Origin of the sequence: Pseudoalteromonas sp. MMG013 (genome assembly GCF_018100885.1) — a bacterium.
GTDB lineage: Bacteria > Pseudomonadota > Gammaproteobacteria > Enterobacterales > Alteromonadaceae > Pseudoalteromonas > Pseudoalteromonas aurantia.
This window is the reverse complement of sequence record NZ_JAGJEE010000006.1, coordinates 57,672-115,342: the sequence shown is the minus strand read 5'-3', so window position 1 is coordinate 115,342 and position 57,671 is coordinate 57,672. Positions and strand designations below refer to the sequence as shown.

The window sequence follows — 57,671 nt, the reverse complement described above, 5'->3', positions numbered from 1 at the left end:
TGACCACCCATCGCGTGAATAGACTTTACCAGCTCTTTTGCCGAGTTATGGTTTTCTTTGTAGTTAATTGCAACAACATAGTCACGTTCTGCGAGTAACTTCGCTGCAGCTGCGCCTATACCACGACTTCCACCCGTAATTAATACAACTTTTTTATACATCACCATAGTGCTTTCTATGCTTTATCAATCATATGTAAGTTAAAGTGCATATTGTGTGCTCCACATTTATATAAACATCAAGCGTCTTAGCACCCATAAAATCATTTAAAAATAACGGCTAAGAAAAAGCCTAGCCGTTATTTAGCGTTAAACCAAAATCAACACATATTACTTCTGACCAAAGTTACTCGGTGCAGCAGGCACTGTTAAAGGCTTTTTCGGGTTAGCTTCTAACTCGTCCAGTAACTCTTTCACTGCGCGCTCGACAGAAGGGTCTTTACCCGCTTGAATTAATTCAGGTCGATCTATTACTTCAATGTCCGGGCTTACGCCTTCATCTTCAATGATCCAATTACCTTCATTATCTAAAATACGGAAAGTCGCTGCAATCACTGAACCACCATCAACCAGTCCCGGGTTGCCTGAAATACCAATTAAACCTCCCCATGTGCGAGTACCTATGAGTTTGCCAAGTCCTGCTTGTCGGAAATAATACGGTAAGGCATCACCGCCCGAGCTAGAGTAACCATTGATCAACATCGCCTTAGGCCCATCATGAGCAAATTGAGGTGTTTTAGTTGGCTCAACACCACGGCGCTTCCAATAATTTAAAGGCTTTCTCGCTAGCCACGTGATCATATGCTCGGGAATAAACCCTCCTCCATTATATCGATCATCAATGATCATGGCTTCTTTGTCTGTTTGAGGTAAGAAACTTTTAAACAATGCACGATTGCCAGCATAATGGGTGTTTGGCAAATGCACGTAGCCAACCCGTCCATCAGAGAGCTTATCAACATATTCAGCTCGTGAACGTGTCCATTCGAGGTATCTTAGTCCCAATTCACTCGCGACCGGTTTAACGGTAACTTTCCAACTTCCTTCAAAGCTTGCCGATTGATTTAAAACCAATTCAACTTGCTTCCCTTGGGTGTTCTCTAATAATTCGTAGAAATTCAAAACAGTATTAACTGCACGGCCATTTACACTCAGGATATAATCACCAATATTGGCTTTTACCCCTGTCTCATCGAGTGGTGAGCGGAAGTCTTCATGCCAATTTTCACCTTTAAAAATCTGTTCAATTCTTACGAACCCAGATTTGTGTGCACTGATCTGCGCACCTAATAAACCATGTTTTAAACGCGTCGCCTCTGGCATATCCCCTGAGTTCACGTAGATGTGACCGGCGTTGATCTCACCCGCAATTTCACTCAATACATAATCTAGGTCAGTACGGTGAGCGATTGCCTCTGCCATAGGCTGATAACGCTTTAAAATAGCATTCCAATCTTGTCCATGATGATTTTCATCATAGAACCAGTCTCGTAATGTGCGCCACCCTTCTCTATACATTTGCGCCCATTCAGTTTTAGGATCTATCTTTAATATCATGCCATCTAAGTTAAGTTGACTAGACTTAAGTTCTTGCTTCGCTGCTGGCTTTATTACACTATAATTTTTGCCCGCTTTAACGATTACGTGCTCCATATTAGCCGAGACTTTATAACTGCTAACGCCTTTGGCAACTGTCGCCACTTCCTCTCCCAGTTTGCTAGGAATAAGTTTAAGTTGACCATCCGTCAGCGTCAGAACTCCGCCTTTTACGCCTGTCAGGCTACGATAATTCCCAGCTGGTGCACTTAAGGCAACGGCGCGTGCCATAAAACCGTTTTTATCTAATTTTATATCCGTTGCTTCTTTTTCTTTTGTGTCACTTTCCTCTGATGTCGCATTTAATATGCTCGCTTCATCACTGTGTGGCGCATTCAATGCTACAACAGTGTCATTCACGGCAACCGAGTACACACGTGTTGCTTTATTAAACATGTAGTCAAATTCATAACTACTGAACGTTAAGTTAAAATCACGCTCAGAAGTAAAATAAAGGTATTGCCCATCAGGTGAGAATGTTGCGTTGGTCTCACTCATCATCTCATCAGTTAATCTGTTAACCGATTTACCATTAACATTGTAATGCCAAAGCGAAGCGTAGCGATTTTCGTTATTTTTGACAAAGACTATATCTTCACTATTTGGTGACCAAATGTAGTGCGTTAACCCATCTTCGTTATACTTTGCTGTATCAATTTTATGTTGCGTACCCGTTGCTATGTCCAACCACCACAGGGTATGATTTTTATCTGCAAACAATAACTTCGTATTATCTGGTGACCATAACGGGTCAAAGCGCCAAATAGTCCCGTTATCAGTAAGTTGCTTCACTTCACTGTTATTGGCTCTATCACGTAAGTAAATTTCGTATTCACCGCTTTCATCACTCATATAAGCAATATAACGACCATTTGGTGACCAAGTTGCTGAGATTTCGCGACCTGTTGGGGTGTGACTTAAATTGCGTGTTGGTCCTTGTTTCACAGGTACGCTAAACAACTCACCACGGGCACTAAATAGCACTCTTTTACCATCATGTGAGACATCCATTGAATCAATAAAGTCACTGACGTTTTTACTATAAGGTAATGTATATTCTCGGCTCCCCTCAACATTCAGTGATAACTTCTCTGAGCGCTTTGTCGCTTCATCAAAACGGTATAAATACCCCCCATTTTCATAAACAATGGCATCTGGTCCCGCTGATGGCCAAAGCACATCAAAGTCTTGATGCTCGGTCATTTTAATCGGCTTTTTACCCGTACGGTATTTATACAAGTTGAGCGTGTAATCCCGATCAGACACAAAATAGATGCTGTCATTTACCCAAGTTGGTTGCTGATCGGTTGCACGGTTGGTCGTCAACTGCTCTGACTTATTGTTTTCTAAATCATAAACCCATACATCTTGTGCTCGTCCGCCACGAGAACGCTTCCAAGTCCGAAACTCTCTATCTATGGGTGTGTAAACATACTTTTTCCCGTCAGGCGATAACATACCGCCTCCCGTTTCGGGGATATTCAACGGTTGCTCTAGTCCGCCAGCGACAGGTACCATAAAAGGTTTGCCAACACGCTTACCATATGGTGTTCGATTAGCTCGAAAAACGATATGCTGGCCGTCAGGTGTCCAATCTAATACTCGGTAATCAAACCCACCGCGAGGAGGCATTTTTCCTACATCGTTATAATAGGTAAGCTGTTTTAGATCAGACCCATCGCTATTAATAACGTAAATCTGACGACTGCCATTATATTGAGCGGAAAAAGCTATTTTAGACCCATCAGGTGAAAATTTTGGGAAAGTCTCAAAGCCAATATGATCGGTTAATCGTGTACTTTTACCACTTTTAATATGGGAAATATAAATATCACCGCCATACACAAATGTTACATGATCTTTGTGAATATCAGGAAAACGTAAAAGTCGAGAGTCTTCAGTTTGGTAGGCCGACACTAACGGAGAAATTGCAGGGGCAATAGCAACCGTAATAGCTGTAAATAGAGTACGTAATTTCAAAGAATACAATCCTTCCATTATTATTTTGTAATATAATAACAATATAAGGTTGAATTGCAGCCATCTCTGATATTTTACTGTAACAATATGTAAAATATAAAGATGTACTAATTCACGCGGCACTATTTATGAAAAAAGACGCCAACATGATCGCCTCATCTGCTTAGACGAATGTTTATTCACATGAATTAACAGCTATATTCAGATAAAATATACACTTCTGAGACCGAATCATTAAAATATTGGCTTTTTACATTTTGGTAGTGTTCATCTTTAAAAAAGCACGTTTTATCACTTTCATTTGAAAAACGGAGTGTAAAAACACGATTAATTTTATTACTCGGCCCCATCAGCGTTTCCTCAACAATGAAGTCTGTACTAAAAGAGCCTCCATATTCTCGCAATATTGGTGTCATAGCTGCACGATAATCTTTATACATAGATGCGTGAGTAACATGTAACCCGACCAAAATTTCAAACATTTATCATCCTTTAAATTATCTCATAATTACATGAATATCTTACATCGCCACCGCTATAAAGCCTACAATAATAGCCACCGAGTCTAGTGTGTAACTTGGCGCTTTAAAGTTCAACCCCATGCTGTATTTCATTCACGACTAATTTCAATTCATATATAAAAAAGCCCAATTAAATTGGGCTTTTTTATATCTTAGTCTGGTCACACTGAGACCAAAGATTAAGACTCTATTTTCAGTAGTTCGACTTCAAATATAAGTAAAGATCCGGGCTCTATTTTACCCGCAGCTTGATCTCCATACCCTAAGTTTGGAGGAATAAAAAAACGAAACTTATCTCCCTCTTTCATTAATTGAACGCCTTCTGTCCACCCAGAAATCACTTGATTTAAACCAAAACTAATTGGACTATTGCGCTCAACTGAGCTATCAAATACGCTGCCATTAAGCAAAGTGCCGTGATAATGCACTTTCACCTTACTTGTCGCTAACGGATGATGCGCTCCATTGCCTTGAGTAAGTACTTCATATTGTAATCCCGAAGATGTTTCGAACACACCTTCTTTATTTACATTCTCAGATAAGAATTCTTGTGCTGTTATTCTATTTATACCTGCACTTTCTTTTTGATGTTGTTTATTCTTATAAACAAACCCACCGATAACAATAATTATAACCAATAAAACGATTTGCGTTGTCGACATTATTGCGACTCCTTATCACTGTCTTCTTCTTTGTCTTCACCATTTACCACATCGGCGATATGCTGCAGCCTTGCTAATGCTAAGCCATTAATACTTAATGGGGGGTATTCTCCATTTTCTGATTGACCCGCTTCCACTCCGGTCAGTAAATTCAAGGCTTCGTCCACCGATTCAACAGCATAAATATGAAAACGCCCGGCTGAACTTGCCGCAATAATTTCATCATCGAGTACTAAGTTAACCAAGTTAGAACGCGGAATGATCACTCCTTGCTCACCTGTTAAGCCCCGCATTTTACAAAGTTTAAAGAAACCTTCAATTTTTTCGTTTACACCACCAATGGCCTGTACTTCACCATGCTGGTTAATTGATCCTGTCAAAGCCAAAGATTGATTGATCGGCAGTTTTGTTATTGCTGATATTAAGCCGCATAGTTCGGCTAAAGAGGCACTGTCACCATCGATGTAACCATAACTTTGTTCTATGGCAATATTCGCACTGAGTGTTAAGCTAAATTCTTGGGCGTACTTGTTCCCCAAATACCCCGTTAGTAACATCACACCTTTAGAATGAATCGCTTTACCGAGTTCGGCCTCTCGCTCAACATCTATTACACCATCAGCACCGGCATAAACCGTCGCCGTGATCCGCGCAGGCGTTCCGAAAGCAGTATCACCGATATGTAATACGGTTAAACCATTCACTTTTCCAACCGCATTACCTTGAGTTGCAATTAAAGTATGACCTTCTTTAATGTCGCTTAACATATTTTCGCTCAATTGACCGGTGCGATACTGTTTTCCAGCAATCGCTTCATCTATATGCTCTGCGGTAATTTCAGTCTCTCCATCTTGCTTGGTATAAAAACTCGCTTCTGCAACCAACTCCAATACATCAGCAAATCGGGCTGACAGCTTCGTTTGATGCTCAGCTTGGCGATAACTAAACTTAAGTAATCTAGATAAGGCTTGTGCCGTTAAACTACACGACAAAGTAGCATCACAGTATTCCTGCACTTTGCTGATAAATTGATACTGCATTTTATCTGAACTCGGCAAGTAATAATCAAAGTCTGCCAATACTCTAAATAGCTCAGCAAACTCTTCGTCATATTCACCTATGGTGTAATACAAATCTCGAGAGCCCAGCAAAATAATCTTGACGTCAAGCGGGATAAGCTGCGGCCGTAAGGTAAAACTACTGCCAACTGAATTGTCTTGGTAAGGTAAATCATTTTTAATTTGGTGCGTTTTTAACGACAACTTTAAGCCATCCCACACTTGAGGATTTGCCAAAACTTTTTCTGCATCCATAATCAGGTAACCACCGTTAGCACGATGCAAAGCTCCAGCCTGAATTGAACGATAACTGGTAATTAAATTCCCTTGTGAGGCAGCATATTCTACTTTACCAAAAATGTTACCAAACGTTGGGTTAGGCTCATATACAACAGGCGCGGCATCACCGTCTTTATACTCAATTAAAATATTTGGTGCAAAAAAATCACTCAGCATACCTTTTGAATCAAAGTCATCCTTGCCTTCTTCGCTCGATACATCATCGTCTAACCACTCTAAAACTGCATCGACTATCTCTATTCGTAAATCTTTCAAATAACGCACCACGCCAATGTGGTTCGCGTATTTATGCTCTAAGGTTTTTATCAAAGGTTTTGTAGCAATTTCAACCGTCGATTTTTTTAAATTTCGCAACTTCTCAGAAGATTCTCGCTTCCAACGAGGTAACTCAATCAGCGCCTCAATCAAGGCATCCTCTAGCCCCTCTATGGCTTCAAAAAAATGGCCCTGCATTTTTTCATCTAACGCAGCAAATTCAGCATCGTCTAACTGCTTGCCATTTACAACCGGCGCAAAACCAACTTGATTATTTTCTTCTAGCAGCGCCACACTCTTATCTGCTGCTAACTGTTCAACTGCATTGAGTGCGGCATCGTATTTATTATCAAAGTGGCGATCGATTGATTTCTTTTTTCGCTGATACCCTGGATTGTCAAATGCTGCTGGGAAAGTGTCCGAAACCTCATCTAAAAACTCATCTATATCATCAGCTAGTTCTTTGCTTTGGCCAGCCTGCATAAACATCGCTATAGGCTCTCGGTGATCATCGTAATTATTAACGTACAACCACTCTTTTGGCGTAGGCCGCGTTTTACTATGCGCTTCTAATTTATCTTTAACCATGGTAAAGCGTCCTAAAGCGGCTTCGCCCATGACAAAAACATTGTAGCCAGGAAGATCCATGCCCAGTGCAAAATCAAGTGCCGTTTGCGCTCTTTTTTGCCCTATAAAAGCAAGTGATTCAGGATACGGGTTTTGAATACACGTTTGCACATGACTTATTGAAACTGCCGGTGCAAGCGCGTCGTGAGAAAGTGGGATTAGTTTTTTGGTCATTCTTAACTTCTTATCATCAGCGTCAGTATAAAAACTACTGAGGTAGTGCAGCTAAACCGTACGACCTAGTCTGCTCATTATGGGGACAATGCTTTTCTTGTAAACTCAGTGTGTTCGCACTCAGAACAAGGTGAAATCTCACTGGGGTAAAGCACATCCAATTTATGATCGCAATTCTTACATACTAATTGCCCCATTGCTATCCATTCACCCTGCTTATAAACACCATCATGTTCAAAGTCTTGCAAAAGTGCTTGCCATTCTAATTGCGTGCGATCCTCTAATTGAGACAACTCGTACCAAATAGACGCTTTTAACTCTTGCCATGCTAGATCATGATAGTGACGATGGTGTGCACTAAAATGTTCAAGGTCACGACGTAAATAATAATGATATTGCTGAATTTTCTCTTTGCTCGACTGTTGCAACGCTTGCTGTTGTTCAACAAACTTTTCTATTAACTCATCCAGCTCGTGATGCTTAACATCTTTTAACCACTCACTAAATTGCGTTAGCCACTGTTTATAACCAGACATTTTAAACTCCAGCACAACTTTCTTAATATAACTATAGCTTATTCACGCACTAACGCGGCGTTGAACCACACTATTGAAGCAACAAAATGCCCCCTAGATACTGTGAATCGCCCTTTATTTGGGGTATGCTAGCGAACAATTTTTTATTAATTTGCAAGAAGTCTGGAAACGTAGATGCAAGAGCAATATAACCCACAAGACATTGAGTCAAAAGTTCAGCAACACTGGGAAGAAAACAAGACATTTAAAGTTGTCGAAGACCAAAGCAAAGAGAAATATTACTGTCTCTCGATGTTCCCATACCCAAGTGGTCGACTGCACATGGGTCATGTTCGTAACTACACCATTGGGGATGTTGTATCTCGCTTCCAACGTTTGCAAGGCAAAAATGTCATGCAGCCGATGGGTTGGGATGCGTTTGGCTTACCAGCAGAGAATGCAGCCATTAAGAACAACACTGCCCCAGCAAAGTGGACCTATGAAAATATCGATTACATGCGTGATCAACTAAAGCAACTTGGCTTTGGCTACGATTGGGATCGTGAAATTGCGACGTGTCACCCTGAATACTATAAGTGGGAACAATGGTTCTTCACCAAGCTGTATGAAAAAGGCCTAGTATACAAAAAGATGTCAACCGTAAACTGGGACCCTGTTGACCAAACTGTACTTGCAAATGAGCAAGTGATCGATGGTAAAGGCTGGCGTTCTGGTGCTGCAGTTGAGCAAAAAGAGATCCCACAGTGGTTCATTAAAATAACTGACTATGCCCAAGAATTATTAGATGACTTAGACAAGCTAGATGACTGGCCTGAGCAAGTTAAGACCATGCAGCGCAATTGGATTGGCCGTTCTGAAGGCTTAGAAATCGATTTCAAACGCGCAGATAACAGCGAAACGTTTACGGTCTACACAACTCGCCCTGACACATTTATGGGTGTGACATACGTAGGCGTAGCAGCAGGCCACCCTATTGCGCAAGAAGCGGCTAAAAGGAATGAAGCAATTGCTGCATTTGTAGAAGAATGCAAAAACACCAAAGTTGCAGAAGCTGATATGGCAACAATGGACAAAAAAGGCATTGATACTGGTTTTACTGCGGTTCACCCGTTAACAGGTAAAGAAGTACCAATTTGGGTGGCAAACTTCGTATTAATGGATTACGGTTCAGGCGCGGTCATGGCCGTACCAGGGCACGACCAACGTGATTTTGAGTTTGCTACTGCATACGGGCTTGAGATCAAACAAGTTATTACCCCTGAACACAACTCTGAGCTAACAGCTGACATCAGTAAAGAAGCATTTACGGAAAAAGGAGTGTTGATCAACTCAGGTGAATTTGACGGGTTAGCGTTTAAAGCTGCATTTGATGCTATTGCTGATAAACTAGAGGCACAAGGTGCCGGTAAGCGTAAGGTTAATTTTCGTTTACGTGATTGGGGCGTAAGTCGTCAACGCTATTGGGGCTCTCCAATTCCCATGTTAAGCGACGAGCAAGGCCAAGAGCTGGCAGCAAGCGAAGATATGCTACCAGTACGCTTACCAGAAGATGTCGTTATGAATGGCGTGACCTCTCCACTTAAAGCTGACCCTGAGTGGGCTAAAACGACCGTCAACGGTGCACCTGTATTCCATGAAACTGATACATTTGATACCTTTATGGAATCATCATGGTACTACGCACGTTACTGTAGCCCTCGTTATGACGAAGGTATGCTAGAGCCTGGTGCGGCAAATTATTGGTTGCCAGTCAATCAATACATTGGTGGTATAGAGCATGCCATTTTACACCTTTTATATTCTCGCTTTTTCCATAAATTACTACGTGACTTTGGGCTAGTTAACTCAGATGAGCCGTTTGAACGTTTATTGTGTCAAGGTATGGTATTAGCAGAGACTTTTTATCGTAAAGATGAAAAAGGCGGTGATATTTGGATTTCACCAACTGATGTTGAAACAGAAACTGACGACAAAGGGCGTGTTACAAAAGCATGGCACAAAGATGATGGCCAGCCAGTATTTTCTTCAGGCATGAGTAAAATGTCAAAGTCGAAGAACAATGGTATTGACCCACAGACCGTTATCAAACAATACGGCGCTGATACCGTTCGCTTATTTATGATGTTTACCGCACCACCAGAGCAAACATTAGAATGGTCAGACTCAGGTGTTGAAGGTGCACATCGTTTCCTAAAACGTGTGTGGAAATATGCCGTTGACGTTAATGCTGCGGGTAAAGCTGAATTAGACACAAGTGCATTAAGCAGCAATCAAAAAGTATTGCGTCGTGAAGTACACAAAGCCATCGCTAAGGTGACGGATGATTTATCACGTCGTCAAACCTTCAATACGGCCATAGCAGCAATCATGGAGCTGTCTAACAAACTGGCTAAAGCACCACTTAAAGATGCACAAGATATTGCTATTGCAAACGAAGCGCTACACGCGATCGTTATTATGCTTGCTCCAATCGCGCCACATATGTGTCATGAACTATGGGCTGAGCTTGGGTTTGAATCTGATATTTTAGATGCTGCTTGGCCCGATGTTGATGAGTCTGCGTTAGTTGAAGATGAAAAGCTGATTATCGTGCAAGTCAATGGTAAGCTGCGCGCTAAACTAACGGTTGCAGCCGATGCAACACAAGAACAAGTTGAAGCCATCGCATTTGCAGAAGAGAACGTAACCAAGTTCACTGATGACAAAACCATTCGCAAAGTCATTTATGTACCTGGTAAGTTACTCAACGTGGTAGCAAACTAAGATGCGCCTTGCTCATTTTGTAAAACACGGATTAGCGCTTGCGCTGATCTGTGTTTTGTTATCAAGCTGTGGCTTTCATTTAAAGAAAGCGTCATATTTGCCCCAAGATCTGCGAACAATTATACTCACTGCTGATGATAAGCGCTCTGAGGTATTTGAATTATTAAAAGCGGACTTGAAACGCGCTGACGTGTCAATTATTGATTCAAAACATGCCGTTAACAATGTCTCATTGCATTTATACAAAGATACCTTAGAAAGACAAACATTGAGCTTGTTTAAAAACGGCCAAGTTGCGCAATACGAGCTTGCATATGGGGTTGCCTACCGTATAACTCGTCCTGGGCAAGAGCCTGTTGAGCAGGGTTTTGAATTATATCGAAATTATCAAGACGATCCTGACAATGCGTTAGCAAAAGCCAAAGAGTTAGATATCATTTTGCGTGAACTTCGCCAACTTGCAAGCAAGCGCATTATCAGGGAGTTATCACAACTATAATGCGCAGTTACGCAAATCAGCTTCCGAGTCAACTAAATAAATCACTTCACCCGTTTTATATGGTGTTTGGTGAAGAACCTTTCCAAGAAGCGCAATGTGTCTACGCAATTAAACAAGCAGCTAAACGGCAAGGTTTTGACGAAATCATTAAGTTCAATTACCTCCCTGGCTTTGATTGGCAAGAGCTTCTCGCGCAATACAATAGTATGTCGCTGTTTAGTGCTCGCACACTAATAGAGTTCGATTTAAACCAGTTAAAGCCTGGCACACCTGGTAGCCAAGCATTCAAAAAACTGACCGAACATCTTAACCCAGACGTAATTGTTATTATTAAAGGCAGTAAAGCAGGTCAAGATATACAACGTAGCGCTTGGTTCAAAGCACTAGATAAACAGGGTTTGTTTGTTCCGTGTTACACGCTTGCTGGCAATCATTTACACCGTTGGCTAGATGAACAATGTAGCGCTCTACAACTCAACCTTAACCCTGATGCAAAACGCAGTCTGTTAGAAGCAACTGAAGGTAATTTGCTGGCAACCCATCAAGAACTCGAAAAGTTATCATTATTATATAAACACCAACCTATTGACCATACTCAAGTTTTAAACGGTTTATTAAATCAGTCTAAATACGATATTTTTGATTTAAACTCTGCACTACTACAAGGTGACGCTCATACCGCTATCAAAGTATTACTAAAACTCGCTGATGATAATGTTGAAGCAACCAGTGTTTTATGGACTTTTAATAAAGAGGCGCAAACGTTATTAGAGATAAAATCAGCAATGCAACAAGGCGAAAACCTCAATCAGTTGTTTAAACGACATAACATATGGAAAAACCAGCAAGCACTTACACAACATGCACTCGATAGGTTGACCATTAATCAACTTAAGAACATTATCAATTGTTTGGCTGAGTTTGATGCTGCCTATAAACGCTCTGCTATGGTTGCGCCATACCAAGCACTTGCTCATATCGCATTATCGTTTTGCATGTCGATTGATATGCCTTTGCCCTATCAACTTGACGCTCATTAGTCATGATTGCATTATTTGGTGGTACATTTGATCCTGTTCATCTCGGCCACATCAATATGGCCGAGAATTGTATTACACAATTGGGATTAGAACAGTTGCGCTTTCTACCCTGTGCAATACCTGTCCATAAAGCAGCACCAGGTGTAACCGAACAACATCGTCTCGCAATGCTAGATATTGCGACTCGTGAAAATTCATATTTCTACATTGATAATAGAGAGTTGCGCCGACAAGGCCCTTCTTATTCTCTTCTAAGTTTGCAAGAATGCCGAGCTGAATATCCAGACCAACCATTAATTTTTTTAATGGGCATGGATTCATTTAATAGTTTACCAGCTTGGTTTGAGTGGCAAGCGATCACGTCTATTTGCCATATCGTGGTATACCAGCGACCGGGGGAAGTTCGCAGTACTTGCCCTCCCCTCATCGAGTATTTAAGTAGAAGTGAAGTCACTGATATCTCTCAACTGCATGCCCAAATAAGCGGTCTTTGCTACTTCTTAACTGGAAATGTAAAAGATGTTTCTTCAAGTCAAATTCGTAACTTTATAAAATATCAACAACATACGGAACATTTACTGCAAGCTGAAGTCATAGAGTATATTCGCAAACATCACTTGTATGCTGATTAAGGTCTTTGGCTGTGCTAAAATCGCCGACTATTTTATAACTTAAGAGTAACCCAGTTGAATTCAGAACAACTTTTAGACTTTGCACTAGACAAAGTTGATGATATGAAAGCCCGTGATGTCGTTAAATTAGACGTAAGAGAAGTGTCTACTGTCACTGACTATTTAATCGTTTGTTCAGGCAACTCAAAACGCCATGTACAGTCAATTGCCGACAATGTTGCTAAGGCAGCACGCCATGCAGGTGAAGAACCGTTAGGTCAAGAAGGACAGGATGTCGGTGAGTGGGTATTAGTTGACTTAGGTGAGGTGGTTGTTCACGTGATGCAAGATCAAACTCGAAGCCTATATGATTTAGAGAAACTCTGGGGCTAACTTTGAAAATACAATTGGTTGCCGTTGGCACAAAAATGCCATCATGGGTCGAAACAGGGTTTAAAGAATATCAACGTCGCTTTCCAAAAGACATGGCGCTAGAACTACTAGAGATCCCTGCTGGAAAACGCGGAAAAAACGCAGATATCAAAAGGATTTTACAGATTGAAGGAGAAAAAACCCTCGCTGCAATTCCCAAAGGCAACCGAATTGTTACCCTTGAGGTGACAGGTAAAGCATGGGATACCCATGATTTGGCAAAAAACATGCAAAAGTGGCAATTAGACGGCCGAGACATTAGCTTGTTAATTGGCGGGCCTGAGGGACTTGCGCCAGAGTGTATAGCAGCCTCAGAGCAAAAGTGGTCATTATCAAACCTGACCTTACCACACCCACTGGTTCGCATTATTGTTGCTGAAAGCTTATACCGTGGCTGGAGTTTAAATACCAATCACCCATATCATAGGGAATGACCGCTTCTTATGTTAAAAAAACGGTCAACTATTCGCGATCATTCAGCTGAAGCAAACCTGTTTGCTCGCCGTGCTTTTGTTGGCTTTATTTTTGTTGTATTACTCATTGGTATGTTAATCATGAATATTTACCATTTACAGGTAAAAGACTATGAGACATATCAAACTCGCTCTAATGATAACCGAATTAAGCTTATACCTGTAGCGCCAAATAGAGGGTTAATCTACGATAGAAATGGTGTTCTTCTCGCTGAAAATCGCCCGGTGTACAATTTGGAGGTTGTGCCTGAAGATGTTCATGACCTTGAAAAAAGCTTAACCGAATTAGCACAGCTTCTGGAAATAACTGACACACAACAATCCGACTTTTTAAAAGATATCCGCAAACAACGCCGTTTCAAAAGCCAGATACTCAAAGCTCGACTGAATGAGCAAGAAGTCGCTGTTTTCTCTGTTAATCAACATAAATTTCCAGGATTTAGTATTGAAGCAAGACTCGCTCGACACTACCCTTTTGGAGATACATTAACGCATGCCTTAGGCTACGTCGCCAAACTTAATAAAGACGAGCTAAGTGAGCTAAAATCCGCTAATCAAGCAACGAACTACCGTGCAACACATGATATAGGCAAACGTGGGATTGAAAAATTTTATGAACAACAGCTGCATGGGACTGTTGGTTCTCAGCGTGTAGAAGTCAATAATCGAGGTCGTGTTATTCGCACCTTAAATATGGAAGCACCAACCCCTGGTAAAGACTTAGTTTTAACACTTGATATCGGATTACAACAAATTGCCCAACATGCATTGAAAGATGCGCGAGGAGCCGTCGTTGTTATGGATCCGAAAGATGGTGGGATCCTCGCGCTTTATTCTAACCCAAGTTATGACCCAAACTTATTTGTACATGGAATAAGTGGTGCTAATTATAAAAAGCTGCTCAATCAAGATCGACCTTTGATAAATCGAACGACCCAAGGAAGTTACGCGCCAGCATCTACCGTAAAGCCACACCTTGCGATATTAGGTTTAGAAGAAGGGATTGTCACGGAGCAAACACAAGTCTGGGACCCTGGCTTTTTTCAAATACCAAATGTCGACCACAAGTGGCGTGATTGGAAACGTTGGGGTCACGGCCATGTAGATGTTTATCGTGCTATTGAAGAGTCATGTGATACATATTATTACCGCATTGCATACCGAGCTGGGATCACCAAAATCAGTAACTTCATGTCGCAATTTGGATTTGGAGATTTATCTGGAATAGATATTCACGAAGAAACGACGGCGATAATGCCTACTGTAGAGTGGAAAAAAGAGCGATTCAAAGAAAACTGGTGGCCAGGTGACACGATTTCGGTTGGGATTGGCCAGGGCTATTGGACCGCAACACCAATACAGATAGCTAATGCTCTCACTATTTTAGTTAATCGTGGTGCACATCACCAACCTCACTTGGTTCAAGTAACAAAGCAGGATAATGTTATAAATCAGCTATTTACAGAAGAGAAGGCGCCAGTACAATTACAAAATCCAGACAATTGGCGCATCGCATTGAAAGCCATGCATAACACCGTAGCTAAAACCACAGGCACAGCGCACAAAGCTTTCAAAGGGGTAAGCTACGATCCTGCAGGAAAAACGGGTACTGCGCAAGTTGTCAGTATTGCACAAGGCGAAAAGTATGATGCCTCTAAACTCAATGAACGTCATCGTGACAACGCTATTTATACGGGCTTTGCTCCTTATAATGACCCACGTATCGTCGTCGCTGTTGTCGTCGAAAACCAAGGAGCTGGTAGTTCTGTTGCAGCCCCCGTCGCACGCCAATTAATGGATTATTACTTTTCAGCCTACCCCTTGGAAAATACTGTTAATGATACCTCTAAACTATAAACGCACATTTTGGCAAAAAGTCCACATCGACCTCCCTCTTTTATTTGCGTTGATAATAATGATGTTAGGCAGTTTAACAGTTGTATATAGCGCTAGCGGTCAAGACATTAATATGATGACACGTCATGCAACGCGTATGGCGAGCGCAGTCATCGCATTGCTGTTTATGGCTCAACTCTCTCCTAATACGCTAAAGCGTATTGTGATCCCAATGTATATTGTTGGTTTAGGTATGCTCGTTGCAGTTTTATTTGTTGGTGTCAGTAGCAAAGGTGCACAGCGTTGGTTAGATGTGGGGATCACTCGCTTTCAACCCGCTGAAATTATGAAAATTGCAGTGCCGATGATGGTGGCTTGGTACATTGGGCAACACCGCCTACCACCTTCGATATTGAATCTATTTATTGGTTTTACCATTGTGATGGTACCGACCATTTTGATTAAAGAGCAACCAGATTTAGGGACTTCTATATTGATTGCTAGCTCAGGTATATTTGTACTCTTTTTATCTGGGTTAAGCTGGCGACTGATTGGCTTTGCCGCGCTTCTAATGGGCCCTGCGGGTTTTGCATTTTGGAGCTACGGAATGCATGCATATCAAAAGCAGCGAGTACTCACATTATTTAACCCTGAAAGCGATCCACTCGGCGCAGGATATCACATCATCCAGTCAAAAATCGCCATTGGGTCGGGCGGAATTGAAGGTAAAGGCTGGTTACATGGAACACAGTCGCAGTTAGAGTTTTTGCCCGAGCGCCATACTGACTTTATTTTTTCAGTGCTCAGCGAGGAATTTGGCCTATTGGGAGTCATATTATTACTTAGTGTGTACTTATTTATCATTGGTCGTGGTTTATACATCGCGGTAAACGCCCAAGATGCATTCAGTAAGTTACTCGCTGGCGCACTAACTATGACATTTTTTGTGTATATTTTTGTAAATATAGGCATGGTATCTGGCTTATTGCCTGTGGTTGGTGTTCCTCTGCCATTAATTAGTTATGGTGGGACATCCATGGTCACCTTAATGGCAGGGTTTGGTATAATCATGGCAATCGCCACAGATAAAAGAATGTTACTCAAATCATGAATCGTGTTTTTACTAATATTTTACGCCTAAGTCTATTAGTACTGCTCAGTGCGTGTAGTACTCGCTACCATATTACACAAGATAAGGCGCCTCTCAGGGTGCCAACAGAATTAGAGATGCACGATGCCCAGGTGACTAATGAACCTAAGAGTGTCAGTACGGGTCGACCTTATACCATACAAGGCAAACGTTACACACCGATGTCTGACGAAAAAGGTTATACCGAAATAGGGGTTGCATCTTGGTATGGTCGAAAGTTTCATGGCTATCACACCTCAAACGGCGAAATTTTTAATATGTTTGATATGAGTGCAGCACATAAGACTTTACCTTTACCAAGCTTCGTAAAAGTCACAAACACCGATAATGGCCGAACAGCGATTGTGAGAGTCAATGATAGAGGGCCTTTTCATGATGATAGGCTAATTGACTTATCTTACGCAGCTGCTTATAAATTAGGGTATCACCTAAATGGTACAGCCAAAGTTAAGGTAGAAGCCATTACCATTGACAGAAGTGCGCCTAGATTAACTTACATTCAAGTCGCCGCTGGCAGCAACTTAGATCACTTAAAAAGTCTGTCAGCGACATTACAAAGTAGATTTCAATTACAAACCCCGATTCATTCTGAAAAAGGGCTGTACAAACTGCGGTTAGGACCTATTCTTGATGACAAAACAGCACAAGCCGTGCTTGATAAGCTACGAAAAGGTAAATATAAACATGCCTTCTTGCTTTATAGTGAGCATCAACTTTAGAATATACCGTTAACGCTGATTAAATTTAAATAAAACTGCGAGCATAATGACTTTATTAAAACCAAAACTTATTACTAAATTGTGTGGCCTTGTGTGCTCTGTATCCTTATTTGCAGCAAACGCACAAATTATTCCATCAGTTCCTCAAATTAATGCCAAAGGGTATTTCTTGGTCGATTTTACTACCGGTAAAATTATTGCCTCAGGTGAAGCTGATACTAAACTAGCACCCGCAAGCTTAACGAAAATGATGACTAGCTATGTTATCGGAACCGAAATTGTATCTGGTAATATTGCACCGACAGATATGGTAACCATCAGCGAAAAAGCGTGGGCTAAAAACTTTCCAGAATCGTCTAAAATGTTTATTGAAGTCGGAAAGCAAGTCAGCGTTGACGACCTTAATAAAGGGATCATTATTCAATCCGGTAATGATGCGTGCGTAGCGATGGCTGAGCACATCGCTGGCAGTGAAGATGCGTTTGCAGATCTCATGAATGCACATTCTGAAAAACTGGGTATGACCAATACCCATTTTATCAATAGCCATGGTTTAGATACTGATCAGCATTATACAACGCCGCGAGATATGGCAACATTAGGGGTAGCGCTGATCCGTGATGTGCCTGAAGAGTATGCTCTATATAAAGAAAAGTCTTTCACTTTTAATGGAATTAAACAGTATAACCGTAATTCTCTATTATGGGATGCGAGCTTAAATGTTGATGGTATAAAAACGGGCCATACTTCAGAAGCTGGGTATAGCCTTGTGACCTCTGCAACCAAAGATGACATGCGCTTGGTGTCTGTGGTAATGGGCACCACAAGCGAACGTGCACGTATGGTGGAAAGCAGAAAGTTACTCAACTACGGATTCAGATTTTTTGAAACAATCACACCGTATAAAGCAGGTGATAGCTTTGCAGAACAGCGTATCTGGATGGGAAATAAAGAAACTGTATCTTTAGGCATTCTTGAAGATACACCAATTACTATCCCTAGAGGACAGCGTAAAAACTTAAAAGCCAATTTTGAACTTGATAACACGCTAGAAGCGCCATTAACAAAAGGCTCTAAAGTGGGCACTTTATATTTACAGCTTGAAGGCGAAGAAATTGCTAAATATCCACTAGTTACGCTAGAAGAAATTGAAGAAGGTAGCTTTTTCAGTAAGGTCTACGACTACTTACGTTTACAGATCATGCAATAGTTTAAAATGTATTCATACAACGCTCCTCTTTGGGGCGTTTTTTTTTACCTCAAAAATGATAGAATGCCGCCATTACTGAGCATGATGCGCCAAGAGCAATGCAATTCGCTCACCTAAACATAAAGTAGTGAGGATACCGTCGTGGTAAAACCTGTAAAAGATACTAAGTTTGATGAATTTTTAGAATTCCCATGTCCGTTTACTTTCAAAATCATGGGTCTTGCAAACGTAAACCTAACTGACCAAGTGATAGCCAAATTACAAGCGATTGTACCAGGGGACTACTCACCCAAGGTCAAGCCGAGCAGTAAAGGGACCTATGAGTCGATCACCGTCGTCGCTACCGTAGGTTCCAAGGAGCATATTGAGCAGATTTATACTGATGTAGGCGGTTTAGATGATGTCCGTTACGTGCTGTAAATAGTAGAGAGCAACATGAAGCATAATTCAGTGATTGTTCGTCAACTTGGCCGTCGCAATTACGAGCCAATCTGGCATAAAATGCAGTCTTTTACTGATACCAGAGACGACAATACCGCAGATGAAATATGGCTGGTAGAACACGAGCCCGTATTCACTCAAGGTCAAGCTGGTAAGAAAGAACACTTACTTTGCACCGGTGATATTCCTGTAATAAAAGTCGACAGGGGTGGCCAAGTCACTTATCACGGACCTGGTCAACAAATGATGTATGTGCTATTAAACTTACGCCGCTTAAATATTGGTGTTCGTGAGCTGGTAACTTGGTTAGAAGAAAGCATCGTCGACTATTTAGCAGAGATAAACATTAAAGCCTATGCAAAAGCAGATGCACCCGGTGTTTACGTTAATAATAGTAAAATAGCTTCCTTGGGGTTAAGAGTCCGTCGTGGCTGTTCGTTTCATGGATTAGCACTGAACGTTAATATGGACATGGGTCCATTCTTACGTATTAATCCATGTGGCTATGCCGGTATGGATATGATTCAAACGAGTGATTTAAATGGCCCATCAAATATGAGTGATGTATCAGATGGACTAGTAAAGCACATGTTACAACGCTTAAAAGCTGAACATGTTGAGCAAATTGAAGGGTTTGAAAACGAATGAGTAAACCAGTAAAAATGGAGCCAGGGGTAAAGCTTCGTGACGCCGAAAAAATGGCACTTATCCCAGTAAAAGTACTGCCTACTGAACGAGAGGAAATGCTCCGTAAACCTGAATGGTTAAAAATCCGCTTACCAAAATCAAGTGAGCGTATTGATGGCATCAAACAAGCAATGCGTAAACACGGTTTACACTCTGTGTGTGAAGAAGCATCATGTCCTAATCTATCCGAATGTTTCAATCACGGTACCGCCACATTCATGATCCTTGGTGCGATTTGTACTCGCCGCTGCCCATTTTGTGATGTTGCTCATGGCCGCCCGCTTAAACCAGATGCAGCCGAACCAGAGAAGCTCGCTCTTACGATAAAAGACATGAAGTTGAGTTATGTCGTGATCACCTCAGTCGACCGTGATGATTTGCGCGACGGAGGGGCTCAGCACTTTGCCGACTGTATTAAAGAAATTAGAAAGCACAGCCCCAATATCACTATTGAAATTCTAGTGCCTGATTTCAGAGGTCGTATGGAAAAAGCGTTAGAGATCCTTTCCCAAACACCGCCAGACGTTTTCAACCATAACCTAGAAACTGCCCCTAGGTTGTATAAGTTAGCCCGCCCAGGCGCTGATTATAAATGGTCGCTCGAATTGCTACGCCGCTTTAAAGAAGCACACCCTGAGGTTAAGACTAAATCAGGCCTGATGGTTGGGTTAGGTGAAGAAATTTCAGAAATTGAAGAAGTATTACGCGATCTAAGAGAGCATAACGTAGACATGCTTACCGTTGGTCAGTACTTACAACCTTCAAAACACCATTTACCTGTTAAACGCTACGTGCCACCTGCTGAGTTTGACGCACTAAAAGAGTATGCCGATGAAATTGGATTCGTCCATGCAGCATCAGGACCCTTTGTTAGATCTAGCTACCACGCAGATCAACAAGCCGCGGGTAAAGAAGTGAAGTAACCCGTATATAAACAGTACAAAAGCGTGGCACCGACCGCGTTTTTGTACTTGCTGCCTTCTGTAGAGGTGTATTAACGTCGATACAGTAACAATGAAACTGGCAACGCATTGATTTAAATTGAATAAAACCACCTCCCCCATACTAATGTACAACATAAGTTACAATCTTTAACATTGATTTGTCATAAAGCTATTTCATTTTGTTTGTTTGCGTTATATCTTCCTGTGTCTCTCACAAACAAAAGGGCAATGTGTGCTTAAAAATAAAACTATCGGGAGTATGCTGATCGTCGCAGGTACAACCATTGGCGCAGGAATGCTCGCACTTCCCATAGCTTCAGCTGGACTCGGGTTTAGTACTGCACTGATTCTATTAGTACTTTCATGGCTGCTTATGACGTATACCGCATTATTGATGCTAGAACTCCATCAATACGCGAATGTAGATTCAACTTTAAATACCTTAGCAAAGTCTATCTTAGGAAAAAAAGGCCAGTATATTGCGAACTTCTCCATGGTATTCTTATTTTATGCCTTGTGTGCAGCTTATATTGCCGGTGGGGGAGCGCAATTGCAAAGTAAGCTCAGTGAGCTGCTTAATATCAACGTTGCTCCACAAGTCGGCTCAATTATGCTGGCCATTACCATTGCTATTATTGTCACAGCTGGAACCAGTACTGTTGATAAATTAAATCGCCTTTTGTTTACAGTCAAAATCATTGTACTTGCCTGTCTCTTTTTTGTCTTAACTCCATATGTACAAGGCGCTCACCTGTTAGATATGCCAATAGAGCAAGGGCTTATCATTAGCGCTATTCCTGTCGTATTTACATCATTCGGTTTTCATGGTTCTATCCCATCAATCGTTAAATACGTAGGCCTAGATATAAAGTCTTTACGTCGTGTAATGATGTTTGGGGCTTCATTACCATTGGTTATTTATATCGGCTGGCAATTACTCAGCCAAGGTGTCATGAGCCAATCAAACTTATTAAGTAGTCAAGGTCTTCAAGGCTTTGTCCAAAACATTGCTGAGATAGCACATAGCCCTAGTGTGTCCACTTTCGTTACCCTTTTTGCAGATTTGGCTCTTGCGACCTCTTTCCTTGGTGTCAGTTTAGGGTTATTTGATTTTTTTGCGGACGCTTTTAAGAAAGGAAACACCAAAAAAGACAGAGTAAAAACCGCTTTAATCACGTTTCTACCACCGCTTGGGTTTGCGCTATTTTATCCACAGGGGTTCATAATGGCGCTAGGCTATGCCGCAATTGCCCTAGTAGTGTTAGCAATATTTTTGCCTGTGATGATGGTTTGGACGCAACGTAAAGACAGCGTAATTCGTAATGGCTATCAAGTGAAAGGTGGTAATATCGGATTGGTCATCGCTGCACTGTGTGGTTTAACCATTATATCAGCTCAAACACTACAAATGTTTGGTGCAATTCCATCGTTGGGGTAAGTTTAGCCATCAATTGATGGCTAAAACTTAAGTGTGTTTTTCTACCATAGTGTTTCGGTTGAGTAGCATCACCAAAGGGGCAAAGCACAATAATACGATAGTGATGTTTACCAGTGGTAAAATAGTTCGATATAGATACTCTGAATACGTTAGATCTAACATATGACGATCTATTAAGCGAAACAATTGTAATAAAGGCGCCGGTAAAATAACCAGCTGGGCAATAACACTTTGCCAAATATACACTTTATCTTTTATCGCCCAGTAAGCCAAAATGGCCATGAATACGATGTCGTTTAACGCCCATACAATATAGCGGAATATATACTGACCCCCATCAACTTTTAGGAAAAAGTCATAAAGAAAATATCCCATCACATAAAATATTGCACATAAGCCAGCATAACGCAGCGCCTGTCTATCACCTAAAATAGTGAAAATTGCAACAGCAATAAACGTAATTGCCATTGCATGATCTCTTATCAGTAAGAGAATTGCATCTATATTATCAGGAAGCATTGAGTTAACCATAGTATTGCAATATTAAGCGCTCCGGCTAATCTTTTGGGTCTGTGCCTTCACCGTTACCACCTGGTAAATACACATATGAATTTTTAATTGACATTAGTTTCTCCTTATTTGAGTTGAGCTTTCGTAAAGTAGCCCAATTTGTTATCACAATCAAGTTTTGCTTAGTTTTCTCTCACTTCAATAGGCTCCGACTCTTTAGCCTTCCCTTGTAAGATTGATATTTCGACTCTTCTATTGCGTCTTCTGTCTGTATCATTTTCGTTGGGTACCATTGGTCTTGTGTCTGCGTGACCTACAACCACCAACCGGTTTTTATCAAAACCTCTCGCTTTCACCATTTCAGTTGCGACCGCAACCGCTCTGGTTGCTGATAAATCCCAATTATTACTGTAAAGCTCGTTGGTCACTTGAAAATCATCGGTATGTCCAGATACCGTTATTTCACCGGGTACATCCTTCAGTAATTCCGCAATATCTTGTATTACTGGTTTAAACTTTGGTTGTAAAAATGCACTGCCTGATGGAAAGGAGCCATTCTCTTGAATACGAATGATGATTTGCTGCCCCAAAGATTCGAGTTCAATTGCACCATCCATGATTTGTTTTTCCAATTGCTGGGCTATTTTTTTAACTAACTCATCGACTTGTTCTTGGTCTGCTGAAGAGACTGCCTGCTGCATAGATTGTTCTTGTGAGGTACTTTGTGACTCGCCGCCTCGCTTGTTACCTCTTTGCTCCTGTCGCCCGCCAGCAGAACTTTCATCGCCAGCCTGAAACTCTAACATTTGCTGCGTCATTTCCACGGTTTGCTGCTGAATTGTCTCGATTGGCGTAGGCTCAGGCTTACCAGGGGTAAACTCCATTGCAATTACGCTGGTCCCCTTAGGGATATCCTTAACCTCTATTTTATTCTGCACACCAAATGCAAACTTCATTGAACCCGCAATTTGTTTAAACTTCAGTACATCCATTTCGGAAAAAGCAAGTAACAGCACAAAGAAGCACATAAGTAGTGACATCAGATCTGCAAAGGTGCCCATCCAAGCCGGTAAGCCTGGAGGGGGACATTTACACTCTTGCTCGTCAGACATGCTTACTCCTCTTTATCAGTGCCGCGTTTTGATTCAGCCAAATAATTTTTCAAAATCCCTTCTATTACCTTAGGGTTTTGGCCATCCTGAATTCCGAGAATCGCGTCCAATATTAGTCGTTGGTTTTGCTCCTCTTCATCCTTTCGCAATTCCAACTTTACCTGAATCGGGATCGCCACAACGTTCGCCAAAAAAGCACCATAAAGGGTCGTCAACAAAGCAACTGCCATTGCAGGACCGATGGCTTTAGGGTCATCCATGTTAGATAACATCGCAACTAAGCCAATCAATGTACCAATCATCCCCATTGCAGGTGCAATATCAGCCAAAGATTTAAATAATGACGCACCTTGTTCATGGCGAGAAGACGTTAAGGAAATATCTTTTTGTAGTGTCGCTCTTACTACATCTGCGTCGTGGCCATCGACTAACATGTCAACTCCTTTACGCATAAATGCATTCGGTATTTCAGCTTCTTCTAAGGCTAAAAAACCACCTTTTCGCGCTGAATCCGCAAGTTCTACAGCTTTTTCTATTAGCTCTTCTGGCGTTTCAATCTTAAACATGAACGCCTTTCCCATCACTTTGCCAATACCGAAAAATTGCGGCATTGTGAAGTTAGACAAAACGATAAAAAGTGAGCCACCAAATACAATAACGGCTGAGGCGGAGTCAGCAAACATAGCGACTTCACCGTCACTACTCATAAACATAGACATGGCAATCAAGCCAATCGCGCCCAATATACCTATTACTGTTGCTAAATCCACATCCCCTCCAGAGAGTCTTATCTACTATTTTTCTAATTCTGACTGCTATGCGCTGTAACCTAATAAGGTGCCTATGCGACACATCCTCTTATAAAGAGAAAGTACCAGCCTTGTTGTTTATCGGCAAGCTACTGAATATCTTAACCCAATTATATTAAAAACCCGAAAAATTGCGAACAAAGGCGTATGAGTATCTACCTCACAGTTTAGCGTAAAAAAATACGCTTATCTTTGACCTAGTACGCTATTGCCCCTAAAATTGAGCTCTTTTATCCAATAAGCCCAATAAAGAGACGTGACCATGGCTGTAAAGAAACCAGAAAACCTCAGCTTTGAAGAAGCGATACACGAGCTAGAAAGCATTGTGAGTGCAATGGAACAAGGTGAGCTGACTTTGGAGCAGTCATTGAAACAATTTGAAAGAGGTATTTTACTGGCTAATGCATCAAATCAGAAGTTACACACAGCAGAACAAAAAGTAGCCATCCTTATGGGTAGTGACACGCAAAGCGATACAATACCATTCACAGGCAGTACGGATTAAGTTGTGAATTTAAAAATAGAAATAAGCAATGCTCAACAGCGAGTTAGTCAGTTTATCGGTAATTACTTTAAGCAAGATTTAATCACCGATGAAACAGTCAAGGCCGCAACATTTTACAGTATCAATAATGGCGGTAAGCGTTTAAGGCCATTTTTAGTGTATGCAACAGGTAATATACTCGGCGCTCGTATTGAAGATCTCGATGTTATTGCAGCTGCTATTGAATGTATTCATAGTTACTCCCTCGTTCACGATGACCTTCCCGCAATGGATGACGATGACTTACGACGCGGAAAACCCACATGCCATATACAGTTTAATGAGGCACAAGCTATTTTAGCCGGCGATGCGCTGCAAAGCCTCGCATTTGAGTTAATTGCAGAGCACCGCTTTGCTATACCTGAATCTCGTCAATTACGCATGATTCAAGTACTATCAAAAGCTGCTGGATTACAAGGAATGGTCGGCGGTCAAGCATTAGACATTGCCGCAACTGATAAAGTTGTTAGCCTTGACGAGTTAGAAAAAATTCACCGCTTAAAAACTGGGGCTTTGTTGACCTGTGCAATTGAATTAGGTGCACTTTGTTCTCCAAATATGAATGAGACTGACTTTACAACATTACAGCAGTATGGACAGAATATCGGGCTCGCATTTCAAGTTCAAGACGACATCTTAGATATTGAAGGTGACACCTATACGCTCGGTAAACCACAAGGTTCTGATATAGGCAATAATAAGTCTACTTATCCTGCAATACTTGGTATGCCTGGAGCAAAACAAAAAGCGCAAGCTCTAACAACACAAGCAATAGAAAAGCTCAATCATATTAATGCAGATACAGAGTTGCTCGCACAATTAGCAAAATACATAGTTGAACGCGATCATTAACGTCAATTCATGACGTATTAATGACGAAGTTGCATAAATAGATAAAATTAACCACTGGCTTTGTATATAATTACGCAAGGTTTGAGTAGGACATATATAAATACAATGATATTTGATAGTAGCAAGTACCCTTTATTGGCTTTAGCAGAAGAGCCTGAGCAACTGCGCCAGTTACCGCAACATAAATTACCCTCTTTTAGTAATGAGTTGAGGGATTATCTGCTTAACTCAGTTTCGCAAAGTAGTGGCCATTTTGCATCTGGCTTAGGGACCGTGGAACTCACTGTCGCACTTCATTATGTCTATAATACACCTGAAGACCGACTGATCTGGGATGTTGGTCATCAAGCCTACCCTCATAAAATTTTAACCGGCCGACGCGATCAAATTCATACTATTAGACAGAAAGAAGGTCTGCACCCTTTTCCTTACCGGGAAGAAAGCCAATACGATACGTTCAGTGTTGGTCATTCTAGTACGTCTATTTCAGCAGCATTGGGAATGTCAATTGCAGCTAAAAAAGAAGGCAAAGGTCGTAAAACTGTGGCTGTAATTGGTGATGGTGCAATTACCGCAGGCATGGCATTTGAAGCAATGAATCATGCTGGAGATATAAAATCAGACATGTTGATCATATTAAATGACAACGAAATGTCTATTTCTGAAAATGTCGGTGCATTAACCAATCACTTTGCGAAAATACTCTCTGGCAGTTTTTATACGAATATCCGCGAGGGCAGTAAAAAATTATTGTCTGGCGTCCCCCCTGTTAAAGAGCTGGCAAGCAAAGTAGAAGAACACCTAAAAGGGATGGTGATCCCAGGCACGTTCTTTGAGGAATTAGGCCTCAATTACATAGGGCCAATTGATGGTCATGATGTCAACATGCTTGTCGATACATTGCGTAATATGCGCAACCTAAAAGGGCCTCAGATACTTCATATTAAAACACAAAAAGGAAAAGGTTATGAACCTGCTGAGGCCGATCCAATTGGCTATCATGCCGTACCAAAATTTGATCCTACCATCCATAGCTTGCCTAAATCTAAACCAGCCGCGGCTACATTCTCGAAAGTATTCGGTCAATGGTTATGTGATATGGCTGAACAAGATCCTAGGTTGATGGCAATCACCCCTGCGATGCGAGAAGGCTCAGGCATGGTGCAGTTTTCAAAACAGTATCCGCAGCAATACTTTGATGTTGCGATTGCTGAACAGCATGCAGTTACACTCGCAGCGGGTTTTGCATGTGAAGGCTTAAAGCCTGTTGTCGCAATTTATTCTAGCTTTTTACAGCGAGCTTACGATCAGTTAATTCATGATGTCGCATTACAAAACCTACCCGTGCTATTTGCTATTGACAGGGCTGGTATTGTGGGAGCTGATGGCGAAACACACCAAGGTGCCTACGATCTAAGCTTTATGCGCTGTATTCCAAATATGGTTATTATGGCACCCAGTGATACCAACGAATGTCGGAAAATGCTCTATACAGGGTTTCAATGTAACCAACCTGTTGCAGTGCGCTATCCAAGAGGCAGTGCAGGCACTGCGGAAATTCAAATGCAAATGCAGGCATTGGAACTAGGTAAAGCAAAGCGCATTCGAGATGGTAATAAAGTGGCTATTCTTAACTTTGGTACATTACTTGAAAATGCACAGCTGGCTGCTGATCAACATGATGCTACTTTGATTGATATGCGCTTTATTAAACCACTTGATACGCAACTTCTAACTGAGCTATCACAATCTCACAATCACTTTATCACGATTGAAGATAACGCAATATGCGGTGGTGCTGGTAGCGCAGTCAGTGAGTTCTTTTCCAGTATTGGGGTAGTAACAAAAATTAACCATCTGGGTATTCCTGATGAATTTATCAAACATGGGACACAAGATGAAATTCACGATGAGATGGGCTTATCAGCGCAAGGGATACTGCATACCATCAATACACTTGTTAAGTAAAAAAAGGAGCGTATAGCTCCTTTTTTATCGAACAGAGAATTAACTTAATGACTAAAAAGACCCCCTCATTCAACTCATTCTCTGATTTTTATGTGTTTTATTTACGTGAACATCGTCAACCTGCATGCCGAGGGATGCATTATATTGGTTGTACATGCGTTATCGGACTCATCATTACATCATGCTTAATGCAATCTGCAAGCACTCTTATTTTCATACCCATTACAGGTTACGGGTTTGCATGGTTTGGTCATGTTGTATTTGAGAAAAACACACCTGCTACATTTAAATACCCGCTCTATTCCTTCATAGCTGACTGGGTGATGTATTATCAATGGTTATGCAGAAAGTAGCGTAATTAGCAGTTCTGTTCATCGCATCCATACTTTCACTTCAGCCAAACCATTTTCCTGTAATGTTTGCAATTGTGATTCAATATTACTGCTTTGCTCGAACTCGAATGCATCTAGTTGTTCATCGAAAATAATCGTTGCAGCGCCATCTCCGCCTCGATGTTTTACTTGGTGTAACGCAATATCAGCAAGGTTCACGGATGCCTCCCAACCAATCACCTGACCACCAAGCAATGGTAATGGGTAGAAAGACCAACCCATAGACACCGTCATTTTCATCGATTTACCATTCGGTAGATTAAACTCAAAATCTGCCACGGCCTTACACAAGTCCCCAACGTAATCTACCACTTCGTCACGTTTAAAATCTCGTAGTAACAACAAAAACTCATCACCACTCCAACGCGCGACATAATCAGAGCCTTGTGTGCGCATATTTAACAATGTAGCTAATTGCTGAAGGCAACTATCTCCACCAATTGGACCATGTGTATCATTAATCTTACTAAAGCTATCAATATTCAAAATCATTAATACCAATCGTTTATTTTGCTGCTGTAACGATTGTGCATTTCGCTGATAATGCTCCACATCTTTCGGCAATTGGTCGAACAAAAAGCGGCGGCTACGCAACCCTGTTAATTCATCGGTATGGCTCACTAGCTTTAACTGGGTATTAACTTGGTTTAGTTTTTCATTGGCTTTTCTTAATTCGGTAGTACGATCAGCCACTAAGTTTTCTAATGCCATTTGCTTACGCCTTTCCTGTGCTCTAAATACCCAAAAAATAAGGTAAAACAAGAAAATAAAACCACATGTGATCACGAGACGAAAATAAATAGTTTCATCAAAACGTCTCGGTAATGAAATCGCGACATGTTTTGCTCTCGCTTTAGACCAGTCCTCCCCTCGACGCTTAACCTCGAGTTCAAAGATATACTCCCCAGGTGGTAAGTTGGTATAAATGGCTTCTTGACCTTCTGGAGCATCGCGCCACTCACCTTTTTCTTTACTCGATAAACGGTATCTGAACTCGATACTTTTAGGTGCATAAAAATCAATCGCGGTGTATTGAACCGTAATATCGCGTTCCCCGTTACCTAACAAAATAGGTGCCATCAGTTCAGAACTCGAAATCCGCCTTTCTTGTGTATAAAGCGCTTCTATTTTGGGTTTTAATTCATCAGCCCCAAACAACTTAACGTCTTTTGGTATCTCCACAATCCCCTGAGAACTCGGGTACCAAATTGCACTTTGCGTTTCCATAACCGCATCATGGCCAAAGCCAGAGCAACATTGACTCGCTTTACCATCTAACTGACGGTCAAATTGGCTAATGACTTGCTCTACTCTCAAATTATCGATGTTCTTCTTAAATTGCGGTGCAGGCATTCTATACACGCCCTTTTTTGTACTCACCCAAATTTGCTCAAACTGTTTATCATAGTAAAGAGAGTTAATTGAACCATAAGGCAATCCGTTTGACGCATCTAGTTGGTGCCAAAGACCCTCATCAGTCTTATAAAACAACCCATGGCTTCGTGAGCCTATAAGCGTAGAGATACCGTCAAGATGTAAAATACTCGTAACATAAGCGACATCAAGAGAGGTATGTCCCCCCAGCTTTTCAATACCGCGTTCATTGTATTGGTAAGCACCTTTATTTGTGCCAATGAAGCCAAAGTTCGGTAAATCTAAAACGAATGTAATGTATTGACTACCTAGGAAGGAGTTGTATGCGAATGGCGTTAAGCCTGCGTAATCTAATCGATATAGTCCACGACCAGTACCGAGCCACAAACCCCCTTTATTTGATGTACTAATTGAGAAAACGGGATTATCTCTTAACTCAATGAATGGCAGAGTATATATCTTACCTTGTTCGTAAAGTAATACCCCCTTTTCTGTACCTAAATATAGGCGACTTCCTTGAAACTCCAAATCAAAAACTTGGCGCCGTTGCAACTGCTGCATAGACAAAACTTGCCGATATGTATCTCCATCACTCAACACACCTATGCCCAATCGACTAGAAACCCAAACAGACTCATCTTCAGCTTGAGTTATTGCAGTAACACCTTGGTTACTTAAAGGTCCAACTTGGTGCCTCTCTACTTTGCCTGAATGCGCAAACCACAAGCCTTCATTTAAGCTACCCAACCAAATATTATCTTCACGATCTTTAAAAATATCTGAAAACCATATATTTTGATCTGATTGAGTGGGTTTAACTGATTGCCAATTACCATTGGACTCCCTATACATCAACTCATTTGATGTAGATACCCAAAACCCCCCATCTTCATCACCTTGAAACTTGTATACGGCCGTATTACCAATTTCATCGTACCGTCTTATCACTTCATCGATATCAAGGAAGTAAGCACCTAATTCGGATGCGAGGTAAAGTCGACCATCTATCCACGATAAATCATGGATAATGGTTTGTGCCAACTGTCGAGGTAAAGACAACTTACTTGCAAGTTCTAAGCGAAACTCCGTGTTACTGACCGACCTTGATTCTTTAATCTTCAATAAATGGTGCTCATTGACCAACCAAATACCATCAGATGAAAGTGCCATGCGTGTTACTGAACCAACAATTTGATTGATCTTTCTAGGCGTCAGACTTAATGCCTCGCGCTTCACATTTTTTTCAGACAACTTCTCAGCAGAGACGTAATACAAACCATTTGACGCAATCCAGATACCGCCATCGTGATCTTGTAGTAAATCACGAACTGGTCCTTGAATATTAAAGCTTTGTGCTTCTAATGTTTGAGGGTTTAATCGATGTAAGCCACGACGAGTGCCTATCCATAACATGCCGTACTTATCAATAATCAACTTATGAATGGCATTCGATTGTAAAAAAGCGCTGTTCTGAGTAGTTAAATTGGTGAACTTATGCCCATCAAAACGACTTAAGCCAAACTGCGTACCCAGCCAAATATACCCATTATTATCTTGCACAATACTGGCGATAGATTGTGACGGTAAACCGTTTTGTAAATTCCATTGTTTTACAACGTAATCATTGATTGCTGCAGAAGCGGTGTTTGCAAATAAAACCACCCCCAAAATAAAAAACAAACAAGTCGTTACTAACGTTCTTTTCTTAGTCACAAATATCAGCCTAAATTAGCCCGCTAAAACACCCGTTTTCAGCAAAGCCTGTAAACAAATCAATGAAAAAACACCTGCTAAAATATCATCCGCCATTATTCCCCAGCCGCCTTTTAAGCGCTTGTCTAATAATTTAATCGGCCCAGGTTTTACAATATCAAAGAAACGGAACAACAGAAACCCAGCAAGTAAAGTTTGCCAACTTAATGCCGCACCTAACATTGTAATATAGAACCCTGCGACTTCATCCCATACAATAGCTGGATGATCATGTACTTGTACGTCTTTCGCCGTTTGCCCACAAGCCCACAAGCCAAAAACACTAATCACAATCGCAAACACACACTGCAACCACAGTGGGTAACTGTAAGTAATAAAAATAAAGGGTAAAGCCGCAAATGTACCAACAGTACCAGGTGCGACAGGAGATAACCCTAAGCCAAACCCTAAACCAAAAAACTGGTGAGGTCGCTTTAAATTAAACTGCTTAGCCAAACCTTCTCCTAGCTAAAGTGCTCAAAACCAGTCTTTGGAAAAGGCCAAGGGTGGTTTTCATATAATAATTCGATATTGCCATCTCCTGCTTGGATTTGGCCAATACATACCGGCTCAACACCGTACTGACGTAGCTTTGCCTCCATAGCAAGCTTACTTCCTTCAGAAACAGTAAACAGCAACTCATAATCATCACCATATGCCAGTGCTAATTGTAAAGATTGCTCTACTGATACGCTGTTTCGTAACGCGTCTGACATCGGAACCATATCTGCATTTATTTGAGCTGCAACACCTGATTGACGCAATATATGCGTCAAGTCGGCAAGTAACCCATCCGAAATATCTATCGCAGACGAAGCTATACCTCGTAAAGCTTGTCCTGCTGCAACACGTGGCGATGGAAAATGAAAGCGCTGTAATGCACAGGCAAACGCCTCATCGTCTAATTGCCAGCTATTTTTGCGGCTTTCAATGGCCAACCCTGCATCACCCAAAGAACCTGTGACATAAATCCAATCACCAACCTTTGCACCTGAACGAGTCAAAGCTTTTCCTTTCGGTACAATGCCCTTAGCACAAATAGTGATGGTCAGTGGCCCTTGAGTCGTATCTCCGCCGATAATCTGAACATTAAAATATTCAGCTATCTCATGCATGCCTTCAGTAAACTCATCTAACCAATTGGGGTCAATATTGGGTAATGTTAAGCCTAACGACACCCAAGTTGGCTCTGCCCCCATTGCAGCTAAATCACTTAGGTTAACAGCCAAAACTCGGTGACCTAATGCCCGAGGTGGTATATCTGAAAAAAAGTGAACGCCCTCAACAAGCGTGTCTGTTGTTATTGCTAACTGACAATGCTCAGGAACGTTAACAAGTGCACAATCATCTCCAATCCCTAAATCTACATCTCGTCGTGCAACGCCTCGACCAGTGAAATAGCGATTGATTAATTCAAATTCCTTCATACACAAAAAAGCCGGCCAACGCCGGCTCTCCTTTTTGTTGCCCTTACTTGCGGATATCTTTAACCGCTTTATCTAGCACTCCATTGACAAACTTATGACTGTCTTCTGCACCAAATATTTTAGCTAACTCAATACCTTCATTGATAGCAACTTTGTAAGGAACGTCTTCGCGGAATTTAAGTTCATATGCACTCACGCGAAGTACAGCTCTTTCTACCATATCTAAATCATCAAATGGACGAGATAAGTGAGGAGTAACAATTTCATCAAGCTGTTTTTGATTAACTGCAACGCCACGCGCTAAGTCTTTAAAATACTCAACATCCACTTTCGTAACATCATTTTCAATCAACATTTGTTGCTCGATGTCACCAATTGGGTTGCCACTTAATTGCCATGAGTACACGGCTTGTAGTGCTAATACGCGCGCTTTACGTCTTGCTGCTGGTTTCACTGAGGATCCTCTTAAATTTTATCGAGTACGTTAACCATTTCTAGCGCACCAAGTGCAGCTTCGCCACCTTTGTTGCCCATCTTAGTTCCCGCACGTTCAATAGCTTGCTCGATACTTTCAGTGGTCAAAACACCAAATGCAACTGGAATATCATAATCTAATGAAACACTTGCTAATCCTTTGTTGGATTCATTTGCAACCAAATCAAAGTGTGGCGTACCACCACGAATAATCACACCCAGTGCAATTATTGCGTCAAACTCTTTCTTCATTGCAATACGTTTCGCAGCAAGAGGCAATTCTACAGCACCCGGAACATATACCACAGTAATATCATCATCACTGACACCGCCTGTGCGTTTTAACTCATCAACAGCACCGTCGAGTAAACTGCTTCCGATGAAGTCATTGAAACGTGATATGACAATGGCAAATTTCTTGCCTGGCGCGTACTTGTTACCTTCAATAATATTCATTAGATGATCCTAATCTTGTGTAATACCACACCTACCCTCTTACATAGGAGTAGCTTGGTATGAGCAATTGCCAAATTGGTGCGCATAATAGCACAACTTTAGCTTTCCCCAAACAACCTTTAATCACGCAAATATATGCGCCTCAGTAGCTATTTGGGTTCAACGTATTCTACGACTTCTAAATGAAAGCCAGAAAGCGCATGATACTTTTTAGGCATACTCATTAAACGCATTTTTTGAATACCTAAATCGGCCAAAATCTGCGACCCAACACCAACAGTACGAGATGTACCTTGAAACTTACGATGATTAACACTTTCGCCAGCATCTTCTGCAGAAAATGCTTTTACCATCGCTTCAATGTCAGTTGGATCTTCTTGTTTTCCTAGAATCACAAGCACGCCATTATTTTCACTAATATGCTTCATTGCACTGTGCAAACTCCAGCTACGATCTGCACCTCGGTCGGAAAGTAACACATCATTAAATGTGCTTTGTAAATGTACTCGCACCAATGTAGGTTCACTCGTACTGATTTCACCGCGCTTCATCACATAATGCAGCTGACTATCAATTGTATCTTTATAAGTTACTAAGTTAAATTCACCAAACTCAGTTGGTAATTTACATTCAGCGACTTTTTCTATCGTTGTTTCATTGAGATTTCTATATTCAATGAGGTCAGCAATAGTGCCAATTTTTATCCCGTGCTCCTTTGCAAAAACCTCAAGCTGTGGACGACGTGCCATCGTGCCGTCGGCATTCAATATTTCAACGATAACAGATGAAGGCTCCAAACCAGCCAAGCGCGCTAAGTCACACCCCGCCTCGGTATGACCTGCCCGAGTCAAGACACCACCAGCTTGTGCCATAATTGGAAAAATGTGGCCTGGTTGTACAATATCTTGCGGTACGGCACCTTTGGCTACCGCAGCTTGCACAGTCCGCGCTCGGTCAGCAGCAGATATGCCTGTTGTTACGCCCTTCGCAGCTTCTATAGACATGGTAAAGTTAGTTGAAAACTGTGCACCATTATTGCGAACCATCAATGGTAAGTCTAATTGCTGACAACGCTCTTGAGTCATTGTTAGACAAATAAGCCCACGACCATGAGTGGCCATAAAGTTAATTGTATCAGCCGAAATGTGTTCAGCTGCCACAATTAAATCCCCTTCGTTTTCGCGGTCTTCATCATCCATTAAAATAACCATTTTACCGGCTTTTATATCATCAATGATCTCTTGCGCACTATTTAAATTCATAATTTACCTGTCTATTTTGATTTGCTATCGGGTTACTTTATAAAGCCCGCTTTGGCTAACAAATTCGTTGTGAGAGTTGATTCTTTCGCTGGCATTTGCGCCCCTTGTATCAAACGCTCTAAATAACGAGAAATTTGATCGACTTCTAAATTAACCTTTGAGCCAACTTGAAAGTCTACAATGGTGGTTTCTTGTGCCGTATGGGGTACGATTGTCAGTTTAAATTTGTTTTCTTTTATCTCATTGACTGTCAAGCTTATACCATCAATTGCAACTGAGCCTTTATAAGGAATATATTTCATTAGGTCATCTGGTACTGCTAACCAATACTCTGTCGCTCGTGCATTTGACGTTACACTTTCAATCGTGGCTACACCATCAACATGACCTGACACTAAATGCCCTCCAAGTCGCGATATCGGTTGCAAGGCCTTCTCTAAATTCACTTTTTGACCCACTTTATACTGTGCAAACAATGTCAGTTGTAAAGTCTCATTTGATAGGTCAGCTTTAAAACCATCACTATACTTTTCAATAACAGTCAGGCACACACCATTGGTTGCGATGCTGTCTCCAAGCTTCACATCATTCATCTCTAACGTGTCACTTTTTACTCGAACAGTTAAATCACCGTGGTTGGCTGACAACTCAGTGAGCGTGCCGGTTGCTTCAATTATACCTGTAAACATAATGCCTCTATCAGCTTGGTCTTAATATTAAACGAACGTCTTCATCTATGCGTTCAACACTCGTAAAATTAAGTGTCGCTATATCATTCATGCATGCTATTGTTTGTGTGTTAAACAACCCACGTCCATCATGGCCAATTATTTTAGGGGCGAGATAAATAACAAATTCATCTATTAGTGTTTGTTGATGAAAAACACCAGCCAAAGTTGCCCCAGCTTCAAGCCATACTCGATTAATACCGCGTTGAGCGAGCAAAGCCAATGCCGCATGACAATTAATTTTTAGTTTGCTATCAGGAACAACCACTTGTTCTACAAAGTGCGGCCAGTCATGCGAATTATCAAGACTGGTTCTTAAAATAATAACGGGGGAATCAATTTTAAACAAAGGTAAGTTTGGTGAGAGTCTATTTTGTGAATCAAATATGACTCTGGTAGGCTGACGTAATTGCTTACCTTCAGGAAGAGAAATATCACACTCACTTTCACGTACATTCATTTTTGCATCGTCAACTAAAACGGTGTCGGCCCCCGTAAGGACAGCACAACTTCGGGCCCTAAATATTTGTACATCTCTTCGTGCAGCTGAAGAAGTTATCCACTTACTTTGACCATTACTCAACGCGGTTTTTCCATCCACTGACGCTGCCAGCTTACAACTTACAAATGGGAGTCCAAATTCCATTCGCTTAAGAAAGCCATCATTTAAGGCCCGAGCCTGTTCCTCTAATAACCCAAACGCTGTTTCAACTCCCGCCTGTTTTAGCATGGCTAAACCACGGCCGGCAACCTGTGGATTTGGATCCACCATAGCTGCAATCACTTTGTTCACACCTGCATCAATCAAGCCTTTTGCGCACGGTGGTGTTTTCCCAAAGTGGCTACAAGGTTCTAATGTAACGTAAACCGTAGCACCTCTCGCTTGAGTGCCAGCTTCTCGAAGAGCATGAACTTCAGCATGGCTTTCTCCAGCCTGTTGGTGAAAGCCTTCACCAACAATACGACCATTTTTTACAATGACACATCCCACATTTGGGTTTGGTGTGGTGGTATATTGACCTTGCTGTGCTAACTCAATTGCACGCGTCATATATGACTTATCTTGTTCACTAAACACCGCTAATCCCCTAACCGTGCTATTTCTTCACCAAACTCTCGTACATCCTCAAAAGAGCGATATACCGACGCAAAGCGCACATAAGCTACTTTATCTAGCTTTTTTAAGGCTTGCATTATGCATTCACCAATCATATGACTTGGGATCTCACGTTCACCTGTGGCTCGAATAGTAGATTTAATCTCATGAATCACTTCATCTACTTGCTCGGTACTGACAGGTCTTTTTTCCAGAGCTCGGTGCAACCCATTAATGAGTTTATCTTCATTAAACGGCTCCCTTGAACCATCTTGCTTAATCACTCTTGGCATCACAAGTTCGGCACCTTCGAAGGTGGTAAAACGCTCATGACATTCAATACATTCGCGACGACGACGCACTTGATGACCAGAGCTCACAAGGCGCGAGTCAATTACTTTTGTGTCTTTGGCGGTACAAAATGGGCAATGCATAGTTGTTCACTTATAACTGGATACAAAAAAGGCCGCTAAATAGCGGCCTTAATGATATCAAAAATCTCTAATTGTGTGCGCTAAATTATGCGTAAACGGGTAATTTAGCACAGATAGCTTTCACTTTTTCTTTTACATCCGCTTGTACTGACTCATCATTAATATTGTCTAGTACATCACAAATCCATCCAGCCAATTCACGAGACTCTGACTCTTTAAAGCCGCGACGCGTAATCGCAGGAGAGCCTATACGCAAACCCGATGTCACAAATGGTGAACGAGGATCATTTGGTACTGAATTCTTATTAACCGTAATATTGGCACGGCCTAATGCAGCATCTGCATCTTTACCCGTGATATCTTTATCAATAAGGTCCAGTAAAAACAAATGGTTTTCAGTTTTTCCAGAAACTACCTTATAGCCTCGTTCTTGTAAAACCGACACCATCGTTTGAGCATTTTTAACAACTTGCGTTTGATATGCTTTAAATTCAGGTTGAAGTGCTTCTTTAAACGCAACAGCTTTAGCCGCAATAACATGACATAGAGGGCCACCTTGGCCGCCAGGGAATACTGCACTGTTCAGTTTTTTATAAATCGCTTCATCATCACATGCCGAAATGATCAAACCACCGCGCGGACCAGCAAGTGTTTTATGTGTTGTCGTGGTGACAACATGTGCGTGAGGCACAGGGCTTGGATACACACCAGCAGCAATTAAACCTGCAACGTGCGCCATATCAACAAATAAATATGCACCGACTTTATCTGCAATTTCTCGGAATTTAGCCCAGTCAACAATGCCAGAGTAAGCAGAGAACCCACCGATGATCATTTTAGGTTTATGCTCAAGCGCTAACGCTTCTACTTGCTCATAATCAATCTCACCCGTTGCTTCATTAAGTCCGTATTGCACTGCATTATACAATTTACCAGAAAAGCTCACATGAGAACCATGAGTCAAATGGCCACCATGGGCTAAGCTCATACCAAGTACAGTATCACCAGCGTCTAACAGCGCTAAAAATACCGCTGCATTTGCTTGAGAACCGGCATGCGGCTGAACATTGGCGTAAGTTGAGCCAAAGAGTGCATTAGCACGATCAATCGCTAGCTGCTCAACAACATCGACATGCTCACAACCACCGTAGTAACGCTTACCTGGGTAACCTTCTGCGTATTTATTTGTTAACTGCGAACCCTGCGCTTCAAGAACGCGTGGGCTACAGTAGTTTTCAGACGCGATAAGTTCAATGTGTTCTTCTTGACGAGTTGTTTCAAGCTCAATCGCGTTAAATAATTCTGGATCAAAGTCTGCAATGTTCATGTTACGTTCTAACATGGGGTCTCCTAGGGGCACGTAAAGGTATAAAAGCCGTATTGTACGCTCTAATGCGTGTATTGCCTATGCTGTAGGCGTGAGCATATTTAAACAGGGATTGAATTTATTTCACAGTGTTTATGCAATGATATTTTTTTATTTAAACATTTATAATTTTAATAAATAAAAACCAGTGAATTAAAGTTATTAATATAAGAGCCGAACAAGTCGACTCTTAAATATCTATCATCACGATATATCGATTTTAATCTCTATAACAGTTTTTCAAACATCGCCGCTTTTAATTGTTGATAATCTGCACCCAACGGTTGCGCTAAACAGCTTTTATCTAACGCGTCTTGCAAAACGCGAGGCATCGCAATTTCTTGACCTAACACATTTTCAACTGACTCTTTAAATTTAGCGGGGTGCGCCGTTGCTAAAAATATACCGATGCTATTTTCACCTTTATCATGGCGTAGCCCTTCGAACGCAATAGCTGTATGTGGCTCAGCGATATACCCTGTATGGGCAATTTCTCGCATCACTTTCTCTGTCACTTGCTCAGACACGCTACGTGAATAAAAATCATGTTTACTAAACTGCTCAGAGTCCAACATGCTTTGCACTCTTGGCCAATTATTAGGTTTACTCACATCCATTGCGTTTGATAATGATTCCATTGTTGCTTTTGGTGCCCAATCACCAGAGTGAACAAATCGTGGAACAGTGTCATTTTGATTTGTTGTTGCTGATAGCTTCGCAATAGGCAAACCAATGACAGAACCTATCATCGCAGCACACACATTGCCAAAATTACCACTTGGCACCGATACATGCACATTATCACGCTCTGATTTCGGTAATTGCGCTAAGGCTTCAAAATAATAGCAAACTTGCGCCACTAAACGGCTTATATTAATTGAATTTGCAGAGTTAAGTCCTAATTTATTTTTTAGCTCTTCATCTAAAAAGGCTTGTTTTACTAGTGCCTGACAATCATCAAAACTACCATCAACCGCATAACAATGTATATTTTCACCTAAAGTGGTGAATAGTTTTTGCTGAGCCAGCGATATTTTGCCTTCAGGATATAAAATTACCACATCAACATTGGCTTTTTTATAAAATGCGTGAGCAACAGCCGCGCCCGTATCTCCGCTAGTTGCGGTTAAAATAGTGACGCGTTCACCTTGATTGAATAACCCCACACATTCAGCCATAAAACGCCCACCAAAGTCTTTAAACGCAAGCGTTGGTCCATGAAAGAGTTCCAAGCAATAGTTTTTATCATCTACTTTCTCTAACTTCACCGGAAAGTTAAAAGCCCGCTGAACCATGTCTGCTAATGTATCTTTAGGCAATTCATTGCCAATTAAATGTGCAAGTATTTCTGTACTTCGCTCTACAAATGGCAAATCAAGTAATGCATCTACATCGCTGAGTTTTCGTAAATCAGTGGGGAAAAATACACCTTGATTTCGTCCTAACCCCGTTTTTACCGCCTCCGTAAAGGATACCTGTTGTTGTTTATCTTTTAAATTTACGAGGTTCATTTTAAACTCCTAAAGAAATGGCACGAGTACCACGATTGTCTAGCTTGCAAATATGGCTGAAGCCATGCGCATTAATATAATTTTTTTCCAACCACTGCTGACAATGTTCAGCTGCGGCCAACGACTTACAAATAGTGAACAACGTCGGGCCTGCTCCTGAAATACTCACGATTTCAGCACCCAATTTAGGTAGTGCCGATTTTGCCTCACTAAAACCAGCTATTAATGACTGCCTGTAGGGTTCAGCCAATTTATCTTCCATAAGTTCTAATGCTTCATCAAAACGTCCTACTTGCATTAGTAAGCAGTAACTCGCTAACCGCTGTGCAAATTCAACCGCTTCATGATTGCTCAGACTAGCCGGTAGTACTCCTCTCGCTTTAGCAGTATTTAAAGCAAAACCTGGGAAAGCAGCAACATAGTGCCAATCTTCACTGACAGGAACACTGACTGCCTTGTTGGGGACCAAATGGGAAGTTAGCTGCAACCCACCTAGGTAACACGGGGTGATATTGTCGTAGTGGCGAGCACCACTAACCTTCCCCTCAAAGTCAGCCATTAACTCAATCAGTGCTTCCTGAGATAACTTCGTTTGTGCAAACTCATTTAACGCGGCAAATGTTGCCACAACCGAGCAAGCACTAGAGCCTAGCCCCGATCCTATCGGCAAACGCTTTTCAAGAGTTAACGACACGCTTGGCATATCTGAAGCCACATGTTCTCGAAAATGCACCAAACATTGATACGCTAAGTTTTCTTGCGCGCTCTTTGGCAACTTTTCGGCATATGGGCCAACACAAAAAAATGCATCGTTGTCCGCATGTTCAAGATGAACAACATCGCCAAGTAAAGTACCATCAATGGGCGCTAATGCAGCCCCTAAGGAATCAAAACCAACACAAAAATTACCAATGGATGCCGGTGCATAAATAGATATCATTATGCGTAACTCCTAACGTGACAACGTTTTTAATATATCAGCAAAAACACCCGCTGACGTGACTTCAGCACCTGCTCCATAACCACGAATAACAAATGGGCGAGGTTGATAATACTGACTCAATATGGCTAATGCATTTTCGCCATCTCGAATATCATATAAAGCATGTGACTTATCGACGGCTTCAATACCAACTCTGCAATGGCCATTTTCAATACTTCCAACATAGCGCAACACTTGACCTTGCTCTGCTGCGGCTTTCACTTTCAAAGCAAAACTACCATCAAGCTCTGGAAGTTTTGTCATAAATTCGTCAACGGATGCTCCCTCAGCAAATGACTCACTGACGACCGGTTCTACTTCGATGTCAGATAACTCCAACGCAAGCCCTGACTCTCTGGCAATAATAAGTAGTTTACGAGCCACATCAGTGCCCGATAAATCATCACGAGGATCGGGTTCTGTAAAACCGTTTGCTTTCGCTTTCGCTGTAGCCTCGGATAAACTCAAGCCATCTTCTAATGCGCCAAACATATAAGATAGTGACCCTGATAATATGCCATTAAAGGATAAGAGTTCGTCTCCCGCACTAAATAAAAGCTGAAGATTATCTAATACAGGTAAGCCAGCTCCAACATTTGTTTCGTACAAAAACTTACGGTGCTTTTGTTGCGCTGCATTCACTAATGCTTGATAGTAATCATAAGTTCCTGTATTTGCTTTTTTATTGGCTGCAACAACATGAAAGCCGGCGTTAAGAAAATTACAATATTGGTCAGCCAACTGCTGCGATGAAGTACAATCGACAATAACAGGGTTTATTAAGTGGTTTGATTTCACAAACGCTTCTAATCTTTCTAAAGTAAGTCCATCTGTTTGCTGCTCTAACTCTCCGTGCCAAGTATCAAAAGGGACGCCTTGCGCATTTAGATACAGTTTTTGAGAATTGGCCACACCATAAAGGTTCAACTTTATATCTCGATTTTGAAGCCAAGATTGTTGCTTTTCAAGTTGTTTGATCAGCTCCTGCCCTACAAGGCCAACCCCCAATAAAAACACATCAATTGAAGGAATATGTGTAAAGAAGTTTTCATGGCATACTTTCACAGCATCATTACATAAACTGCCATCGACAACAGCAGAAATTGCACTTTCGGTAGAGTCCTGAGCGATTGCTACAATGTTAACTTGCGCTTGAGCTAATGATGCAAAGAACTTCGCAGCTAAGCCACGATGTGCTTTCATATTATCACCAACCAGAGTCACTATCGCCAACTCTCTTTGTACTTGAACAGGTTCAATCAAACCCGCTTGAGACTCTAATTCAAATGCTTGTTCTAGTGCGGTCAACGCCAGATTTAAATCTGCTTCGTGTACACAAAAACTGATACTGAATTCACAAGAAGATTGAGTGATTAAAACAATAGACACGTTATCATTCGCTAACGCGTTGAATACTCTTGATGCCATACCAACTTTACCTTTCATGCCAGGACCTGACACCGTCAGCATCGCGAGCGATTCTAAGCTTGATAAAGCTTTCACCTGCTCATTACCACGACGCTCATTACTTATCACCGAGCCTGGCACATCTGGGTTATGGGTATTTTTTATTTCACACGGCACACCCGCTTTCGCACAAGGCAAGATAGTTTTCGGATGAAGTACTTTGGCGCCAAAATAAGATAATTCCATTGCTTCTTTATAAGAGAGCCAATCAACTTTAGTTGCTTTACGTATAAAACGAGGATCCGCATTATAAACACCATCAACATCAGTCCATATTTGGCAGACTTGTGCTTGCAAACAAGCGGCTGCAACAGCTGCTGAGTAATCAGAACCATTGCGACCAAGTGTCGTAAGTTCGCCCTCTTGATTGCGACCGGTAAACCCTGGCATGATATAATACTTGTTGGGGTTTTCACGCATAGATAAAGTAAATTGCGCCTTACTCAGCTTTAAATCAACTTCCGCATCTAAATACCCACCAACAGTCGCTATACAGTCTGTCGCATCTAAATAACTGGCTTGAGCGCTGCCCAACATAGCTTGCATTAAGGCACAGCTCACTCGCTCGCCAAAGCTTATGATGTAAGCGCGCACTTGTGCTGGACAATGATTGAGAAGTTTTACCCCAGCTAATTTATTAGCCAAAGCTGAAAAGTCAGGCCAATGCGCTATTTCACCGTATAGCTTGGTCACCTGCAGATGTAGCGCATTTACTCTGCTTTGTAATGCTTGCCACTGCACATCATACGATACACCTTGCTCTGCCAATGCTGCTAATTCAACTAATTGATCTGTCATCCCGCCAGGTGCTGATAAAACAATAAGTGCTTCATCGCCTGACTGGGTTAACACTAAATTCTGTACTTGCCTTAAACAATCAAAGTCGGCTAAAGAAGAGCCGCCAAATTTTAATACTCGCATCATGGTAATTTCCTCATTCCAAAAACGAAAAAAGGCCTGTGTTCTTAGTGAACACAGGCCTTTTAAATACGCACCGACCTATGCCACTATCCAGATTGGATGGTGGTTGTAATAATAATGGTCGAAGTGTTAAATTTTAATTTCATGAGTTAAGAGTGCCTGAAATGTAGGCGAAGTGTCAAGGCTAAAGTACAACAATCTTTATGCAATTTACTCACGTTAATGACAAACCTTTTCAAAAACATTGCTCATTATAGGAGAAAATGCATTATTTCTTCTTGCTAACGAATACCATACTGTCCAAGGAGCGTTAATAGTTGTTCTGCCGTAACCGGTTTTTCAATAAAATCTATTGCGCCTAAACCAATAACACGACTTTTCATCTCTGGCTGAATATCTGCTGAAATAACCACCACATAGGTTTCTATTTTGCGCTGCTTTATTGCCTCAAGCACACCCACACCGTCCAGCTCCGGCATAGTCAAATCAAGACAGAGTAAATCAATTTGCTGCTCCTCTAACATTGTCACAGCTTGCGCACCATTTTCAGCTTGCACAATCTTAGCCTCAAGTGCGCTAGACAAACAACGAACAACCTGTTTTCTTGCAACCCTTGAGTCATCACAAACTAATATAGAATAACTCATATCAAATATTTATCTTCCAATAACCCGTACGATGGCAATCATCAACTTATACCACATTTAATGATAATTCAGTAAGCCCCTAAACTATATATTCATTTAATAAGCACATTGTGTGCAATAATGTCAGATATTTATTTATTTTTAAGGCTTTATTAGCTAAGTTTAAGTACATATCCTGCTGTTGACCTAATTGAGGAGCCAAGGTTCATTCATGTTACAAAAAAGCCTATCGAAAAAGCTACTCACGAATGTGCTATCGGTTTACTTTCTGTTGACCTTTGTTGTGACCTGTGGCCAAGTCGTTGCTGAATACGTCAATACGAAGGACTATATTCGTAATGAATTAACGATGCTACAAAAAACATTCAGTAGAAGTTTAACGCGTGCCATATGGGAACTTAATACCAAACAAACAGTTACTACTGCTGAAGGGTTACTTGCAATTCCGATGATTGAAGGGATCATTGTCCGCGATGACAGTGGAGAGATTATTTCTCAATTGGGCCGTTCGCTCGACATTCACGAGTTGTATAGTCAGCAGCTAGTACAAGAAGAAGCCATTATAGAAGATACCCCATCGGGGTTATTTGGGTACACATTTCCATTAATTTTTGAGTTTTCCGGCCGGGCAACACAAGTGGGCGATGTCACCCTATTTTCTAGTCGAGAAGTCGTCTTTAGCCGGATCATGATTTCCATTTACTTCTTGATCGGCAATGCAATGATCAAGACGACATTCCTTATTATTTTATTTTTAATCGCATTTAGGCGTTTACTTACTGAGCCTTTAACAGATCTTACAGATCAAGTTGAGGACTTCGAATTAGACAATATTGATGCGCAACGCATAGACATTGGCACAACTGAACGCAATGAACTTAAAGTCATGGAAGAAGCGTTCAATAAATTAATTGATAAAGTCGCTGAGTACCGAAAAAAGCTGGATCAAACACAAAAAGAGTTACTAATAAGTAATGAAAAACTTGATCAGCACAACTTGCAATTAGAACAAGAGGTGGCAAGAAAAACATCAAACCTTAGTCAAGCAATGATGGACTTACAACAACAAAAATATGAGCTAGAAAAGCAAAAGTTAACGCTTACAGAAGAAATAGATCTACGTCGCCAAACAGAGTTAGAGCTATTAACTAAACAAAAAGAACTTGAACGTTACCTTGACGAGCTAAATATGGCACAAGAGCGCTTGGTTGGATCTGAGAAAATGGCAGCCCTAGGTGGCCTTGTAGCTGGGATAACCCATGATATAAATACCCCTGTGGGTATAGGTGTGACCGCTACATCATTTTTACAGGAACGGTTACATCAGCTAGAGGCCGCTTATGAGGCCAAAACCTTATCTCCAAAAGCACTTGAGGAGTTTATTAATGAGGCCAAGCAAAGCACCAGCTTGTTAACAACCAACTTAGATAGAGCTTCTGAATTGGTCGCAAGCTTTAAGCAAATTGCGGTTGACCAAGCCAGTGAGGCCGTTCGTACTATTAACTTTAAAGAATACTTGGCAGAAGTTGTTCGTTCTTTACACCCTAAAATAAAAAAAACCAAGCATGATATTCATATTTCTTGCCCCGAAGATTTAACCCTGAACTTGCCTGCTGGCGCGATTAGTCAAATATTTACTAACCTTATTATGAACTCATTGATCCATGGCTTTGAAGGTATTGATAAAGGCAGCATAGATATTGAAATTACTGATGACAACGATGATGTACGTATTTTGTATAGAGACAATGGTCGCGGTGTCAGTGCTGTGCAACTGGAGAAATTGTTTGACCCATTTTTCACAACTAAAAGAGATCAAGGCGGCAGTGGCTTAGGTACTCACATCACCTTAAATTTGGTAAAACAAACACTTAATGGCGATATAGAAGTAACCAGTGAAGAAGGTAAAGGTCTAGTATACCAAATCAGTTTCCCTAAAAACATGCAAGCACCATTGGCGATGTTTAGTTAGTCTGTTTACTTGAATACAGCAATCTCTTACCTTTGTTGTATTCAAGTCGCTTTAACACTTCCTTGTCTGAAAATTATTGTTATCATAGCGACCACTATTTAGCACGGATACCGTTTTTATGTGGTTTAGTAACCTGATCTGTTATCGATTCAAACAAGATATCTCATACAACCAAGAAGATTTTGAACAAGCATTAGAGCAAGATGTATTCCGCCCTTGTGGTAGCCAAGACATGAGTACATTTGGCTGGTCAAAAGCATTCGGTAAACATGGTAATAGCCTGTCACACTTTTCAAAAAACAGCATTTTAGTTTGCGCAAAACGCGAAGAGAAAGTGCTGCCTGCAGCTGTTGTTAATGACATGGTTGCAGAAAAAGTTGAGCTTATTGAGCGCGAAGAGAACCGCCCAGTTAAGAAAAAAGAAAAAGACGAGTTAAAAGAAAATATTCTCGCGACTTTATTGCCACAAGCATTTAAGAAATCAAGTTTACAATTCGCTTTTATTGATCAAGAGAACGGCTGGGTTATCGTCAACAGCGCCAGCTTCAACAAGGCGGAAGAGTTATTGGCATTACTACGCAAATCACTTGGTACATTGCCCGTTGTTCCTGCTTTTGCCAATTATGACTTAGATGTGTTTTTGACCAATTGGTTAACTAAGTTTGAAACACCAGATGGGTTTGCAATTGGTACCGATGCTGAATTAGAAGAACCGGATGACAATGGCGCGCAAGTAAAATTAAAGCAACATGATTTATCTACTGATGAAATCAAGCACCATTTAGAAAGTGGTAAACGTGTCACTAAGCTCGCCTTAGATTGGCGTGAGCGTGTTAAGTTTATGCTTCAAAATGACGGCTCGATTAAACGCTTAAGTTACGCTGACGCACTGAAAGAACAAAATGCTGATATTCCAAAAGAAGATATGCTCGTAAAGCTCGATGCCGATTTTATTCTGGTAAGTGAAGAAATCAAAGAGCTGATAGATGAGTTAACACAAAGCTTAGGCGAAGCTGAAGACTTATAAACATTAGTTAACCTCAGGTTTGGATAAGGGTTTTGGAATAGAAAATATTTTGAAAACAAACTTACGTACAATCCAATGATGATATTTTGTTCAATATCAAGGCGCTTTTATACAGTAATAGCAGGCTATTACAAATGAAAGCAACGCCGAGAGTGAGAAAAATAGCTTTATTGGGCAAATTCGCTTATCCATAGCTGAGGTTAGTTAGTAGTAAGGTGAGCTTCACCTTACTACTTTTTAAACGCGCGATGTTAAGCAAACATACTTTTTACATCTTCTAACGTCGATAAATATTCATCACTCGTAAACATGTCTAATGTACGCGTTACGCCCTTGGCTTCATAGGCGCTAAGCGCCGCAGCTTTATCAGACACTTGTAAGATGCCTTCAATAATCGCACCCACACGAATAAAGTCGACATAACAAACATGATCTGGTTTGTAGTTTGGATTGGACCAACTTTCAGCAACCTCAACAAAGTCATCGGTAAACCCCCACTCCCTCATGATTGCTCCGCCAATTTTACCCGCGAGCTTTTGTATTGCATGAGCTAAAAAGCTCGGGTTCGCGAACACTTCTGGATGACGCTCCGCTTCTGTTAAAATAGGCAAAACGCCAATGTTAAACACCAGTGATGCTAACGTAATGGTATCTTTATTTAGAGAGGTATGTTTATTTACGCGAAGATAAAAATCCATAGTCGTAATAGCTTGGCACGCCACTTTGAGCGTTTTTTGCCATGCCTTATCCATATACGTTCTGATCAACTTATTGTTCGATACAAACAATTGTTCCATCGCCATTGCTGTGGCGATATTTTTGATTTGTCGCAACCCGATTCGTGTAACAGCTTGGTTAAGTGTATTCACCTTAATTGAGCGTCCCATAAACGCACTATTGGCTACTTTAATCATGCGGGCTGATAAAGCGGGATCCTGAGAAATAACCTCTGCCATCTGTGCTAAGTTTACTTCAGGATCATCTGCTGCTTGTCTTACTTTTACAGCAATTTCAGGTAAAGTGGGCAAAACAAGTGTATCGTTATTTATCCTATCAATAAGAATGGTCAGTAAGGCATTTTCTGTCGACATAAGCTATATCCCTTGGGTAGAAATTTTCTGGTGTGCACAATAAAGCACGCTTATTTTTATACCCTTTAGTATTGACTAAGTTAACCATAAAGTTAAGAAAAGTATAAAAAATATTCTTACTAATTCGCGTATGACTAATATTTACTGCCACTACAACGTACAAAGGCAGAAATCCATAAAACATTCGGGTATGGTAGATAGCCAAACAGATAACAACAAAAGAGTTACCCATGAAGCTTTCTAAAATTAGCCATGCACTGCTTATCGCCAGTGCGTTAACACTCAGTGCATGCTCAGAACCAAAAACAATAAATAACACGCAAACAAGCACCAAAGAAAATAATGACTACAACCTAATCAATACCAAGCAGTCGCGTCTTGATATTTATACAGACGTAACGCTAACCAGTGATTTATCGCATTTGACTGATAATCAAAAGAAAATGCTCAGCAAATTAATCGATGCCTCTAAATTGATGGATGACCTATTCTGGAAGCAAAGCTTTGGAATGGATAAAACACAATTCTTAGGTAACATAGCGGATGAAAAAGTACGTCAATTTGCCGAGATCAATTATGGACCATGGGATAGGCTCAATGGTGATAAAGTGTTTTTATCTGGCTTTGGCCCCAAAACACCCGGCGCTGAATTTTACCCTCACAACATTACCAAAGAGGAATTAAACAGTTCATCGGTTAAAGACAAACAAGGCCTTTATTCAATTATCACACGTGATGATCAAGGCAACCTATCGAGTACTTCATATTCAGAAGTATTTCAAACCGAGCTAACAAAGGCAGCGTCTTTATTACGAGAAGCCAGTAAGTTAGCCGTTGACAAAGAATTTGCCAATTACCTCAACCTGCGTGCAGATGCATTATTAAATAATAGCTACCAACGCTCTGATTTCGCGTGGATGGATATGAAAAATAACCCCATTGATATCGTTATCGGCCCTATTGAAACCTATGAAGACCAGCTTTTCGGATATCGTGCAGGATTTGAGTCTTATGTACTTGTAAAAGACTTAGCATGGAGTGAACGTCTCGCTAAATTTGCCGCTTTTTTACCAGAGCTACAGACTGGTTTGCCTGTCGATAAAAAATACAAACAAGAAGTACCTGGTTCTGATGCTGACCTAAACGCATATGATGTCATTTATTATGCCGGTCACTCCAACGCCGGCAGTAAAACAATTGCAATTAATTTACCTAATGATGAGCAAGTTCAATTAGAAAAAGGCACTCGCCGTTTGCAATTAAAAAATGCAATGCGCGCGAAGTTTGATAAAATCATGCTTCCAATTTCTGAACAATTAATTGTGCCCGAGCAACGTAAACATATTACATTCGACGCCTTTTTTGCCAATACCATGTTTCATGAAGTCGCACATGGACTGGGAATTAAAAATACCATTACTGATAAAGGTACCGTTCGTCAATCATTACAAGAGCATGCAAGTGCATTGGAAGAAGGGAAAGCTGACATTCTTGGTTTATACATGGTCGAGCAGTTACTTAAAAAAGGTGAGATAACAGAGGGAACATTGGAAGACTACTACACCACATTTATGGCTGGGATTTTCCGCTCTGTACGTTTCGGCGCATCAAGTGCCCATGGCAAAGCCAACATGATCCGCTTTAACTTCTTCAAAGAGCAAGGGGCATTCTCTAAAAATGCACAAGGTCTTTACAAAGTAAACATGAAGGAAATGGCGACTGCGATGAAAAACTTATCACAGTTAATTCTTACTCTACAAGGTGATGGTGACTACGAAAAAGTAAGCCAACTTATTGCAACACATGGAAGCATTAAAGCTGAGTTGAAAGCAGATTTAGCAAAATTGTCTGCGGCCAGCATTCCGGTAGATGTCACATTTACGCAAGGTAAAAAAGTGCTCGGTTTGTAATTCGGTACTTTAAATTTAACACCATAGTGGGGCGCTACAACGCTAGCGCCTTTTTTAGTGATATAAGTTGCTCATTTGAATAAGGCACTGCTGGATGCAAGCCCCAAACTGGATTCGGCCATGCAATATCATTTGTAAACCGCGCAATGTGATGCACATGTAATTGCGGCACCATATTACCTAAAGCTGCAATATTTAACTTATCTGGATTAAATACTTCTCGTAATAACTCACTAAGCTTTGCTGATTCGGACCAAAAAAGGCTTTGTTGAGATTGACTTAAATCAATGATCTCTTTTAAATTATCAACTCTTGGTACTAAAATAAACCACGGGTATTGGCTATCGTTCAACAATAGTACTTTGCATAACTGCCAATCAACTAACTCGATACAATCACGCTTTAATTCTGGGGCGAGCTCAAATGTCATAATTACCTCCACTTACACTTATTATTATGTGAACTCTATCCCAATTTGTTGCCATTGCCTATGCTTGCCTATAACATCCAACCAACAAATCACTTTGATAAGGCCCTCTTGTGCGAGTTACTCTTTCGTCTTTAGCGTTATGTCTGCCGCTTATATTGTGCAGTGCAACCATTGCAGCAAAACCCCTCTCCCTTGAACGTATTTTTGATGACCCAAACTTAGCAGGCAAAGCCCCTGTTAAACTAAAATTTTCTCCTGATGGCAAACGTGTCACGTATTTACAAGGTAAAACAAACGACTATAACCGTTACGACCTTTGGGAGTACAACCTAAAAGACAAATCTAACCGATTATTAGTTGACTCAGCCGCGCTATTTTCAGGGCCTGAAACTTTATCTGACGAAGAAAAAGCCCGCCGTGAACGACAACGGGTTTTTGGTCGCGGTATTCTCGAATACAAATGGTCAAACGATGGAAAAGCCTTATTGTTTCCTTTAAACGGCGACCTATACCATTATCAAATAGACTCTGGAAAAAGTAAGAAACTAACAAATACACCTGCTTTTGAAACCGATGCTCGCTTCTCTCCGAAAGGCAACTATGTCTCATTTATTCGTGAGCAAAATTTATACGCACTTGAACTTGCCAGTGGCAAAGAAATTGCGCTCAGCACGGATGGCGGCGGCGTCATCAAAAATGGCATGGCTGAATTTGTTGCGCAAGAAGAAATGAGTCGCATGACCGGGTACTGGTGGTCAGGTGATGAGAAAAAAATCGCCTTTACTCGTATCGATGAAAGCCCTGTAGAAGAAGCAATTCGTAACGAAATATATGCCGATGAAGTTAAACTATTCAATCAGCGTTACCCATTCACAGGTACAAGTAATGTCAAAATAGCCCTAGGTGTTGTTAAGCTGAATAACCAACAGGTTGACTGGATTGACTTAGGCAAAAATGAAGATATTTACATTGCCCGCGCTAAATGGCTTAAAGATGATAAAACGCTCTCATATCAATGGCAAAATCGCTCTCAACAAGCATTAGAGTTGCGCTTTTATAATACCAAAACAAAACAGCAAACGGTTGCGCTAACAGAGCAAAGTGATACTTGGGTTAACTTACACTTTGACTTACGCTTCCTAGCCGACAAAAAACACTTTGTGTGGGCCTCTGAACGTGATGGATATAAACATTTATACCTCTATCGAACCAATGGCCAACTCATTCGCCAAATCACCAAAGGGGAGTGGATTGTCGATAGTATAAAAGGTATTGATGAGACTAAAGGGGTCATCTATTTTGCTGGTCGTGCAGATACACCTCTAGAACAACATTTATATAGCGCCCCTATATTCACATCAGGCAATACCAAACGTATCACACAAACGGGCAGCTATCATAAAATCGTTGTCGCCAAAGATGCTAAAACATTTATTGATAATAGCTCCTCAGTTAACAAGCCCAACTCTGTCGCGCTACGTAAGGTAAATGGAGAGTTCATTACTTGGCTGGAGCAAAACAAGTTAGACAGTACTCACCCACTTACACCTTATTTGAGTAAGTTGGCGGAACCTGAGTATGGCACCATTAAAGCCGAAGACGGACAAACATTGCATTACCGTATTTTCAAACCTACAAATATGGAAAAAGGCAAAAAGCACCCTGTTATGGTCAATGTATACGGTGGACCACACGCACAGCGGGTTACCAACAGTTGGCGTAATAAAAACCTTTACTTTCAATACATGGCACAACAAGGATATGTGATTTTCCAATTAGATAACCGTGGTTCACATAACCGTGGGACAGCCTTTGAAGCGCCAATATATAAAAAGTTAGGGGTTGTCGAAGTAGCTGACCAAATCAAAGGTGTTGAGTTCTTGCGCTCGCTTGATTACGTTGACCCGACAAGAATTGGTATTTACGGTCACAGTTACGGTGGGTATATGGCACTTATGGCTATGTTTAAAGCTGGTGATTATTTCCAAGCAGGTGTTTCAGGTGCCCCTGTGACTGATTGGGCTTTATACGACACCCATTACACTGAGCGCTACCTAGGGCACCCGCAAAGTAACGCAACAGGCTATACACAAAGTGCTGTCTTCCCTTTTGCTGATAATTTAAATGGTCCATTGATGATTTATCATGGTATGGCAGATGACAACGTGTTATTTACTCATGCAACTAAACTCTTTAAACAGCTTCAAGACAATGCGAAACCATTCGAGATGATGACATACCCAGGTTCAAAGCACAGCTTACGCGGTAAGAAAGTGCAAACCCATTTACATCAAACGATCACAAACTTTTTTAACCGTCACTTCAACATGTAAATTTAGCCAAAAAGCCCATATTTGTGGGCTTTTTCTTAGACCAAAATCTAATTGTATTCCTTGTTAAACAAAAACAAGTAACTCTTTGCTTTTAAAGATAAAAACATCTTAAAAATGTACTGACAGACTCTCTTTATTTCTTTATCTTAAAACCTCGCCCGTTATCTTTATGCACAGGACTGTGTATTTTTAGCAAGGAGATTGATATGCAGATTTTAAGACGATTTACGATTTTTCAACGCCTTATGATGTTACTCATGGTAGTCATATTAGGACTAATTATTCTAAGTTTGACAAATTTAACTCAGCAGTACGCCACTCTAAAAAAACAACAATATGAAAAAACCAAAAATTTGGTCGAAACTGCACACAGCTTACTCTCTGTATATCACCAACGACAAGTAACAGGCCTCTTAACAGAAGCTGCCGCTAAACATGCTGCATTAACCGCAATCAAAGGGCTTACATATGACAGTAATAACTACTTTTGGGTCAATGATTTCACCCCAACGATGGTTATGCACCCACTGAAACCACAGCTCAATGGAAAAAATTTAACGAATAGCAAAGACCCTGACGGGACCCCTTTATTTGTAGAGATGGTGGACAAGGTTGTCAGTCACGGGGAAGGATTTGTGCCTTACAAATGGCCTAAACCTGGCGCACAAACACCGGTAGATAAAATATCATTTGTTAAAGGGTTTCTCCCATGGCAATGGATAGTCGGTTCTGGGGTCTATTTAGATACCATAGATGACGCATTTTCAGAGCTTCGCTGGCGTATGATCATAGATGTTATTATCATCGTTATTGTTTTAGCCATCCTTTGCACCATTATTAGTAACAGCATTTTAAATCCAATTCGCCTGGCAACAAACATGATGAAAGATATCTCTCAAGGCCAAGGAGACTTAACCCAACAGCTGAACGAGCAAGGCAACGACGAAATTTCTCGGCTTTCACGGCACTTCAATTTATATACTGAAAAAATGCGCCAATCCATTTCTCAAGTCGCTGAGAGTGCTGCACATTTGGGCCTCTTTGCTAACCAAGTAAATGAAGCAGGTGCCATAAACTTAACCCACATAGAACTACAAAATGACAATAGTCAGCAGGTTGCTACTGCCGTTGAGCAAATGAGTACACAAATAACGGCAGTCAATGAAAATGCTCGTGCTGCTGAAGTCGCAGCCGCTGATGCACTGCTAAATAGTGAACAGGGTAAGCAAGTTGTTGCAAATACCATTACTGCCATTCAGACTCTGTCAACCCATATCCAAAGTGTAAGTAAAGTATCTGCAATTTTAGCAACCGAGAGTAATAACATCGGCTCTGTACTGGATGTCATTCGTGGTATTTCAGAGCAAACAAATTTACTTGCTCTTAATGCGGCAATTGAAGCAGCCAGAGCCGGAGAGCAAGGCCGAGGGTTTGCGGTCGTAGCCGATGAAGTGCGCACCCTAGCAAGTCGCACAGGGCAAAGCACTGACGAAATCCAAAAAATGATTGAAAAGTTGCAAAAAAATGCCCAAGAAACGGTGAGGGCTGTGCAGTTATGCCAAGAAATATCAACTAGTACAGTAAAACAAGCCAGCGGCACTGACCAATCCCTAGATGAAATTGGACGGTTAATCAAAGTGATAAGTAAAATGAATAGCGATATTGCAAGAGCAACTCAAGAACAAAACAGTGTTGCGCAAGAGGTCAGTTTACGTATTACCGATTTATCTAACGCTACCCACCAGTCTCTAGACACAACTCATTCCCTAACGGATGCCAGCCTTGATCTAAAACAATCCAGTCATCATTTGGATGACATCGTGCAGCGATTTAAGATTTAACTTATCCCAATGTACATTACAACTAGGCAACAAATAATGATATTCGCTGCCTAGTGTAATTTGGAGTGATTGAACTAACTACTGACGAAGTCCAGACCTGTTCACCACTCAACAGCTACAGACAATAGCGTGCAAATAGGCTAGATACCGTTGCAGCAGTTGGTTTTCCATGCTGCCAATCTCCCCCTTCAACACCACTTCCTGCAATGTCCATATGAACATATGGAATAGGCTGCTGTGCATCACAGCCGTGTTTATCTAGCCCACCTACTAACGCTAAAAATGCCATGGGAAATTGATGACCCCTCGCAGTGATAGCGGATGGCGCATTATTACTTGAAATAACGTCATCAGCCAAAGTGCGTGGTTTTATAAAGTCATAATCTTCACAACGACTACGCGATAGCTCTGCACCATCAGCCCACAAATCTCCCGTATCAGCCAATTGACGAGATATTTTTGCTGTACGTGCCGGGCCGTTTTCAACATAAGCACTATATGGACCCACTGCGCGTGCTGCATGCCCAGTCAGTGTCGCCACTGTAAATAGTTCAGGGTTAACTTGAGATTTAGCCAAATCCTTCATTTCACTCAGTAAGTCGCCCATGGCTAAACGTCCTTCAGCATCAGTATTACCTATCCGAACATTAAGACCTTCACGGCATGTTACAATTTCATCTGGTACAAAACAATCTGAGCCAATTGAGTTACGTACAACGGCTAAGTAAGCAATAACTTTGACACCTTTAGGTTGATATTCAGCAACGGCTTTCATAAAACCAGCTACAGATGCTGCCCCGCCTTTGTCTCGGCTCATACCTGCCATAAAACCACCCACTTTCAAATCAGCCCCACCAGTATCGTATACCAAGCCTTTACCAACAAACATTAGAGTACGGGTTACTTCATCTGTCGGCGTATACTCCAACTTAACAACACGAGGGTGATGACGTTCAACAGCATAAGATGCACGCGCTACCATACCCAGCATGGGGTAGTCATTTTCAATTTTATCAATATCTGATATCACTTCAACGGCCACAGAGGTGTTCACAAATAATGCTTCACAGTAATCAGCAAAACGTGGCGGTGCCATTCTTTCAGGCTCTGTGCCACATAAATCTCTGGCAGCATATTGACCTGCAGCAATCGCATTTAATTGCTTCGTCTGCATTTCAGTCGCCCCGACCATATGTATTACAGTAATAGGCTCAATACTCTCACCACGATATTCACGTGCTTCAAGTGGTTGCCACAATGCTTGACAAGTGCCTAAAAAAGCCACTTCTAACGCGTTTTTGTAGCGCTCATCAGCAGGTAACCCTACAACCATCAGTGCAGGGTTTGTCACACCGGCTGATTTTGCTTCTGTAATCGCCGATTTAGCTGCATCAAATACGCGGCGTACATCATCATAATCACGGTGCAATGGTCCAGTAGGCGACACAATCAAACGTTTGCCAGGTAAGTCATTGGCAAGCACTAACGTTGCTTTACTGGCGATACGTTGATCGACCACCAAGTAGGGGGCCAAAGTGGCATTCAATTGAGTATGACCAAGATCATGCACATTGGCTGCGATTACAATCACTGCATCTGCATCTTGAGTTAAAAAATCATGACAGGGTAACGCGAGAGGAAAAGACATAAAAAGGGCCCTTAAAGAGTAACTTAAGGGCCCAATTATCAGCTATTGAGTGGGGGTTTACCAGTTTGTGCGATAAACCTCAAATTGCGTTTGTATCACTGAGTTTGCTTATGCGTAGCGTTATCTTTCCTAAGCCGAGTGATTACTGACCAAGCTTCTAACATCACTAACACGCTCACAACGAGTACGACAATATCTAAACTCACCAATAACCAATTTCCTTGCTCATAATATTCAACAAGCTTAATTAACCCAGCAAAAAAAGCCATCACCAGCACAAAGCTCATTGGGATCAAAGTAAATTTTGCAGGACGACCCAGCTTAATTAAATACACAGAAATCACCAATAACGTTAAGCTGGCTAATATTTGATTGGTTGAGCCGAATAATGGCCAAATGATCATCCCACCGCTACCTGACGCCCCACCAGCACCAAAAGCGAGTAACAAACAACATGCGACGGCGATAAATGTCGCGATTACACCATTTTTGAGCAATGTCAGCTGATAAATATCCCCCCACTCTTGGATAATGTAACGCTGTAATCTCACCCCTGAATCCATCGTCGTTCCAGCAAACAAAACCACCATCACAGCGAGTAAAGTCGCTGCTATTTCAGCTGAAATCCCCCATCCATTACTGATTAAATTCGACCCTCCAGTAATAAATGCAGACACACTCCCAGCGCCCAAATGACTATATATTTCATGCCACTCTTCAGGTGATACAGCAAGCATCACGCCACTCACAGCAACCAATGTGATCAAAGCCAAACACCCTTCACCTATGGCGCCCAAATACCCAACAAACCGGCCATCGGACTCTTTGTTTAATTGCTTTGAACTGGTGCCAGAAGAAACAATGCCGTGAAAGCCAGATACAGCACCACAGGCAATCGTGACAAATAACAAAGGAATGATACTTGGCGTATCAACAACGGTTTGCGTATTAAACGCCGGCGCCGTGATATCAGGCATCACCACAAACACCGCTCCGTACAAGAGCACTAAACCAACCAAGAGTTGCATACCATTAATAAAGTCTCTCGGTTGCAATAACATCCATACAGGTAGTAAGGACGCCACTGCGGCATAAATAAATAAGATCACAATCCAGCTGGCTTTGTCTGTCAGTCCGAGCAACTCACTTGGCAACGAAATTGGCGCACCTGAGCCTATGTAAATTGTTGCATATAAAATAGCCACACCGACTATACATAAAGGGACTAAGGGGACTTTTCGCTTCAACAATTGGCCAATCACTAAAGCTACAATAATGGCAGACCAAGCAGGTAATACTGCACTTGGGTTCGCGACAAATGAATTCGCGATCACCACACCAAATACCGCATTTACCATCAGTAGCACTAAGAATACGACGATCA

50 protein-coding genes (2 of these 50 cut by a window edge) are annotated in these 57,671 nt (G+C 41.3%); 23 read left to right on the top strand and 27 right to left on the bottom strand.

Going from position 1 to position 57,671, the window contains the following annotated elements:
* From J8L98_RS08385 to J8L98_RS08360, 6 genes are all read right to left on the bottom strand, one after another.
* Window positions 1-167 carry the beginning of an SDR family NAD(P)-dependent oxidoreductase gene (locus J8L98_RS08385; RefSeq protein WP_192506685.1) on the bottom strand. The gene continues 589 nt to the left of window position 1, outside the view, so only the first 167 of its 756 coding nucleotides appear in the window; it begins with the start codon at window positions 165-167; its stop codon lies beyond the left edge, outside the window.
* Between the two features lie 162 nt (window positions 168-329).
* Window positions 330-3,575 carry a S41 family peptidase gene (locus J8L98_RS08380; RefSeq protein ID WP_210996067.1) on the bottom strand — a complete coding sequence of 1,082 codons (3,246 nt, stop codon included), beginning with the start codon at window positions 3,573-3,575 and terminating at the stop codon, window positions 330-332.
* Window positions 3,576-3,763: 188 nt separating this feature from the next.
* Window positions 3,764-4,057: a DUF1330 domain-containing protein gene (locus J8L98_RS08375; protein WP_210996066.1), complete on the bottom strand. Its 294-nt coding sequence runs from the start codon at window positions 4,055-4,057 to the stop codon at window positions 3,764-3,766.
* Window positions 4,058-4,275: 218 nt separating this feature from the next.
* Window positions 4,276-4,758 (bottom strand): FKBP-type peptidyl-prolyl cis-trans isomerase, encoded by a 483-nt coding sequence (locus tag J8L98_RS08370; protein ID WP_210996065.1) that lies wholly within the window; start codon window positions 4,756-4,758, stop codon window positions 4,276-4,278.
* Window positions 4,758-7,172, bottom strand: coding sequence for an ATP-binding protein (locus J8L98_RS08365; protein ID WP_210996064.1), 2,415 nt, complete (start codon window positions 7,170-7,172; stop codon window positions 4,758-4,760). The genes J8L98_RS08370 and J8L98_RS08365 overlap by 1 nt, the downstream gene beginning before the upstream one ends.
* A 77-nt stretch (window positions 7,173-7,249) precedes the next feature.
* The gene (locus tag J8L98_RS08360; protein ID WP_210996063.1) at window positions 7,250-7,708 is read right to left on the bottom strand and encodes a zinc ribbon-containing protein; all 459 of its coding nucleotides are present in this window, start codon (window positions 7,706-7,708) and stop codon (window positions 7,250-7,252) included.
* 174 nt (window positions 7,709-7,882) lie between these two features.
* Between J8L98_RS08360 and leuS the strand changes: the two genes are divergently transcribed.
* From leuS to J8L98_RS08290, 14 genes are all read left to right on the top strand, one after another.
* Window positions 7,883-10,471, top strand: coding sequence for a leucine--tRNA ligase (leuS, locus tag J8L98_RS08355; protein WP_210996062.1), 2,589 nt, complete (start codon window positions 7,883-7,885; stop codon window positions 10,469-10,471).
* A gap of 1 nt (window position 10,472) precedes the next feature.
* Window positions 10,473-10,970 (top strand): LPS assembly lipoprotein LptE, encoded by a 498-nt coding sequence (lptE, locus tag J8L98_RS08350; protein WP_210996061.1) that lies wholly within the window; start codon window positions 10,473-10,475, stop codon window positions 10,968-10,970.
* Window positions 10,970-12,010, top strand: coding sequence for a DNA polymerase III subunit delta (gene holA / locus J8L98_RS08345; protein WP_210996060.1), 1,041 nt, complete (start codon window positions 10,970-10,972; stop codon window positions 12,008-12,010). The genes lptE and holA overlap by 1 nt, the downstream gene beginning before the upstream one ends.
* A gap of 2 nt (window positions 12,011-12,012) precedes the next feature.
* Window positions 12,013-12,642, top strand: coding sequence for a nicotinate-nucleotide adenylyltransferase (gene nadD, locus J8L98_RS08340; protein WP_210996059.1), 630 nt, complete (start codon window positions 12,013-12,015; stop codon window positions 12,640-12,642).
* Window positions 12,643-12,696: 54 nt separating this feature from the next.
* A complete protein-coding gene (gene rsfS, locus J8L98_RS08335; RefSeq protein WP_192506675.1) occupies window positions 12,697-13,014 on the top strand; it encodes a ribosome silencing factor in 318 nt (105 codons plus the stop codon).
* Window positions 13,015-13,016: 2 nt separating this feature from the next.
* Window positions 13,017-13,487, top strand: a complete 471-nt coding sequence (rlmH, locus tag J8L98_RS08330) for a 23S rRNA (pseudouridine(1915)-N(3))-methyltransferase RlmH (protein WP_210996058.1) — start codon at window positions 13,017-13,019, stop codon at window positions 13,485-13,487.
* A gap of 9 nt (window positions 13,488-13,496) precedes the next feature.
* A complete protein-coding gene (gene mrdA, locus J8L98_RS08325; RefSeq protein ID WP_192506673.1) occupies window positions 13,497-15,383 on the top strand; it encodes a penicillin-binding protein 2 in 1,887 nt (628 codons plus the stop codon).
* Window positions 15,364-16,473 carry a rod shape-determining protein RodA gene (rodA, locus tag J8L98_RS08320; RefSeq protein ID WP_192506672.1) on the top strand — a complete coding sequence of 370 codons (1,110 nt, stop codon included), beginning with the start codon at window positions 15,364-15,366 and terminating at the stop codon, window positions 16,471-16,473. Before mrdA ends, rodA begins: the two co-directional genes overlap by 20 nt.
* Complete coding sequence (locus tag J8L98_RS08315) at window positions 16,470-17,231, top strand: septal ring lytic transglycosylase RlpA family protein (protein WP_210996057.1); 762 nt, start codon at window positions 16,470-16,472, stop codon at window positions 17,229-17,231. Before rodA ends, J8L98_RS08315 begins: the two co-directional genes overlap by 4 nt.
* Window positions 17,232-17,277: 46 nt before the next feature.
* Window positions 17,278-18,441, top strand: a complete 1,164-nt coding sequence (locus J8L98_RS08310; RefSeq protein ID WP_210996056.1) for a serine hydrolase — start codon at window positions 17,278-17,280, stop codon at window positions 18,439-18,441.
* Between the two features lie 141 nt (window positions 18,442-18,582).
* A complete protein-coding gene (ybeD, locus tag J8L98_RS08305) occupies window positions 18,583-18,861 on the top strand; it encodes a DUF493 family protein YbeD (protein ID WP_192506669.1) in 279 nt (92 codons plus the stop codon).
* A 15-nt stretch (window positions 18,862-18,876) separates the two neighbouring features.
* The gene (gene lipB / locus J8L98_RS08300) at window positions 18,877-19,530 is read left to right on the top strand and encodes a lipoyl(octanoyl) transferase LipB (protein WP_210996055.1); all 654 of its coding nucleotides are present in this window, start codon (window positions 18,877-18,879) and stop codon (window positions 19,528-19,530) included.
* Window positions 19,527-20,492, top strand: coding sequence for a lipoyl synthase (gene lipA / locus J8L98_RS08295; protein WP_192506667.1), 966 nt, complete (start codon window positions 19,527-19,529; stop codon window positions 20,490-20,492). Before lipB ends, lipA begins: the two co-directional genes overlap by 4 nt.
* Before the next feature lie 253 nt (window positions 20,493-20,745).
* The gene (locus J8L98_RS08290; protein WP_210996054.1) at window positions 20,746-21,951 is read left to right on the top strand and encodes an aromatic amino acid transport family protein; all 1,206 of its coding nucleotides are present in this window, start codon (window positions 20,746-20,748) and stop codon (window positions 21,949-21,951) included.
* A gap of 27 nt (window positions 21,952-21,978) precedes the next feature.
* On the opposite strand, the gene J8L98_RS08285 is transcribed toward J8L98_RS08290, so the two are convergent.
* The 3 genes from J8L98_RS08285 to pomA all read right to left on the bottom strand — a co-directional run bounded on the left by J8L98_RS08285 (window position 21,979) and on the right by pomA (window position 24,343).
* Complete coding sequence (locus tag J8L98_RS08285; protein ID WP_247682477.1) at window positions 21,979-22,470, bottom strand: hypothetical protein; 492 nt, start codon at window positions 22,468-22,470, stop codon at window positions 21,979-21,981.
* A 173-nt stretch (window positions 22,471-22,643) separates the two neighbouring features.
* Entirely contained in the window at window positions 22,644-23,573 is a 930-nt protein-coding gene (locus J8L98_RS08280; protein WP_210996052.1) for a flagellar motor protein MotB, read from the bottom strand.
* Window positions 23,574-23,575: 2 nt separating this feature from the next.
* Window positions 23,576-24,343, bottom strand: a complete 768-nt coding sequence (gene pomA, locus J8L98_RS08275) for a flagellar motor protein PomA (RefSeq protein WP_192506663.1) — start codon at window positions 24,341-24,343, stop codon at window positions 23,576-23,578.
* A gap of 301 nt (window positions 24,344-24,644) precedes the next feature.
* Here pomA and J8L98_RS08270 point away from each other — a divergent pair, with 301 nt between their 5' ends.
* The 4 genes from J8L98_RS08270 to J8L98_RS08255 all read left to right on the top strand — a co-directional run bounded on the left by J8L98_RS08270 (window position 24,645) and on the right by J8L98_RS08255 (window position 28,099).
* Window positions 24,645-24,887: an exodeoxyribonuclease VII small subunit gene (locus tag J8L98_RS08270; protein ID WP_192506662.1), complete on the top strand. Its 243-nt coding sequence runs from the start codon at window positions 24,645-24,647 to the stop codon at window positions 24,885-24,887.
* Window positions 24,888-24,890: 3 nt separating this feature from the next.
* Window positions 24,891-25,778: a (2E,6E)-farnesyl diphosphate synthase gene (ispA, locus tag J8L98_RS08265; RefSeq protein ID WP_210996051.1), complete on the top strand. Its 888-nt coding sequence runs from the start codon at window positions 24,891-24,893 to the stop codon at window positions 25,776-25,778.
* A 105-nt stretch (window positions 25,779-25,883) separates the two neighbouring features.
* Window positions 25,884-27,746: a 1-deoxy-D-xylulose-5-phosphate synthase gene (dxs, locus tag J8L98_RS08260; RefSeq protein WP_210996050.1), complete on the top strand. Its 1,863-nt coding sequence runs from the start codon at window positions 25,884-25,886 to the stop codon at window positions 27,744-27,746.
* A gap of 47 nt (window positions 27,747-27,793) precedes the next feature.
* Complete coding sequence (locus tag J8L98_RS08255; protein WP_210996049.1) at window positions 27,794-28,099, top strand: DUF962 domain-containing protein; 306 nt, start codon at window positions 27,794-27,796, stop codon at window positions 28,097-28,099.
* Window positions 28,100-28,117: 18 nt separating this feature from the next.
* Here the strand turns inward: J8L98_RS08255 and J8L98_RS08250 are convergent, their stop codons facing one another.
* The 14 genes from J8L98_RS08250 to J8L98_RS08185 all read right to left on the bottom strand — a co-directional run bounded on the left by J8L98_RS08250 (window position 28,118) and on the right by J8L98_RS08185 (window position 44,035).
* Entirely contained in the window at window positions 28,118-31,192 is a 3,075-nt protein-coding gene (locus J8L98_RS08250) for a ligand-binding sensor domain-containing diguanylate cyclase (RefSeq protein WP_247682483.1), read from the bottom strand.
* 48 nt (window positions 31,193-31,240) lie between these two features.
* A complete protein-coding gene (locus J8L98_RS08245) occupies window positions 31,241-31,720 on the bottom strand; it encodes a phosphatidylglycerophosphatase A (RefSeq protein ID WP_192506657.1) in 480 nt (159 codons plus the stop codon).
* Between the two features lie 8 nt (window positions 31,721-31,728).
* On the bottom strand, window positions 31,729-32,691 hold the full coding sequence (thiL, locus tag J8L98_RS08240) for a thiamine-phosphate kinase (protein ID WP_210996047.1): 963 nt from the start codon (window positions 32,689-32,691) through the stop codon (window positions 31,729-31,731).
* Between the two features lie 43 nt (window positions 32,692-32,734).
* On the bottom strand, window positions 32,735-33,145 hold the full coding sequence (nusB, locus tag J8L98_RS08235) for a transcription antitermination factor NusB (RefSeq protein ID WP_010362354.1): 411 nt from the start codon (window positions 33,143-33,145) through the stop codon (window positions 32,735-32,737).
* An 11-nt stretch (window positions 33,146-33,156) separates the two neighbouring features.
* A complete protein-coding gene (gene ribE / locus J8L98_RS08230; RefSeq protein ID WP_192506655.1) occupies window positions 33,157-33,621 on the bottom strand; it encodes a 6,7-dimethyl-8-ribityllumazine synthase in 465 nt (154 codons plus the stop codon).
* 149 nt (window positions 33,622-33,770) lie between these two features.
* Window positions 33,771-34,883 carry a bifunctional 3,4-dihydroxy-2-butanone-4-phosphate synthase/GTP cyclohydrolase II gene (ribBA, locus tag J8L98_RS08225; RefSeq protein ID WP_210996046.1) on the bottom strand — a complete coding sequence of 371 codons (1,113 nt, stop codon included), beginning with the start codon at window positions 34,881-34,883 and terminating at the stop codon, window positions 33,771-33,773.
* Window positions 34,884-34,915: 32 nt separating this feature from the next.
* Window positions 34,916-35,572: a riboflavin synthase gene (locus tag J8L98_RS08220; RefSeq protein WP_210996045.1), complete on the bottom strand. Its 657-nt coding sequence runs from the start codon at window positions 35,570-35,572 to the stop codon at window positions 34,916-34,918.
* A 10-nt stretch (window positions 35,573-35,582) separates the two neighbouring features.
* Window positions 35,583-36,689, bottom strand: coding sequence for a bifunctional diaminohydroxyphosphoribosylaminopyrimidine deaminase/5-amino-6-(5-phosphoribosylamino)uracil reductase RibD (gene ribD, locus J8L98_RS08215; protein ID WP_348771896.1), 1,107 nt, complete (start codon window positions 36,687-36,689; stop codon window positions 35,583-35,585).
* Window positions 36,690-36,691: 2 nt separating this feature from the next.
* A complete protein-coding gene (gene nrdR / locus J8L98_RS08210) occupies window positions 36,692-37,141 on the bottom strand; it encodes a transcriptional regulator NrdR (RefSeq protein WP_192506652.1) in 450 nt (149 codons plus the stop codon).
* 85 nt (window positions 37,142-37,226) lie between these two features.
* A complete protein-coding gene (gene glyA / locus J8L98_RS08205; protein ID WP_210996044.1) occupies window positions 37,227-38,483 on the bottom strand; it encodes a serine hydroxymethyltransferase in 1,257 nt (418 codons plus the stop codon).
* 251 nt (window positions 38,484-38,734) lie between these two features.
* Window positions 38,735-40,018, bottom strand: a complete 1,284-nt coding sequence (gene thrC, locus J8L98_RS08200; protein WP_210996043.1) for a threonine synthase — start codon at window positions 40,016-40,018, stop codon at window positions 38,735-38,737.
* A gap of 1 nt (window position 40,019) precedes the next feature.
* Entirely contained in the window at window positions 40,020-40,958 is a 939-nt protein-coding gene (gene thrB, locus J8L98_RS08195) for a homoserine kinase (protein ID WP_210996042.1), read from the bottom strand.
* 12 nt (window positions 40,959-40,970) lie between these two features.
* Window positions 40,971-43,388, bottom strand: coding sequence for a bifunctional aspartate kinase/homoserine dehydrogenase I (thrA, locus tag J8L98_RS08190; protein ID WP_210996145.1), 2,418 nt, complete (start codon window positions 43,386-43,388; stop codon window positions 40,971-40,973).
* A gap of 281 nt (window positions 43,389-43,669) precedes the next feature.
* Entirely contained in the window at window positions 43,670-44,035 is a 366-nt protein-coding gene (locus tag J8L98_RS08185; RefSeq protein ID WP_192506648.1) for a response regulator, read from the bottom strand.
* Between the two features lie 211 nt (window positions 44,036-44,246).
* Between J8L98_RS08185 and J8L98_RS08180 the strand changes: the two genes are divergently transcribed.
* Together J8L98_RS08180 and rdgC are read left to right on the top strand one after the other, a co-directional pair.
* Window positions 44,247-46,007, top strand: a complete 1,761-nt coding sequence (locus J8L98_RS08180) for a HAMP domain-containing sensor histidine kinase (protein ID WP_210996041.1) — start codon at window positions 44,247-44,249, stop codon at window positions 46,005-46,007.
* 118 nt (window positions 46,008-46,125) lie between these two features.
* Window positions 46,126-47,034 (top strand): recombination-associated protein RdgC, encoded by a 909-nt coding sequence (gene rdgC, locus J8L98_RS08175; RefSeq protein WP_210996040.1) that lies wholly within the window; start codon window positions 46,126-46,128, stop codon window positions 47,032-47,034.
* Between the two features lie 251 nt (window positions 47,035-47,285).
* Here the strand turns inward: rdgC and J8L98_RS08170 are convergent, their stop codons facing one another.
* Window positions 47,286-48,125, bottom strand: a complete 840-nt coding sequence (locus J8L98_RS08170) for an HDOD domain-containing protein (RefSeq protein WP_192506645.1) — start codon at window positions 48,123-48,125, stop codon at window positions 47,286-47,288.
* Between the two features lie 230 nt (window positions 48,126-48,355).
* Between J8L98_RS08170 and J8L98_RS08165 the strand changes: the two genes are divergently transcribed.
* Window positions 48,356-50,035 carry a Zn-dependent hydrolase gene (locus J8L98_RS08165; protein WP_210996039.1) on the top strand — a complete coding sequence of 560 codons (1,680 nt, stop codon included), beginning with the start codon at window positions 48,356-48,358 and terminating at the stop codon, window positions 50,033-50,035.
* Between the two features lie 34 nt (window positions 50,036-50,069).
* On the opposite strand, the gene J8L98_RS08160 is transcribed toward J8L98_RS08165, so the two are convergent.
* The gene (locus J8L98_RS08160; RefSeq protein WP_192506643.1) at window positions 50,070-50,465 is read right to left on the bottom strand and encodes an HIT domain-containing protein; all 396 of its coding nucleotides are present in this window, start codon (window positions 50,463-50,465) and stop codon (window positions 50,070-50,072) included.
* A gap of 110 nt (window positions 50,466-50,575) precedes the next feature.
* Between J8L98_RS08160 and J8L98_RS08155 the strand changes: the two genes are divergently transcribed.
* Entirely contained in the window at window positions 50,576-52,798 is a 2,223-nt protein-coding gene (locus J8L98_RS08155; protein WP_210996038.1) for a S9 family peptidase, read from the top strand.
* A gap of 206 nt (window positions 52,799-53,004) precedes the next feature.
* On the top strand, window positions 53,005-54,639 hold the full coding sequence (locus tag J8L98_RS08150; protein WP_210996037.1) for a methyl-accepting chemotaxis protein: 1,635 nt from the start codon (window positions 53,005-53,007) through the stop codon (window positions 54,637-54,639).
* A 115-nt stretch (window positions 54,640-54,754) separates the two neighbouring features.
* On the opposite strand, the gene J8L98_RS08145 is transcribed toward J8L98_RS08150, so the two are convergent.
* The gene (locus J8L98_RS08145) at window positions 54,755-56,287 is read right to left on the bottom strand and encodes a leucyl aminopeptidase family protein (protein WP_210996036.1); all 1,533 of its coding nucleotides are present in this window, start codon (window positions 56,285-56,287) and stop codon (window positions 54,755-54,757) included.
* A gap of 95 nt (window positions 56,288-56,382) precedes the next feature.
* On the bottom strand, window positions 56,383-57,671 hold the 3' portion of the coding sequence (locus J8L98_RS08140; protein WP_210996035.1) for a carbon starvation protein A. 397 nt of this gene lie beyond the right edge of the window; 1,289 of the gene's 1,686 nt are visible here — the last part of the coding sequence; its start codon lies off the right edge, out of view — the gene reads right to left on this strand; its stop codon occupies window positions 56,383-56,385.

Bases quoted from the DNA above. Each gene is read 5' to 3' on its own strand.
- lipB (WP_210996055.1), top strand. From the start codon at position 18,877: ATGAAGCATAATTCAGTGATTGTTCGTCAACTTGGCCGTCGCAATTAC.
- J8L98_RS08375 (WP_210996066.1), bottom strand. From the start codon at position 4,057: ATGTTTGAAATTTTGGTCGGGTTACATGTTACTCACGCATCTATGTAT.
- J8L98_RS08170 (WP_192506645.1), bottom strand. From the start codon at position 48,125: ATGTCGACAGAAAATGCCTTACTGACCATTCTTATTGATAGGATAAAT.
- leuS (WP_210996062.1), top strand. From the start codon at position 7,883: ATGCAAGAGCAATATAACCCACAAGACATTGAGTCAAAAGTTCAGCAA.
- lipA (WP_192506667.1), top strand. From the start codon at position 19,527: ATGAGTAAACCAGTAAAAATGGAGCCAGGGGTAAAGCTTCGTGACGCC.
- J8L98_RS08360 (WP_210996063.1), bottom strand. From the start codon at position 7,708: ATGTCTGGTTATAAACAGTGGCTAACGCAATTTAGTGAGTGGTTAAAA.
- J8L98_RS08180 (WP_210996041.1), top strand. From the start codon at position 44,247: ATGTTACAAAAAAGCCTATCGAAAAAGCTACTCACGAATGTGCTATCG.
- J8L98_RS08365 (WP_210996064.1), bottom strand. From the start codon at position 7,172: ATGACCAAAAAACTAATCCCACTTTCTCACGACGCGCTTGCACCGGCA.
- J8L98_RS08270 (WP_192506662.1), top strand. From the start codon at position 24,645: ATGGCTGTAAAGAAACCAGAAAACCTCAGCTTTGAAGAAGCGATACAC.
- J8L98_RS08145 (WP_210996036.1), bottom strand. From the start codon at position 56,287: ATGTCTTTTCCTCTCGCGTTACCCTGTCATGATTTTTTAACTCAAGAT.
- ribE (WP_192506655.1), bottom strand. From the start codon at position 33,621: ATGAATATTATTGAAGGTAACAAGTACGCGCCAGGCAAGAAATTTGCC.
- rdgC (WP_210996040.1), top strand. From the start codon at position 46,126: ATGTGGTTTAGTAACCTGATCTGTTATCGATTCAAACAAGATATCTCA.
- lptE (WP_210996061.1), top strand. From the start codon at position 10,473: ATGCGCCTTGCTCATTTTGTAAAACACGGATTAGCGCTTGCGCTGATC.
- J8L98_RS08370 (WP_210996065.1), bottom strand. From the start codon at position 4,758: ATGTCGACAACGCAAATCGTTTTATTGGTTATAATTATTGTTATCGGT.
- thrB (WP_210996042.1), bottom strand. From the start codon at position 40,958: ATGATATCTATTTATGCACCGGCATCCATTGGTAATTTTTGTGTTGGT.
- J8L98_RS08280 (WP_210996052.1), bottom strand. From the start codon at position 23,573: ATGTCTGACGAGCAAGAGTGTAAATGTCCCCCTCCAGGCTTACCGGCT.
- J8L98_RS08310 (WP_210996056.1), top strand. From the start codon at position 17,278: ATGACTTTATTAAAACCAAAACTTATTACTAAATTGTGTGGCCTTGTG.
- thrC (WP_210996043.1), bottom strand. From the start codon at position 40,018: ATGAACCTCGTAAATTTAAAAGATAAACAACAACAGGTATCCTTTACG.
- nrdR (WP_192506652.1), bottom strand. From the start codon at position 37,141: ATGCATTGCCCATTTTGTACCGCCAAAGACACAAAAGTAATTGACTCG.
- rodA (WP_192506672.1), top strand. From the start codon at position 15,364: ATGATACCTCTAAACTATAAACGCACATTTTGGCAAAAAGTCCACATC.
- holA (WP_210996060.1), top strand. From the start codon at position 10,970: ATGCGCAGTTACGCAAATCAGCTTCCGAGTCAACTAAATAAATCACTT.
- thrA (WP_210996145.1), bottom strand. From the start codon at position 43,388: ATGCGAGTATTAAAATTTGGCGGCTCTTCTTTAGCCGACTTTGATTGT.
- J8L98_RS08160 (WP_192506643.1), bottom strand. From the start codon at position 50,465: ATGACATTTGAGCTCGCCCCAGAATTAAAGCGTGATTGTATCGAGTTA.
- J8L98_RS08285 (WP_247682477.1), bottom strand. From the start codon at position 22,470: ATGCTTCCTGATAATATAGATGCAATTCTCTTACTGATAAGAGATCAT.
- J8L98_RS08165 (WP_210996039.1), top strand. From the start codon at position 48,356: ATGAAGCTTTCTAAAATTAGCCATGCACTGCTTATCGCCAGTGCGTTA.
- glyA (WP_210996044.1), bottom strand. From the start codon at position 38,483: ATGTTAGAACGTAACATGAACATTGCAGACTTTGATCCAGAATTATTT.
- J8L98_RS08255 (WP_210996049.1), top strand. From the start codon at position 27,794: ATGACTAAAAAGACCCCCTCATTCAACTCATTCTCTGATTTTTATGTG.
- dxs (WP_210996050.1), top strand. From the start codon at position 25,884: ATGATATTTGATAGTAGCAAGTACCCTTTATTGGCTTTAGCAGAAGAG.
- J8L98_RS08150 (WP_210996037.1), top strand. From the start codon at position 53,005: ATGCAGATTTTAAGACGATTTACGATTTTTCAACGCCTTATGATGTTA.
- mrdA (WP_192506673.1), top strand. From the start codon at position 13,497: ATGTTAAAAAAACGGTCAACTATTCGCGATCATTCAGCTGAAGCAAAC.
- ribBA (WP_210996046.1), bottom strand. From the start codon at position 34,883: ATGAATTTAAATAGTGCGCAAGAGATCATTGATGATATAAAAGCCGGT.
- J8L98_RS08185 (WP_192506648.1), bottom strand. From the start codon at position 44,035: ATGAGTTATTCTATATTAGTTTGTGATGACTCAAGGGTTGCAAGAAAA.
- thiL (WP_210996047.1), bottom strand. From the start codon at position 32,691: ATGAAGGAATTTGAATTAATCAATCGCTATTTCACTGGTCGAGGCGTT.
- J8L98_RS08315 (WP_210996057.1), top strand. From the start codon at position 16,470: ATGAATCGTGTTTTTACTAATATTTTACGCCTAAGTCTATTAGTACTG.
- J8L98_RS08220 (WP_210996045.1), bottom strand. From the start codon at position 35,572: ATGTTTACAGGTATAATTGAAGCAACCGGCACGCTCACTGAGTTGTCA.
- nadD (WP_210996059.1), top strand. From the start codon at position 12,013: ATGATTGCATTATTTGGTGGTACATTTGATCCTGTTCATCTCGGCCAC.